Raw genomic sequence first — 57,455 nt, 5'->3', positions numbered from 1 at the left:
CAGGACGTTTTCCAACGCCATGCGGTTTTCGACGAGGTTCTGGGTGACGTTGGCCAGTCGTTGGATCTGTTCGGTGGTCTGGTCGCGCGTACCTCGGATGAATCGGGTGGTCTCGCCGACGACGTCGGACAGGTTCCTCAACGCGGCGTCGAGATCGGATCGGCTGTCGTCGACGACGCTGGTCAACGTCGCAAACCTGTCCTGGAACTGCACGATCTGCTCGTTGCTGTCCCGCAGCGCGGTGACGAACGCCTGCAGGTGGTTGATGGTGTCGACGATGTTGCCGCTCCCGTCGGCGAGTATGCGACCGACGCCGGACAGCTGCGCGAGCGTTTGACGCAGTTTGTCGCCGTTGCCGTCGAGCGCGTTGGCCGCGCTGTCGATGAACCGCCCGACCGACCCGGTCGACATGTCCTCCGCGGGCCCCAGGTCGGTAGCCAGGCGCATCAGCTGCTCTTTGACTTCGTTCCACTCGACCGGAACGGCCGTGCGCTCCAACGGTATAACGGCCCCGTCGGACATCACCGGACCCGACTCGTAGGCAGGCGTCAGCTGGACGTACCGCGCCGAGACCAGGTTCTGGGCGACGATCACCGCCTTGGCATCGGCCGGCACCTTGACGCCGTGGTCGACGGCCAGCCTCATCTCCGCCTCGGTGCCGACCGGTTTGATCGACTCGATCGAACCCACCTTGACACCCGCGATCCTCACCTCGTCACCGGGATATATCGCGGTGGCGGTGGTGAAGTGAGCGGTGATGGTCGTGGGCCGGAACACGGTCTGCCGGATCAGGACCACGACCCCACCGACGAGGGCCACGGTTAACGCGGCCGCGAGCGCGCGCTTGACCCAGATGTTGTTCATCGTCCCGGCCCCCACTGCTCGTGAGGCATCGGAATTCCGTTGTAAGGAAACGGAAGCTCGGCGCGCGGGCCGGCGTTGTCGGGTGGCTGACCGGCGTTGACCCCACGCCGGAATCCGAACGCGTAATCGAAGAACGGCTGGAAAATCTGGCCGAAGAAGATGTTGGGGACGTAGGCCTGGTAGTACGGGCCGTTACCGATCGTCTCGCCCAACGTGATCTGGAACTTCGCCAGTCCGGGAAGCGCCTTGGCGATGTTGTCGCGATTCTTCTCCAGGACCTCGGTCACGCCGTTGAGCTTCTCCAACGTGGGGGCGAGCTCCTTCTCGTTGTCGGCGATGAGACCGGACAGCTGCTGGGACAGCGCCGATGTGTGCGCGAGCAGTTCGACGATGGCGTAGCGCCGTGCCGACAACACCGACACCAGGTCGTTGGCGTTGAGGATCAGCGTGTTCACCTGCTGGCTGCGGTCCGACAGGATCTCGGTGACATCGGCGCCGTTTTCGAGCAAGTCCCCCAGCGTTTCGTCACGGTCGTTGATCGCCTTCGATAGCCGGGTCAGCCCGTCGAACGCGGGGCCCAGTTGCGGCGCCACCTGGTCCAGGGTCGCCGACAAGGTGTCCAACGACTGGTTCAACGACGCGGTGTCGGTGCCCGCGGTATTGCTCGTCAGCTCACTGACCGCCTCGGTCAGCGAGTACGGGGACGCGGTGCGCGACACGGGAATCACGTCCATCGGATGCAGCGAGCCCTCGCCCTTGGACTCCAGGGTCACGACGCGCTCGCCCAGCAGGGTGCCCGTGCGGATGTGTGCAGTGGTGGCCGATCCCAACGACACCGAGCCGTCGACCACCATCGTCACCAGTGCGTTGCGACCTTCCAGCGCGACGCTGGAGACGGTGCCCACCTTGATTCCCGAGATCGTCACGTCGTTGCCCACTGCCAGCCCGCCGGCGTCGGCGAACTGCGCCTGATACCTCACCGCGGTCGCCCATGACACCAGCCGTTCCGGCGCGAGTCCGACGGCGATGACGAGGACGATCAGCACCACGCCAAGGATTCCGGCGCGGATGAGTTGTCTGCCACGGTATTTCAGCATCAGGGCTCGGCACACCTCCCGGTTTCCTGTTTGAGCCATGGGAAGACGGCAGTGCGGCCCTGCAGGTCGGTCACCCGCCACTTGAGTTCGCAGATGTAGTAGTTGAAGAAGCTTCCGTACGACCCCGTGCGGATCAGCTTGCGGTAGTTCTCGGGTGCCTTCTGCAGACTCGTGTCGAGCCGGTCCTTCTGGAAGTCGAGGTTGGTGGCCAGCCGGGCGAGTTCGTCGACGGTACCGGCCAGCGGTGCGCGCGCATCGCTGAGGAGGTCGGCGATTGATGCCGATCCGTTGTTCAACGATTCGATCGCGTTGCCGATCGGATCACGTTCGGCCGCAAGCTCGGTGACGAGCCTTTCCAGACGGTCGATCGTGCCCGAGAACTTGTCGCCTTCGCGATTCAGGGTGGCAAGCAGCGTGCGCAGATTGTCGATGAGCGCCTGGATCGTCTGGTTGTGGTCTGCGAGCGCCGTGGTGAAGCCGGAGGTGTTGTTCAGCAGCGACTGCAGGGTGCCGCCCTGCCCCTGGAAGATCTGGATCAGGGACGCCGACAGCGCGTTGACGTCTTCCGGATTCAATCCTCGGATAACGGGTTTGAGGCCGCCGAGCAGCAGGTCGAGGTCGAGCGCGCCCTGGGTCCGCTCCAACGGGATTTCCGAGTCGGGTGACAGCGGCGTCCCGTCCGGTCCCTCGATCAGTTCCAGGTACCGGTCCCCGACCAGGTTCAGGTACCGCACCGCCGCCCGTGTGCCCGTGGTCATGCGTACATTCGGGTCGGCGTCGAATCTGACGAGCACCGTCTTGTCCGGCCGAAGCTTGACGCTGTTGACCGTGCCCACCCGCATCCCGGCCACCCGCACGGACTGGCCCGCCTTCAGACGGGAAGCGTCGGCGAACACCGCCGAATAGTCCTTCGTGCTCCCGGTTTGGTACTGGCCGAAGATGAAGAACAGCGACGCGGTCAGCAACGCCATCACGACCGCGAATATCCCGAACTTGACCAGGGTCGGCCGCAGCGAACGCCTCATCCGGGCATCCCGATCTGTGCTGTATTGCGGGGCGGCCCAGCGGTTTCGGTGTCGGGAAACATGATCTGTTTGATGATGTCGGCGTTGAGGACGATGCCCGGGTAGGTGCGTCGCCACGGATTGGTTCCGGTGTCGGCCACGACATACGGTGCGGCGGTTTCGAACGGCAGCTTCGGCAGTCCGGTGCACTGCGGACCGCCCTCGGCGCCGGCCTTGGGCAGGTCCAAGGGATAGCGGTACCGCTCCTGGGCCCACAGGAAGCCGGCCAGCACCTCGACGCCCGGCGCTTTCAACGGTGGCAAGTGGGACGACTCGACCATGCCGGCCAACACACACCACAGCGCCTGGTTGTACTCGTTGGTCAACGCGGTGGTCGGGACCAGCAGCCGCACGACTTCGGTCAGCGACGGGCGGTTCTGACCGATCACCTCGTTGCCGACGTCGGCAAGGCCGATCACGCTGACCAGCGCCGCGTCCAGATCGTCTTGTTTGTCGACGATGGAGTCGCTGATACGTGCCGCGTTGTCAGCGATCACCACGAAATCCCCTGTGGCGTCCGCGTATGCACGCAGCACGTCCGGAGCGAGTTCCAGATCGCGATTGAGCGCAGGCAGGCTGGGTTCGAGCGTCGCGAGGTAGGAATCCAGATCGGAGAGCATCTGGCCGAACTTCTGCCCGCGACCGGACACGGCTTGCGCGATCGCGCCGAGGGTGGCGTTGAGCTTCGCCGGCTCGATCGTGGACAACACCGAGGTCAGTTGCTCGAAGACGGTGTTCACTTCCACCATCACATGCTGGGCCTCGATCACTTGACCAGCGCGCAGCGATTGGGGTGACGGATCGTCGGGGAAGACGAATTGGACTTGTTTGGCGCCGAACACCGTTGGCGCCGCGATGTCGACGAGCGCGTTCGCCGGGATCGCTTCGAGCCGCCCGGGATCCATCGCAAGGTGAATCGCCGCTTCGCCGCTCGGCAATGCTTCGATCGATGCGACTCGGCCGACCTGGACACCGCGAACTTCAACCTTCGCATCCGGATTCATCACCAGACCGGCCCGTTGCGAGAGGACGGTGACCGGCACGGTGTCAGAGAACCCGCCCCGAAACAGGTTTGCCGCCAACACGAACACCGCCACGGCCAAAGCGATGGACAACAGACCGACGAATGGACGCAGCAGATGTTGACTCACCGAGCGCCCCCGCGTTCGCGCCCGAGGCGCTCAGAACGGCACCCCGCTGCGCGATATGACAAGCCCGTTTTCCCTTTAGCGTGCGTATGACGACGGTGCAGGACTTTACGCCGGAACATAAGTTTGGGTCAATCGCTCCCGAGTGGAGGTGGTCAACGCCTGGACTGCCCTGACTCCTTCCGTGGCCGCGAACCGCTGAAGAATGTTTGCTGCGCAAGCATGCCATACACTTCGACACTGCTCAAGACCGAAAAATGCGACATCATCATGTTTTCTGTCTCACGCGTGCAACGCTATCGCCCGGCGCGTCAACGCCCACGGGTATCAGGGCATAGCGGAACAAGAATTAGGCTCGATTGACAACAACCGCGAGTTGCGAGTCTCGAGCCGTCCGACCCGCGCGTCCCAATGATCATGCCGCGAGGACGCACCGCGGCAGAGGTAAATGGCAATTTTTATGACAATAGAGACCGTCAGTATCAAAAGCCGCCGATCGTCAGTTGGGCCCAAGCGCGACAAGTGTTGTCGCGCACGTCAAAAGCCCGTTCGGAAGGAGACCGTCGAAGCGCCGCTACTCGGGCAGGCGCAGTTCTGGCTTTTCGACCTCTTCGATATTGACGTCTTTGAAAGTGATTACGCGCACCTGCTTGACGAAGCGCGCGGGTCGATACATGTCCCACACCCAGGCATCGGCCAGCCGCAGCTCGAAGTAGACCTCGCCCTCGGAGTTACGCGGCACCACCTCGACGCTGTTGGCGAGATAAAACCGCCGCTCGGTCTCCACCACATAACTGAACTGACCGACGATGTCCTTGTATTCGCGGTAGAGCGAGAGCTCCATCTCGGTTTCATACTTCTCGAGATCTTCGGCACTCATCAGCTCAGCTGTCCTTCATGTTGGTCACGGCGCCCTCACTGGCCCTATTGTCCCCTACCCCACTTCGCCGCGCTGATCCGGTGCGCAGTCCTCGACGAGCTCGGTGACGACCCTGATGCCACCGGCCGTTGCCACCCGGCGCACGTTGATGAACGAGTACCGATGCTGCGCGCATGGCCCCAGCTCCGCGAGTGCCGCGCCGTGGGCGGGGGTGCTGTAGCCCTTGTGATCGGCGAATCCGTAGCCCGGGTGCTCGGCCTCCATCTTGACCATCAACCGGTCGCGGCTCACCTTGGCCAGCACACTGGCCGCCGCTATACAGGCCGCGGCCGCGTCGCCGCCGACCACGGGTAGCGAGGGTGCCGGCAGGCCGGGCACGCGGAACCCATCGGAGAGCACGTAACCGGGCCGCACCGACAAACCCGCCACCGCACGGCGCATGCCCTCGATGTTGGCCACGTGCACGCCGCGGCGGTCCACTTCCGCAGCGGGGATGAACACCACGTGATAGGCCAGCGCGTACCGGCGGATCAGCGGGAACAGCCGCTCGCGTTCCTTCTCGTTGAGTTTCTTCGAGTCATCGAGGGCCGCCAGGCTTTCGAGCCGGTTAGGACCGAGCACGCAGGCCGCCACCACGAGCGGGCCAGCGCACGCGCCGCGACCCACCTCGTCGACGCCGGCGACCGGCCCCAGGCCGCTGCGATACAGCGCCGATTCCAGAGTGCGCAGGCCCGAGGATTTGCGGATCACCGTGCGCGGTGGCCATGTCGCCGGCAAGAACACCCTCTCCTATGCGTCCTACTGCGTCTTGGCGGTCACGTCTGCGGGTTCACGCTGCCCACGCCGCCCCACCGTGACGGCGGCCAGGCGATGAACCGTGCTTTCCCGATCACATTGTCCACCGGGACGGTGCCGGCCATCGGGTCGCCCGTGCACAGCACACCCTTCTGGACGTCGGCCGGAATGTTGGAGCAGTGCGCGCGCGAATCGGCTGAGTGCGTGCGGTTGTCGCCCATCACCCACAGCCGGTCCTCGGGCACCTTCACGGGCCCGAACTCGCTGCCCAGACACGGGTAGACGGCAGGGTCGGCCCGCATCGTCTCGGCGTCCAGGTACGGCTCGTCGAGCCGCTCGCCGTCGACGGTCAGTCCCGTCGCGGCGCGGCATGCCACGGTCTGACCGCCCACCGCGATGACCCGCTTGACGAGGTCGTTCTCGTCCGGCGGAACGAAGCCGATGAACGACAGCGCGTTCTGCACCCATCGCACGGCGGTGTTGTCCGAGCGGATCGACCGGTAGTTGATGTTCCAGTTCGGCGGACCCTTGAACACGACCACGTCGCCGGGTTCGGGCGAGGAGAACCGATAGGTCAGCTTGTCCACCATGATCCGGTCGCCGGTGCAGCCCGCGCACCCGTGCAGGGTGGGTTCCATCGACTCGGACGGAATCAGGTAGGGCCGCGCGACGAACGTCAGCATGACGTAGTAGAGGACCAGCGCGATCGTGATGAGGATCGCGAATTCGCGCAGCGCGCCGCCCTTCTTCTTCTCGGGCTTTTGCGCGCCGCGTTCTGAAGCGGTGTCCTCGGGCGGGCGCTCGGCTGACGACTCGTCGGACTTCGGGGAACCGGTCACCGCATCAGGGTAGCCAGCGCGGTGCTCGGCACCGCGCGGCTCGCGCTGCAAGGATCAGACCCTCATGCCGACGGCCGACCCGCAAGTCAGCGCTTTTCCTTGATCTTCGCCTTCTTGCCGCGCAGCTCGCGCAGGTAGTACAGCTTGGCGCGACGGACGTCGCCGCGGGTCACGACGTCGATGTGATCGATGTTGGGTGAATGCACCGGGAAGGTTCGCTCCACGCCGACGCCGTAGCTCTCCTTGCGTACCGTGAACGTCTCCCGGACACCGCCGCCCTGGCGACGCAGAACCACGCCCTTGAAGACCTGGATGCGCTCCTTGGAGCCCTCGATGACCTTGACGTGCACGTTGACCGTGTCGCCGGGGCCGAAGTCCGGGATGTCGTCGCGCAGCGATGTCCGATCGACGAAGTCCAGGGTGTTCATCGGTGACACTTCCTTGCGGTTGGCGGCTGCGGGCGCTGCCGTCACGATGGACGTCGTGACATAAGACTGCCGAGCCGATCTGATCTGGCGTATCGGGGTGTATCTCGCAGCGGGCGGAACTTGGCCGTTCCCGGGTCCTGCACAGACAACTGCTCAATTGTGCCAGATGGGGGCGATCCGGAGAAATCGAGCGGCATCGGTGCCCCGACGAGAGAGCGTTTGCCTGCGTAGGCGGTGCGGATCCGAACCGGTTAGGCTGGCTTCACGGGGCTGATCGCTGGTGATGACCCTGAGATTCCTCGTCCACCGCACCGTGAGGAGGGCCATGCGACGTCGGCCGTCCAGGCTGGTGAGGGTGGCCGCAACCATCGTCATCGCGGTACCGGTCGTCGCGGGTTGTGAGGCCAAGGTGTACGGGAATCCGCCCGAACGAGCCGCGCCGTATGCGACCGTCGTCGTTCCGCAGGGCACACGGGCACCGCTGCCAGAGGCCCCACCCGACGAGCCCGTCGCATCGTTCTCCGGCCTGCAGTTCCGGGTGCAGCGGGCCACCGCCGCCGCCGCCGAGGCCGGCGCCGACATCTCGGTCACGGTCCTTGACCGCAACACCGGCCAACTCATCTCGAATGGGAACAACGAGGCGATGCCCATCGCCTCGGTGGTCAAGCTGTTCATCGCCGACGATCTGCTGCTGCAGGTGTCGCGGGGGAAGGCCGAACTCTCCCCCGACGACCGGCGGGCGTTCGCAGCAATGTTGCGTTCCTCGGACGACAGCGCGGCCGAGGTGTTCTGGAATCGCTTCGGCGGCAGCGTGATCGTGTCGCGGGTCATCGCGCGGTACGGCCTGAAGGCGACGAGCACCCCCTACAACGGGCGGTGGTTCAACACGTTGAGCACAACCGGTGATCTCGTTCGCTACTACGACAAGCTGCTCTCGGGTAGCGGCGGCTTGCCTGAAGGCAAAGCCGACATCATCCTGTCGAACCTGGCGGCGTCCACGCCGACGGCCCCCGACGGCACCGTGCCCGGTGGCGTCTACCCGCAGCGGTTCGGCATCCCCGAAGGCCTCTACGCCGACCGGGTGGCAGTCAAGCAGGGCTGGTTCTGCTGCTGGAACGGTGGCAACTGGGTGCACTGGTCCACCGGAGCGGTCGGCGGTGACCGTCGGTATGTGATGGCGATCGCCTCCATGCAGCCCACCGACGACGTGACCGCGCGCAACACGATCACCGAAGCGGTCAAGACCATTTTCCCCGGCGGGCGCATCTAGTCGGTGCGGTCGAGTAGCTCCGGTCTGCGTTGCCGGGTGCGCTGCAATCCTTGTTCTCGCCGCCACGCCGCGACCTTCGCATGGTCGCCCGACAACAGGACATCGGGCACATCGAGGCCGCGCCAGCTCGGCGGCCGGGTATAGCTCGGCGCCTCCAGCACTCCGTGCGAGTGCGAATCATCTTGGTGTGACGCGGGGTTGCCGAGCACACCGGGCAGTAACCGGACGATCGCCTCGATCATCACCAGCGCGGCCGATTCCCCGCCCGGTAGCACGTAGTCGCCGATCGACACCTCCGCGACGCGCATGCGGCGCGCCGCATCCTCGACGACCCGTTGATCGATCCCCTCGTACCGGCCGCACGCGAACACGACATGCTTCTCACCGGCCCATGCCTGTGCGTCGGCCTGCCGAAACAGCCGCCCGGCCGGCGTGGGCACCACGAGAAGCGTTTTGTCCGAACAGATCTCGTCGAGCGCATCGCCCCACACGGGGGCCTTCATCACCATTCCCGGCCCGCCGCCGTAGGGGGCGTCGTCGACCGAATGATGCACATCATGGGTCCAGCGGCGCAGGTCATGCACGGCAAGCTCCACGATGCCCGATTCGATCGCCTTGCCGGGCAACGACTGTCGTAGCGGGTCGAGGTAGGCCGGGAATATCGTCACGACATCTATGCGCACGGTCAGATCTCCAGCAGGCCCTCGGGGGGATCGATCTCGATGAGCTGCTCGGTCAGCGAAACCGACGTCACGATCGCGCTGACGAACGGGACCAGCACCTCGCGTTCCGCGCTGCGCACCGCGAGCAGTTCACCCGCTGCGGTGTGCAACACCTCCGCCACGGTACCGATGTCATCGCCGGCCGCCGTGCGCACGTGCAAACCTTCCAGCTGATGGTCGTAGTACTCGTCGGGGTCGTCGATGGGCGGGAGCTCTCGCGAATCGACGATGAACAACGTGCCGCGCAGCGCGTCGGCGGCGTCCCGGTCCGCCACGCCGTTCAACCGCACCAGCAGTCGACCGCCGTGCGCGCGCGCTGACTCGACGACGTAATCGCGTTCCGCTCCACCCTTGGTGGGCCGGCCACGAAGTGACGCGCCGGGAGCGAAGCGCGCTTCGGGATCGTCGGTGCGGACGTCGACCACCACCTCACCGGTGATGCCGTGCGCTTTGACGACGCGCCCGACAACGAGGTCCATGTCGGATTACTGGTCGGTGTCCACCACGTCGACGCGGATACCGCGACCGCCGATACCGGCGACCAGCGTGCGAAGCGCGGTCGCGGTGCGTCCACCTCGCCCGATCACCTTGCCGAGGTCGTCGGGATGCACATGCACCTCGACGGTGCGTCCGCGCCGGTTGGTCACCATGTCGACGCGAACGTCGTCGGGGTTGTCGACGATCCCACGGACCAGGTGTTCGACGGCGTCGACGACGACAGAACTCACGGCCGGGCTCAGCTCTCGCGGGTGCTGGCGTCGGCGCCTTCGGCGGCCGCTTCGGACTCGTCCTTGGCGCCCGACGGATCGGCCGTCGCCTCGGCCTCGACGGCCTTCTGATCGGCCTCGTCGCCGGCCTTTTCGGCAGCCTTCTTGGCGGGCGCCTTCTTCTTCTTGGGCTGGGTGGCCTCGGTACTCGGGCCGCCCTCGGCCTCGGCCAACGCCGCGTTGAACAGGTCGAGCTTGCTGGGCTTGGGCTCCTTGACCTTCAGCGTGCCCTCGGCGCCGGGCAGACCCTTGAACTTCTGCCAGTCACCGGTGATCTTCAGCAGCGCGAGCACGGGTTCGGTGGGCTGGGCGCCGACGCCGAGCCAGTACTGGGCCCGCTCCGAGTCGATCTCGATGAGGCTGGGCTCTTCCTTCGGGTGATACCGGCCGATGACCTCGATCGCCCGGCCCTGACGGCGGGTGCGCGCGTCGGCGACGGCGATGCGGTACTGGGGGTTGCGGATCTTGCCAAGCCGGGTGAGCTTGATCTTTACAGCCATGGTTGTGCTACTTCTCCTGTGATTGCCACGCTGCAATTCAGCGATCGAGACGGGTTGCCTCGGCCCGGTTTTGCCTTGCGTGTGTGACCGCCGCAGAGCCGGAGTCCCGCGGTAGACAGCCGCCCATTCTGCCAGAACCGGTCCTACCGGCAAAAATCCGGCGTTGTCGGCCCGGAGCGTCCTTGTTGCAGCGTTAACGGGTTGATTCCACGCATCAGAGGTGGGGGCAATCAACCCGTCAAGGCCTCCGACGGCGGCATGGCGGCCGCCTTCCCGGTCCGGGCGCTCAGAGCAGCTTGTCGAAGCACTTCTCCTCGACGCGTCTGCTCATTCGCCAACCGTCGGCGGTGCGCACGAACTCGTCGACGTACCAGATCCCGACGAAGTAGATCTGGCCCTCCCCGCCCATCACCATCGGGTTGAAGCAGACGGCGCGCGAGGACGCGGTGTCGCCGGCCGGATCGTAGGAGATGCGTACGTCGACGTTGCCCAGCATGTGGTAGTACGCCGGAAAGTTCGGCAGCACCTCCTTGAGCCAAGCCTTCACCTCCGGGTAGTGGCCGTCGATGCCTCCGGTGACGCGGTAGTCGATGTAGGCGTCGGCGGTGAACACCCGGTCGAGGTCGTCGAATCGCTTCTGATCGATCGCCGTGGAGTAGTCGATCAGCAGTTGCTGTATTTCCAAGCGATCCGAAATCTCCTCGAGGCTCAACATGCGTCGATTGAACACGACTAGGCTGCCTGCCCATGCGGAAGCTGTTGATCTGCTTGATGACCCTGCTGAGCCTGGCCATCGGGGGGACCGCCGTCGCCACCGCCGCTCCCATCGGGGTCACTCAACCGTCGGGATCGGTGCCGATTCCCGACGGGCCCGCCCAGGCGTGGGTGCTCGCCGACATGGACAGTGGCGCCGTGCTGGCCGCGCGCGACGAGTACGGCCAGTACGCGCCCGCAAGCACGATCAAGGTGCTGCTGGCGCTGACGGTGCTCGACGAATTGCCCCTCGACGCCACCGTGGTCGCGAACGAGGCCGACACCCAGGTCGAATGCAACTGCGCGGGCGTGACGCCCGGCATGGTCTACACCGCGCGCCAACTGCTCGAGGCGCTGCTGCTGGTGTCGGGCAACGACGCGGCGAACACGTTGGCCACCATGCTCGGCGGCCACGACGTCGCCATCACCAAGATGAACGCCAAGGCCGCTTTGCTCGGCGCGCACGGCACCAACGTGGGCTCACCGTCGGGACTCGACGGCCCCGGTATCGACATGTGGTCGTCGCCGCACGATCTGGCGGTCATCTTCCGCGCCGCGATGGCCAACCCGGTGTTCGCCTCGATCACCGCCCAGCCGACCGCGGTCTTCCCGACAGAGGCCGGCGACAAGGTTCTGGTCAACCAGGACGAACTGCTCAAGCGGTATCCGGGCACGCTCGGCGGCAAAACGGGATTCACCGATCGCGCCCAGAAGACCTTCGTCGGCGCCGCCGAACGCAACGGCCGCCGACTGGTCGTCGCGTTGATGTACGGCATGGACAAGCCCGGCCAGCCGACGTACTGGGATCAGGCCGCGAGCCTGTTCGACTGGGGGTTTGCGCTCAATCCAGGAGCCAGCATCGGCACGCTGTGACCGCGCCCGTGAGTTGCTGAATCGCAACCGATCCGAGACCGGGACGGGGAACGCGGGCGATACGCTCGGCGGCCATGCGAGGCATGTTGGCTGCGTCGGCCATTGCGCTGGCCACCGCGCTGACCTTGGCAATGAGCCTGGCCATCGGCGTCGCGTCGCCGGCGTCCGCGCAGCCCGGAAGCGAACCGTCAGGCGCCGTCGCGCTGCCGGACGGGCCGGCGCAGTCCTGGTTGCTCGCCGACCTCGATACCGGCCGGATCCTTGCTTCCCGCAACCCGCACGAGCCGCACGCGCCCGCGAGCACCATCAAGGCGCTGCTCGCCATGGTGGTGCTCGACCAGCTTCCGCTGAACGGGGTGATCGCGGCCCGTCCGGCGGCAGCCGACGTCGAATGTTCTTGTGCCGGAGTGAAAGCGGGGCGTGCCTACACGGTGCGTCAACTGCTCGACGGGCTGATGCTGGTGTCGGGCAACGACGCCGCCAATGTGCTTGCCGACGGTCTCGGCGGCTATCGAATCGCGGTCGCGAAGATGAACGCCAAGGCGTCGGCCCTGGGGGCGCGCAGCACGCGCGTCTCCTCCCCGTCGGGTCTGGACGGTCCGGGGATGGAGTCGGTCACCACCGCCAATGACCTCGCGATGATCTACCGCCAGGCGCTGCGGTATCCGGCGTTCGCCGCGATCGTGCGCCAGCCGTCGTCGCTGTTTCCGACCGACAACGGCCCGAAGACCATCACGAACCAGAACGAGTTGCTGAAGCGGTATCCGGGCACGCTCGTCGGCAAGACCGGCTACACCAATCTGGCCCGCGACACGTTCGTCGCTGCCGCGCAACGCAACGGTCGGCGGCTGGTGGTCGCGCAGCTGTACGGCAACGGCGACCTCTACGGCCAGGCGATCGACCTCTTCGACTGGGGCTTCAGCCAGCCCTAAATCTTGTGCGAGCGACCGCGTTTGCCGGCGACACGCCGCCATTGCGCGGCATTTTGCGGTCGCTCGCGCGTCACGGGAAAGTGCGGCCCCGCAGGATGACGAGATCCGGCTGGTTGACGACGGAGGCGCCGAGCCGCGGATCGTCGGCGTAGCACACCAAATCGGCGGGTGCCCCGTGCTCCATGCCCGGCCGGCCCAGCCACTCGCGGGCGCTCCAGCAGGCAGCACCCAGTGCCTCGGTGGCGCTCATGCCGATGCCCTTGAGCGCGTCGATCTCGTCGGCTATCCGACCGTGCGCGACCATGCTGCCGGCGTCGGTGCCGGCATAGAGCGGCACGCCCGCCTCATGGGCGGCGGCGATTCGCGGCGCACACCGCTCGTACAGGTCGCGCATATGACGGGCATACGCCGGGTATTTGGCGGCGCCGTCGGCGATGCCCGGAAAGTTCTCGATGTTGATCAGCGTCGGCACCAGCGCGGTGCCGTGCTCGACCATCAGGTCGATGGTGTCGTCGGTCAGGCCGGTGCCGTGCTCGATGCAATCGATACCGGCCTTGATCAGCCCCGGCAGCGCGTCTTCGCCGAACACATGGGCGGTCACGCGGGCGCCGTTGTCGTGGGCGGCGCCGATCGCGGCCTTGAGCACGTCGTCGGACCACAGTGGTGCCAGATCGCCGACTTCCCGGTCGATCCAGTCGCCGACGAGCTTGACCCAACCGTCGCCGAACCGCGCCTGCTCGGCCACCGCGGCCGGCAGCGCGGACTCGTCTTCGAGTTCGATCGCGAATCCACGCTGGTAGCGCTTCGGCCTGGCCAGGTGGCGGCCGGCCCGGATGATCTCGGGCAGATCGTCGTGGTCGGCGAGGCTGCGGGTGTCGACGGGCGACCCGCAGTCGCGCAGCAGCAGCGCCCCCGCGTCGCGTTCGACCTCGGCCTGCTCGATGCAGTCGTCGAGGTTGTCCAGTGGGCCGTGCGCACCGAGTCCGACGTGGCAGTGCGCGTCGACGAGCCCGGGCAGTATCCAGCCGCCGTCAAACGCGGTCTCAGCCCCGCTCACTGGTTCGGCGCTCAGCACGCCGTCGACGATCCACCACTCCACGGGCTCCTCGTCGGGAAGTCCCCGACCGCGCACATGGAGGCGCACCCTACTTCTGGCCCGGGAACTTCAGCTTGGACAGGTCGATGTCGGCCAGTCCCGGTGGGAGCTCGTCGAGGCCCTTGGGCATGTCGGACAGATCGGGGAACCCCGCCGGCATCCCTGGCGTTCCTGCGCCGAGCGGATTGCGCACCTTCGGCGGCGTCGGCCCGCTCCCCTTCTTCCGGCCCTTCTGCCCCTTCTTACCCTTCTTGCCCTTGCGGTTGGATGGCTTGCGGCCGAACGGCATTCCCATCTGCCCGGCCATCTGCGACATCATCTTGCGGGCCTCGAAGAACCGCTCGACAAGCTGGTTGACCTCACCGACCGACACACCGGAGCCGTTGGCGATGCGAAGGCGGCGCGAGCCGTTGATGATCTTGGGGTCGGCGCGCTCCTCGGGTGTCATGCCGCGGATGATCGCCTGCAGGCGATCGAGTTGCTTGTCGTCGACGGCGGCCAGCGCATCCTTCATCTGGCCCGCACCGGGCAGCATGCCGAGCAGGTTGCCGATCGGACCCATCTTGCGGATCGCCAGCATCTGCTCGAGGAAGTCCTCCAGCGTCAGTTCGCCGCTGCCGATCTTGGCGGCCGCCTCCTCGGCTTGCTGGGCGTCGAAGACCTGCTCGGCCTGCTCGATCAACGACAGCACGTCGCCCATGCCGAGGATTCGACTGGCCATCCGATCGGGGTGGAAGACGTCGAAGTCCTCGAGCTTCTCTCCGCTTGAGGCGAACAGGATCGGTACACCCGTGATCTCGCGGACCGACAGCGCCGCCCCGCCGCGGGCGTCGCCGTCGAGCTTGGTCAGCACGACGCCGGTGAAGCCGACGCCCTCGCGGAAGGCCTCGGCGGTCGTGACGGCGTCCTGGCCGATCATCGCGTCCAGCACGAAGATCACTTCGTCGGGGTCGACGGCCTGCTTGATCGCGGCGGCCTGACCCATCAGCTCCTCGTCGATACCGAGGCGGCCCGCGGTGTCGACGATGACCACGTCGAAATGCTTGGCCCGGGCCTCGGCGAGACCGGCGGCGGCGACCGTGACCGGATCACCGGGCGCCGCGTCTGCGCCGCCGTCGGCCGATACGCCCGGGTGTGGCGCGAAGACCGCGACGCCGGCGCGCTCGCCGACGATCTGCAGCTGACTCACGGCCCCCGGCCGCTGCAGGTCGCATGCCACAAGAAGCGGCGTATGCCCTTGCCCGCGAAGCCATTTCGCGAGCTTTCCGGCCAAGGTCGTCTTACCGGAGCCTTGCAGACCGGCCAGCATGATCACGGTCGGCGGAGTCTTGGCGTACGCCAGCGTGCGGGTCTCCCCGCCGAGGATGCCGATCAGTTCCTCGTTGACGATCTTGACGACCTGCTGGGCCGGGTTGAGGGCGCCGGACACCTCGGCGCCGCGGGCGCGCTCCTTGATGCGGTTGACGAAAGCGCGCACGACGGGCAGCGACACGTCGGCTTCCAGCAACGCCAACCGGATCTCACGGGTGGTCGCGTCGATATCGGCGTCGGTCAGCCGCCCCTTGCCACGCAGGCCCTGCAGGGCGCCGGTCAACCGGTCGGACAGGGATTCAAACACTTAAGCCTCCTGCGGCCTAGCCTAACTGGCCTCGGAGACCGCCTTGGCGGGCGGCGGCGCGGGTAGCACCGCGTACAGGTCGCGCTCGAGCTCATCACGTACGGCGCCGGCGTCGCCGGGGACCACGATGCCGAAGACATCCACCACCGAGGAGCCCAGCGTAGTCACCTTCGCCCAGGCGATGTCGACGCCATCGCGCTCGAACACCGCGGTGAGCCTCGCCAGCAGACCGGTGCGATCCGCGCTGCGGATCTGCACGATCAGCTCGCCCGGGCTAGCGCCCTCCGACCACAGGACGCGCGGCGGTGCGGTCACATGGTTGATCGGCACGGCGGCCAATACCTCACCCGCACGGGTGGTGCCGTGCTGCGCGGCGTCGCGATCGCGGCGGTCGAGTGACTCGAGCACGTCGAGTTCGCCGTCGAGGGCGAGGATGAACTGCTGACGCAAAAGCTCGCCGGCGGGTGGTGATCCGAAATGCGGTGAGACGACGAACGTGTTGATCGCCGAGCCCTGGTGGCCGTTCACCGACGCCGAGTGCACCCGCAGCGAATTCAGCGCCAGCACCCCTGCGGCTTTCGACAGCAGCCCCCGTCTGTCCGGCGCGATGATCGTGACGTTGTAGATGTGCGGGCTGTCCGCCGGCGTGAGCTCGACGTGCACACCGACCTCGGCCGCCAGTGAAAGATACCGCGGGTCAATGGGATCCGGTTCGGGCAGTGGCTCGCCGGCCATCACCGTCTTGCACCGGTGCACCAGGTCGCCGATCAGCGACGCCTTCCAGTCGCCCCAGACGCCAGGGCCCGTCGCCAGCGAATCCGCTTCGGCGAGCACGTGCAGCAACTCCAGCAGCACCGCGTCGCCGTCGAGATCAGCGACCACCGATTCGATCGTGTTGGGGTCTTGCAGGTCGCGCCGTGTCGCGGTGTGCGGCAACAGCAGATGGTGACGCACGACCTTCGACAACACCTCGACGTCCGAGGGCCACAGGCCCAGTCGAGTGCCGATCTGGGTCGCCAATTCGGCGCCGATGATGCTGTGATCACCGCCGCGTCCCTTACCGATGTCGTGGCACAGCGCGCCCAGCATCAACAGGTCGGGGCGGGACACACGCGTGGTGAAAGCGCTTGCCCGCGAAACTGTTTCGACGAGGTGTCGGTCGACGGTCCAGATGTGCACGACGTCACGCGGCGGAAGGTCGCGGACCGCTCCCCACTCCGGGAACAGCCTGCCCCACAGACCGGTGCGGTCCAGCGCCTCGATCGTGGCGACCGCCGACGGCCCCGCAGCGAGCATCACCAGCAGGTCCTTCAGAGCCTGCCGCGGCCAGGGCGTGCGGAGCTCGGGCGCGGCCTCCGCAAGCCGGGCCAGCGTGGACGCGGCCATCGGCAGCCCCGTCGTCGCCGAGGCGGCGGCCACCCGCAGGATCAGGCCTGGATCGCGTTCGGGACGGGCGTCGCGCGCGAGGATCACCTCGCCGCCGAACTCGATGACGCCCTCGTCGAGCGGCCGGCGGGTGGGGCGGCGAAGCGACGCGAAACCGCGGCGGGGCAGCGCGTTCGCCGCGGTGCGGACACCGGCGTCGACGTAGAAGCTGATGGTGCGCGCGGCATCGGAGAGCGTGCGGGCCAGATCGAAGCGGTCCCCGATGTGTAGCGCGGCGCCGATCTCGTCGGCATGCTGGGCCAGCAGCAGGTCGCGGCCGCGCCCGGCGACCCTGTGCAGTTCGGTCCGCACGTTGAGCAACGCCAGATGGGCCTCCCCCAGCGTTCCGAGCGGCGAGGCGGAGGTCCGGTTGGGGTACACGTCGGTCAGCTGCGCGATCGCCAGCGCATTGAGCAATTGCACGTCGCGCAGACCGCCACGGCCACACTTGAGATCCGGCTCGGCACGATGCGCGATCTCACCGCTGCGTTGCCAGCGCGCTCGGGTGTGTTCGACGAGATCGTCGAAGCGCGACGCGATTCCGGTGCGCCACTGCCGACGGGCGCCCGCGATCAGCAATGCCGACAGGTCCGCATCCCCAGCGATGTGCCGCGCTTCCAGCATTGCCAGGCCCGCCGAAATGTCCTCGCTGCCCACCTTCAATGCCTCGGGTACCGTCCTCACACTGTGATCGAGACGAATGTTGGCGTCCCACAACGGGTACCACAACAGCTCTGCTACCTGACCGACCAAGCCGGGCGGCATGTTGTCGTGCAACAGCGTCAGGTCGAGGTCGGAGTACGGCACGAATTCGCCCCGGCCCAGACCACCGGTCGCGACGATGGCGAAGCCGCTGGTGGGTGTGATGCCGACCTCGGCGGCCTTCGTGGTGAGCCAGAACTCGTACAGATCCTGCAGTGCCTGCCGCAGGGCTGCCGAATCCAATTGGCGGGCAGTGCCTGCCAGCAACTGCTTGCTCGCGGCGGCGAGGTCGGTCGCTGGCCGAGACGAGCCCGCCGCCGGCGCCACCCATCGGGGATCGGGTTTCTGCTCAGTCATCTCGTTTTCTCCCGCCCTGTCGAGAACTGCTCATGGTGTCATCGGTCGGGAGACGAACTCTCAGTTCTTCAAGCGGCTCAAAGGGCGTCGGCTCCCCGTTCGCCGGTTCGCACCCGCACGACGGTGTCGACGGGACTCACCCACACCTTGCCGTCGCCGATCTTCCCCGTCCGTGCGGCCTGGACGATGACATCGACCACCTTGTCGACAGCGGAGTCTTCGACGACCACCTCGACGCGCACCTTGGGCACGAAATCCACGGAGTACTCGGCGCCGCGGTAGACCTCGGTGTGCCCCTTCTGCCGGCCGTATCCCTGTACCTCGCTGACGGTCATCCCGAGGATCCCCGTCTGCTCGAGCCCGGTCTTGACGTCTTCGAGCGTGAACGGCTTGACAATCGCAGTAATCAGCTTCATGTAGTCGATCCCTTCCGAGGAAATTGTTGCCGATCAGACGAGCTCGTAAGCGGTTTCGGCATGTTCGGTCTCATCGATGCCGGTGTCCTCGTCTTCCGCGGTAACGCGCCAGCCCAACGGCTTAACGATAAAGGCAATGATCGCCGTCATGATGCCAGTGAAGATGACGGCCACCAAGGCGATCACCACCTGCACGACGAGCTGGCGGATGCCACCGCCGTAGAACAGGCCGGTGTCCATCGCCAAGAAGCCGATGCCGACCGTGCCCCACAGGCCCGCCACCAGGTGCACACCGACGACGTCGAGCGAATCGTCGTAGCCGAACTTGTACTTCAGGCCGACTGCAAGAGCGGACAACACACCGGCGATGACGCCCAGGATCAGCGACCCGATCGGCGACAGCGCACCGCAGGCCGGGGTGATCGCCACGAGGCCGGCGACAATGCCCGACGCCGCGCCGACACTGGTAGCGTGACCGTCCCGGATCCGCTCCACGAGCAACCAGCCGAGCATCGCCGCAGCGGTTGCGACAGTGGTGTTGACCCAGACCTGGCCCGCGATCATGTCGGCCGCGCCTTCGGAACCCACGTTGAAGCCGAACCAGCCGAACCACAGGATGGCAGCGCCGAGCATCACGAACGGAATGTTGTGCGGCCGATAGGCCATCCTGCCGAACCCGGTCCGCTTGCCCAGTAGCAGCGCGAGCACCAGTGCGGCCATGCCGGCGTTGATGTGGACGACGGTGCCGCCGGCGAAGTCGATCGGAGCGACGTTCGCCAATCCTTCTTCGTTCACCCCGAACAGTTTGGCCGCGATGCCGTTCCCGGACGACGACATCAGCCCACCGCCCCAAACCATATGGGCGAGTGGGAAATACACCAGGGTGACCCAGATTCCGCCGAACACCAGCCAGGTCCCGAACTTCATCCGCTCGGCCACCGCACCGCTGATCAGTGCGACCGTGATGACCGCGAAGGTGAGTTGGAAGCCGGCCCAGACGATAGCGGGGACCGTGCCGAACCCGCCGAGTACGTAGAGCGTGTTCTCGCCGATCTCCTTGGTTTCCAGAAGTGGACTCAACCCGAAGAGCGCGAACGGATTGTCGAATACGCCGAGGATGTCGCCGGTACCGGTGTGCCCCGATGCGAACGACATCGAGTACCCCCACAACACGTAGATGACGCTGACGACGCCGAGGGTGCCGAACGACATCATCATCATGTTCAGCACCGACTTCTGCCGGGAGAGCCCACCGTAGAAGAACGCCAGACCGGGCGTCATGAACAGGACGAGCGCCGCGGCCATCAGTACCCACGCGGTGTCGCCCGCGCTCAACCCTTCCGGGCCGAACGGCGCGAACGCATCATCGGGAAGAGCCAGGGGTAAGGCTGAAACCACTTTGTGTGAACCTCCTCGGGAAGTGCGCCGATCGGATCGGCCTCCCGAAGAGACTCTTCGGCCCGCGTTTCACCGGTGATTCTGTTCGGTTTCCAGTAAGTGAACGCGCACGCGAGAAGCGTTACGCTCGTGTTTCTGCGAGCGGCCGCCAGCAAAAACGGTGTCTGCCGAGGTCCTTGGCGAGTGCGAACGCCTACCCGAGGAGCGCGTCGACGAAGGCCGCCGGCTCGAATGGCGCGAGATCGTCGGCCCCCTCCCCGAGCCCAACGAGTTTCACCGGCACCCCGAGTTCCTGCTGCACCCGGAAGACGATTCCGCCCTTGGCCGTGCCGTCGAGTTTCGTCAGCACGACACCGGTGATGTCGACGACTTCAGCGAACACCCTGGCCTGCGGCAGCCCGTTCTGGCCGATCGTGGCGTCGAGCACCAGCAGTACCTCGTCGACCTCGGCGCGGCGGCTGACCACCCGCTTGACCTTGCCCAGTTCGTCCATCAGACCGGTCTTGGTGTGCAGCCGCCCGGCGGTGTCGATGACGATGACGTCGGCGCCGTCCTCGATGCCTTTGTCGACCGCGTCGAAGGCCACCGATGCGGGATCGGCGCCCTCCGCGCCACGCACCACATGTGCGCCCACCCGCGACGCCCAGGACTGCAACTGATCGGCCGCGGCCGCCCGGAAGGTGTCGGCCGCGCCGAGCACCACGCGGCGCCCGTCGGCGACCAGAACGCGGGCCAGCTTGCCGACGGTGGTGGTCTTGCCGGTGCCGTTGACCCCGACGACCAGCAACACCGACGGCTTGTCCGCATGCGGCAGCGCCTTGATCGACCGGTCCAGGTCGGGCCGCAGTTCGGCGATCAGGACCTCACGCAGCACGGCGCGGGCGTCTGCTTCGCTGCGCACGTTGCTGCTGGCCATTCGGGCGCGCAGCGACGACACCACCGATTCCGTCACGACCGGTCCGAGATCGGCGATCAGCAACGTGTCCTCGACCTCTTCCCAGGACGCCTCGTCGAGGTCACCGCCGCCGAGCAGGCCCAGCATGCTGCGGCCGAGCGCGTTGTGCGACTTGGCCAGGCGGCCACGCAGGCGCTCCAGCCGGCCTTCCGTCGGTGCTATCTCGTCGAGGGCCCGAGCGGGCGGTGCGCTGTCGGGGGCGGGCGCTGTCGGAGTCGCAGCGGGCTTCTCCAGAGGCTTTTCGACCGGCGCCTCGGGCAGCTGGACTTCGGCGATCGGGCGCTTCGGCGAATCCCGCGGAATCGTGGCGTCATCGCCGACCGCGGGCAGGCCGCTGGTGTCGATCCGCTCGGCCGGCCGGGCCGGTGCCGACTGGGTGAACGTGATGCCCGAGGACGCCGTATAGCCCCCGGAGCGGTCGATTTCGGGGGCCGTGTCGGCCTTCGAAAAGCTGATCCGGCGGCGGCGGTATCGCACCAGACCAACGACCAGCGCGGCGATCAGCAGTACGGCGATGACCGCAATCGCGATCCACAAACCAATCCAGGCAGCTTCTGTCACCGCGCCATTGTCTCAAGGTGACTCGGCGTCGACGCCCCGGGTGCATGCGATTTGTGCACGTTTCGGAGCGCTCAGCGCTCAGCGCTCCTCGATGTGCACAAGTCGGCTAGTTGGTGGCCGCGACCAATTCCTGACCGCGCATTCGCTGGCTGATCACCGCGGTGATGCCGTCGTCGCGCATGGTCACCCCGTACAAGGCGTCGGCGACTTCCATCGTCGGCTTCTGATGCGTGATGACGATCAGCTGGGAGCGCTCACGCAGTTGCTCGAACAGGCTGATCAGCCGGCGCAGGTTCACGTCGTCGAGCGCCGCCTCGACCTCATCCATCACGTAGAACGGCGACGGCCTGGCGCGGAAGATCGCGACGAGCATCGCGACTGCGGTCAACGACTTCTCCCCGCCGGACAGCAGCGACAGGCGCTTGATCTTCTTGCCCGGCGGCCGCGCCTCGACCTCGATCCCGGTGGTGAGCATGTCGTTGGGGTCGGTCAGCAACAGCCGGCCCTCGCCGCCTGGGAACAGCGCGGAGAACACCCCACGGAACTCGCGTTCGACGTCGGCGTACGCCTCGGTGAACACCTGCAGGATTCGTGCGTCGACGTCATCGATGACGTCGAGCAGATCCTTGCGCGCGCCCTTGACGTCCTCGAGTTGGGTGGACAGGAAGTTGTAGCGCTCCTCGAGCGCGGCGAACTCCTCGAGCGCGAGGGGGTTGACCCGGCCCAGCTCGTTGAGCTCGCGTTCGGCCTTCTTGGCGCGTCGTTCCTGCGTCGCGCGGTCGAACGGCATCGGGGCGGGCGCGGTGACCTGCTCGCCGCGCTCACGCGCCTGCTCGAATTCGGCCATCTCCAGTTCCGTCGGCGGCAGCGGCACGTCCGGGCCGTACTCGGCGACCAGATCATCGGTCGCCATGCCGAACTGTTCGAGGATCTGTTCCTCGAGCTGCTCGATACGCATTGCCGCTTGCGCTTTGGCGACTTCGTCCTTGTGCAGCGCCTCGGTCAGACCGTTGACCTTGATGGTGAGCTCGTTGACCTCGTCGCGCGTCTTGGCCAGCGCGGCGGTGCGGTGCTGGCGTTCGGCGGCAACCTCGTCACGAGCGCGGGACGCCACCGCCACCACGGCGCTCAACCGCTGTGCGACAAGGCGACCCGAGTCCGCAACCGCGGCGGCCACCCCCGCGGCGTGCTGACGCGATTCGCGGGCACGAAGGGCGCGCAGCCTCGCCTCACGCTCGGCGGCCGCCGCCCGGCGCAGCGAATCCGCCCTTCCGCGAACGGCATTCGCGCGCTCCTCGGCGGTTCGCAGCGCCAACCGGGCCTCCACCTCGGCGCCGCGGGCCGTCTCGGCGGCAGCCATCGTCTCCTGCCGGTTGATGGGCTCGGCTTCGAACGTCGGCTCCTGCTGGGCGTTGTGCAGACGCTGCTCGAGCCCGGCGAGCTCCTCGACGGTGCGGGATCGGTTGGCCTCCAACTCGTCTCGCTGCTGGATCAGCCGTTGCCATTCGTCGTCGGCGGCGCGGGCCTCCTGGCCGAGTCGACCCAGCTGCTCGTAGATCGCCGAGATGGCGGCGTCGGATTCGTTGAGCGCGGCGAGCGCCTGCTCCGCGGCGTCCTGACGGCTCGCCTGTTCGGTCAGCGCGCCGGAAAGGGCCGCCATCAACTCGCCGACCTGCCTCTCGGCTTCGGCCAGCTCGGTGCGGGCTTTCTCGACCTCCGAGGCGATCTCGAGCGTGCTGGGTTTGCGGTCCGACCCGCCGCTGACCCAGCCCGCCCCCACCAGGTCGCCATCGGTGGTGACGGCCCGCAGCTTCGGCCGCGAGGCGACCAGGTCCAGCGCGGCGGCCAGATCCGACACGACCACGACGTCTGCGAGCATCGCCCGGACCGCGCCCCGCAGTCGCGGTGGCGCTTCGACCAGCTCCACCGCCCACACGGCGCCTGCGGGCAACGATTCAGCTTGCGGCGCTGAGTGATCCGGCCAATCACCGAGCACGATCGCTGCTCGCCCACCGTCGGATTCCTTGAGCGCCGCGACCGCAGCGCGGGCGGCCCCTGGACTTTCGGCGGCGACCGCGTCCGCAGCGGCCCCGAGCACCGTCGCAACGGCCACCTCGTAGCCGTTGCGCACCTTCACCAGGTTGGCGATCGAACCCAGAAGCCCTGCGCCACCGCGGTTTTGCTGCAGCCAGGCCGCCCCGTCCTTGCGATCCAGACCGACCGAAAGGGCTTCGATGCGAGCGCGAAGCGAGGCGACCTGACGCTCTGCGCCGCGCTCTGCGGCCTGAAGTTCGGCGACGCGTTCGTCGGCCAGCCGCAGCGCGGTCACCGTGCGGTCGTGGTGTTCGTCCAGGCCGACTTCCCCAGCGTCGAGTTCGCCGACGCGGCTTTGCACGGTCTCGAACTCGGCCTGGGCCTGCTGTGCCCGGGCGGCGGCCTCGTCGATGCTGCCGGTGAGGCGCGCGACGGTTTCGTCGATGGACTCCACGCGGGTGCGCATGGTGTCCACCTGACCAGCCAGCCGGGCCAGGCCCTCGCGGCGGTCGGCTTCGGCGCGGGCGGCGGCAAGGTGCGCACGTTCGGCCTCGGCGGCGACGCGCTCACGCTCGGCCAGCTCGGCACGGGCGCCCTCCAGCTTCGCGCGCGATTCGGTCAGCTCGTCAAGCAGTTGCCGTTCCTGCGCGGCGATTTCGTCCGCCTGGGCTTCCAGGGCATCGGGATCGGGGCCGGTCGACGCCTCCGGCTCGATTTCGAGGTGCTGTGCTCGCTCGCTGGCGATGCGCACTGTCGCACTGACACGCTCGGCGAGCGCCGACAGCGAGAACCAGCTCTGCTGTGCGGCGTCTGCGCGTTCGCTGAGGCCGGCGACCGCCGCTTCATGGGCGGCCAGCTCCGCGGTCTTGGCCTCCAACAGCGTCGCGATCTCGTCGTGCTCGCGGCGCAGCGTGGTCTCGGCCCGGTTGGTGTTCTCGAATTCGGCACGGCGCGTGACGAGGTCGTCGGCGGCCAGCCGCAGTCGAGCGTCACGCAGGTCAGCCTGAATCGTCTGGGCGCGCCGGGCCATCTCGGCCTGCCGCCCGAGCGGCTTGAGTTGACGGCGCAGCTCGGTGGTCAGGTCGGTCAGCCGGTTCAGGTTGGCCGACATCGCATCGAGCTTGCGGACCGCCTTCTCCTTGCGCTTGCGGTGCTTGAGGACGCCGGCCGCCTCCTCGATGAACGCCCGCCGGTCCTCGGGACGCGATTCCAGGATCTCCGAGAGCTTGCCCTGCCCGACGATGACATGCATCTCGCGGCCGATACCGGAGTCGGACAGCAGTTCCTGGACGTCCATCAACCGGCAACTGCTGCCGTTGATCTCGTACTCACTGCCGCCGTCGCGAAACATCCGCCGGGTGATCGACACCTCGGAGTACTCGATCGGCAGCGAGTTGTCGGAGTTGTCGATCGTGACCGTGACCTCGGCGCGGCCCAGCGGCGGCCGTGACGACGTTCCGGCGAAGATGACGTCTTCCATCTTGCCGCCGCGCAGCGTCTTGGCGCCCTGTTCGCCCATCACCCAACTCAGCGCGTCGACCACGTTCGACTTGCCCGAACCATTGGGCCCGACGACGCACGTGATGCCTGGCTCGAAGCGCAGAGTCGTCGGCGAAGCAAACGACTTGAAGCCCTTCAGGGTCAGACTCTTGAGGTGCACGACGTGCCACACTACCGCCGCGCGGGCTAGCGCTCGGTGAACCCTTGTAGCGAGTCGCGAGGTTCTGTGAAGTCGGCGACGACGTTGTCGACTCGACCCGGCGCCTCACCGCTTCGCAGCAGGTCAAGTAGTCGCTGGCACGCTTCGCGTGGCCCCTCGGCGACCACTTGCACCCGGCCGTCGGGCTTGTTGGCCGCGAAACCGGTCAGTCCGAGTTCCAGCGCGCGCGACCGCGTCCACCACCGGAAGCCGACGCCTTGAACATGGCCGTGCACCCACGCCGTCAGCCGTACCTCAGCTAACTCCTGCATCATGCACCTCAAAGGTCACTTTGGTCCCGGACTTGAGCGTGCGGCCGACGGTGCAGACCTGGTCGACCGCCCGCTCGACCACCGTGAGTACCCGCGCGACCTCGGCCTCGGACAACCCGGACAGGTCGAGTTCCATGTGCTCTTCGAGCAGCGGGTACCGCTCCTGCTCGCGGTCGGCAGGCCCGGAGACGCGGATCGTCGTGCGGTAGTCGTCGCCGAGCCTGCGGCGTAGCGGCGCGTCACTTGCCATACCGCTGCACGCCGCCAGCGCGATCTTCATCAGTTCGCCCGGCGTGAAGACGCCCTCGACGTCCTCGCTGCCGACGAGCACCTCCGCGCCGCGCGAGCTACGCCCGGTGTAGCGGCGCTCGCCTGTCCGCTCGACCCACAGTTCAGTCATCGCTCCTCTTCTTCGCTCGGCGCGAGCGACCGCAAAATGCCAACTTCCTGCGGCGTGTCGCGTACAAACACGGTCTTTCGCGCAGCTTAAGCCCGCCTCGCCCGCGGCCGGGGTTGGCACCGTGGGCAGTAGAACGACGAGCGGTTCATGAACTTCTCCCGCCGCATCACCGCACCGCAGCGCCGGCACGGCTCGCCTTCGCGGCCGTAGGCATCCAGCGACCGGTCAAAGTAGCCGGATTCGCCGTTGACGTTGACATACAGCGCATCGAACGACGTGCCGCCCTGCGCCAGCGCCTCCCGCATCACCTCGGCGGCCGCGTCGAGCACCTCCGCGAGCTTGGGCCGGGTCAGCGACGACGCCAACCGGGCGCCGTTGACCCTGGCGCGCCACAGCGCCTCGTCGGCGTAGATGTTGCCGATGCCCGACACCACGGTCTGATCCAGCAGCTGCCGCTTGATCTCAGAGCGCTTGTGCCGCAACACCGTGACCACACCATCGCGGTTGAACAGCGGATCCAGCGGGTCGCGGGCCAGATGAGCGACGGGCACCGGCACCTCGCTGCCGTCGACGGTGACCAGTTCGGCGAGCATCCAGCCGCCGAAGGTGCGCTGGTCGACGAAGCTCAACGCGGTGCCGTCGTCGAGCAGCGCGGCGATGCGCAGGTGGTCTTCCCGCGGCACCTCACCCAGCAGCATCTGCCCGCTCATCCCCAGGTGCACCACCAGCGCCGAACCGTCATCCAGAATCAGCCACAGATACTTTCCCCGCCGGCCCGTGCCGACGATGCGCGAATTCAGCAGCCGCGCAGTCAGATCGGCGGGGCCGGCCTCGTGTCTGCGTACCGCGCGCGGATGGTGCACGCGCACCGCGGTGATCGTCTTGTCGACGACGTGCGCGGCCAGTCCGCGCCGGACCACCTCGACCTCGGGAAGCTCAGGCATCTACCTCGGCTGCGGTCAGCGCGTTCCAGGCCGCCGCGGCCGCCTTGAGTTCGGCCTCCTTCTTCGTGCGCCCGACCCCGGTGCCGTATTCGGTGTCGGTGACGACCACCGTCGCGGTGAATTCCTTGTCGTGGTCCGGCCCGGTGGAGCTGACGACGTAACTCGGTGCGCCCAGCCCGCGCGAGGCGGTCAGCTCCTGCAGGCTGCTCTTCCAGTCCAGCCCGGCGCCAAGGGTCGGCGCCGTGTCCAACAACTTGCCGAACAAGCGCAGGATGACCTGCCGGGCGACGGTGATGCCGTGCTCGAGAAAGATTGCGCCGAGCAGGGATTCGACGCCGTCGGCCAGGATGCTGGCCTTGTCGGCGCCGCCGGAGTTTTCCTCGCCTTTGCCCAGCAACAGGTACGCGCCGAGCCCGTCGTCGGTCAGGTGACGACCCACGTCGGCGAGTGCCTGGGTGTTGACGATGCTGGCGCGCAGCTTGGCCAGATCGCCCTCCGACCGGTCGGGGTGCCGGTGGTAGAGCTCCTCGGTGATGGTCAGCCCGAGCACCGCGTCACCGAGAAATTCCAGTCGCTCGTTGGTCGGCAGACCGCCGTTTTCATAGGAGTAGCTGCGGTGGGTGAGCGCGATGGTGAGCAGTTCGTCGGGCAGGTCGACGCCCAGCGCCGCCAGCAGTGCCGCGCGGTCAGTCACGCGTGTCCTCGTCGAACATGCCGGCCAGCTTGGCCCAGCGCGGATCGATTCGCTCGTGGTGGTGCCCGGGTTCGGCTTCGGCCAACGCCACACCGCAGTCCGGGCACAGCCCGGCGCAGTCGGGACCGCACAGCGGGGCGAACGGCAGCGCCAAACCGACGGCGTCGATGATCGGCTGCTCCAGGTTGACGGTGTCGTCGACCACGCGACCGACCTCGTCGGCTTCGGTGGTCTCGTCGGTGGCGCTGTCGGGGTAGGCGAACAGCTCGGTCAGATCGATCTCGACCTCATCGGTGACCGGCGTCAGGCACCGTGCACACTCGCCCGCCGTCGGCGCGGAAACCGTGCCGGTGACGAGCACTCCCTCCGACACCGACTCGACCCGTAGATCGAGCGCCAGCGGGGCGCCTTCCTCGATTCCGATCAGGTCGAGCCCGATCCGCGCCGGGGCGGGCACCGTCTCGGAGACAGCCATCATGGCCCCGGGCCGCCGGCCGAGCCGGGAGATGTTGATCACGAGCGGCGATTGTGACGCGCGATGCGCCGCCGCTTTGGCATGCGTCGCCATGACAGTCGAGTTTACGGCGAGGATTTTTGGCGGCCCTCGGGCGCTCAGCGCGCTGCGTAGTCGTGCGTGCCCGCCGCGGTGCGAAGCTGGTGCCGCCCGCGCCCGACCGAGCGCAGTGTGCCGTTGAGGAAGTCCTCGAACTCCGCGAGCTTGCTGTCGACGTAGATGTCGCATTCTCCGCGCAACCGGTCCGCCTCGGCGTGTGCCGAGTCGATGAGCCGGGTCGCCTCGGCCGTCGCGGTCTGCACGATCTCGGTCTGCGACACCAGCCGCTGTTGCTCCTTGATGCCCTCTTGCACGGCCTTCTCGTAGGCGAGGTTGCCGCTCTCGATGAGCCGGTCGGCTTCGGTCTTGGCGCGTCCGGCGCTGGCCTCGTACTCGCGTTTGGCGGTGGCCGCGATGCGGTTGGCCTCCTCACGGGCCTCCCCGACCATCCGCTCGCTGTGCTGACGGGCCTCGGCCACCATGCGGTCGGCCTGGGCTTTCGCATCCGCCAGCAGCCGGTCGGCCTCCGCGCGGGCGTGGTTGAGCACCGAGTCCGCCTCCGCCGTGGCCGTCGAGACCATCGAGTCGGAATGGTCCTTGGCCTCGCGAAGCATCCCGTCGCGCGCATCGAGGACATCCTGGGCGTCGTCGAGCTCGCCGGGAATCGCGTCCTTGATGTCGTCGATCAACTCGAGGACATCACCGCGGGGCACCACGCAGCCTGCCGTCATCGGCACGCCGCGCGCTTCTTCCACAATCGCGCTCAGTTCATCGAGCGCCTCGAAAACTCGGTACACGGCAACACCCTCCAGGCGTAGTTGACAGTTACCAGTGTGCCTGGTGTTGCCCGTGTGACTCGGCTTCCGCGTCGGTGTGTCGCTTCGGACCTCGTTCATCCTCGACAAACACCGCCGGTTGGCCGGGTCGCACCGCTACCCCAGGCCGCAACTGCCTGCTGAACTGCTCGTGCGCATTATGTCAAGCGCACGGTTGCCGCGATGATCGGGGAAGGCCGGGGGCGCGGCGACTACTTCAGCGCTGCACCGATCAGGTCTCGGGCGCGGTCGAGCATCGAGGCGAACGGTCCAACCGCGAAGTTGGCCTTGGCAGACTCCACGCCGGCGTGCGGATGGGTCGGAGCGATCGCCTCGGCGGCCCGCACTGCGCCCGCCATCCGTTTGAGGTCGTCGCCGTCGAGCTTGCGCTGCAGCTTGTTGAACTCCTCGTGCTCCTCGTGCTCGGCATGCTCGACCACGTCGTCGCGGAACTTCGTCAATTCGTCGATGAACTCCTTCGATCCGAGATCCATCTTCTCGAGCCGCGACAGGAACTCCTTGGCCTCGTGTTCCTCTTTGAGCCGCGCGTCGACGATCGACTCGCCGTCGGCGACCTCTTTGCGGGCCCGCGGATGCACCACCATCTCCTCGGCGGTCTCGTGCACGGCGAGTAGTTGACGAAGATCGGTGAACGCCTTCTCGCGGGCTTTGGTATCCGAGGCGCCGAGCACCTCGTCGAACATGTCCTTGATCAGGTTGTGCTGATCGGTCAGGAACTTCACGACGTCGTCGGTGTTCTGGACGAACGTTTCGACCATGGCAGAAACCTCCTGCGTTTTCGCTATTGGTGTGGGCGCGGATGGGCTGTGCGCCACCCCACGCCTACCCGGCGCAGACGGAAATTAACCCTGGCGAAGCTTGGCCTGCAGCCGCTTGTTGACCGGCGCCGGCAGAAGGTCGGAGACATCGCCGCCCAGCGTCGCGACCTCCTTGGCCAACGACGAGGACACGAACGAATACCGCGGCGTGGTGGCGACGAAGAATGTGTCGACGCCGGCGATGTGTTTGTTCATCTGCGCCATCTGCAGTTCGTATTCGAAGTCGGTGCCGGTGCGAAGGCCCTTGACGATCGCGGTCAGGCCGCGCTGCCTGGCGAAGTCGACGACGAGCCCCTGGCCGGACTCGACGCGCAGGTTCGACAGATGCTCGGTGGACTCCTCGATCATCGCGATGCGCTCGTCGAGCGTGAACATGCCCTTCTTGTTCGGGTTGACCAGCACGGCGATCAGCAATTCGTCGAACTGTGCGGCCGCGCGCTCGAAGATGTCGATGTGACCCAGGGTCACCGGGTCGAAGGAGCCTGGGCATACCGCGCCGCTCATGAGCGATGACGGTATCAGGGCCGTTAGGAGCGCTCCGCCAGCTCCAGGCGGGTGTCCCCATAGCTGCGCGACGGCCACACGTGCCACCCCGGCGGCCAGGTCAGCGGTGGTCCGCTCGCCCCGCGCTCGACGACGACGACGGTGCCGTCGGTGGTCCATCCGCCGTCGACCAACGCCGCGAGCACCTCGGCGACCTCGGCCGCGTCGACGTCGTAGGGCGGGTCGGCGAAGACCACGTCCACGGGCGATGACGCACCGGCCGAGAGCACCGAGGCAACGGTGCCGCGTCGCACCGTCGCCTGCGACACCCCCAAGGTGGCGATGTTGTCGGCGATGACGCGGGCGGCCCGGGCGTCGGATTCCACGAAGACCGCCGACACCGCTCCCCTCGACAACGCCTCGAGGCCGAGGGCGCCGGAGCCGGCGTACAGATCGAGTACCGCCGCCCCGGTGAGGTCGATGCGCGCGGCGAGCACGTTGAACAACGATTCGCGGACCCGATCGGTGGTGGGCCGGGTACCACGCCCAGAACGGCTCTGCGGCACGGTGATTCGTCGACCGCCGAAGGCGCCGGCGACGATGCGGGTCAGCTGACCACCACCAGAAGATCGCCGCCTTCGACTTGAGCCGTCTCCGACACCGCCACCCTGCTGACCTTGCCGGCCTTGGGAGCGGTGATCGCGGCCTCCATCTTCATCGCCTCGATGGTGGCGACCGTCTGGCCCGCCTCCACCTCGTCGTCCACGGCGACGTTTACGGTCACCACACCCGCGAACGGCGCGGCGACGTGGTCGGGGTTGGCGCGGTCGGCCTTTTCGGCGGTCGGGATGTCGCTGGCCACGCTGCGATCACGCACCACCACCGGCCGCAGCTGCCCGTTGAGGATGCACATCACGGTGCGCATACCGCGCTCGTCGGGGTCGGAGATCGCTTCGAGCCCGATCAGCAGTTCGACACCACGTTCCAGCTGGACCCGGTGCTCGTCGCCGTGGCGCAGCCCGTAGAAGAACTGGTTGGCCGACAGGCTCGAGGTGTCGCCGTACTGCTCGCGGTGGGCGTCGAGTTCCTTTGTCGGGCCGGGGAACAACAACCGGTTCAGCGCGGCCTGGCGTTTGGGGCCGGCCTGGGCGAGCACCGCTTCGTCTTCCTCGCTGAGTTCCTGCTGCGGTTTCGCAGGCGCCCGCCCGGCCAGCGCCTTGCTCCGCAGCGGTTCCGGCCACCCGCCGGCCGGCTCGCCGAGCTCGCCGCGCAGAAATCCGATCACCGACTCGGGAATGTCGAATCGCGAAGGGTCCGAAGCGAATTCGTCGGCGCTGATGCCCGCACCGACGAGGGCCAGCGCGAGGTCGCCCACCACCTTCGACGACGGGGTCACCTTCACCAGTCGGCCCAGCACCCGGTCGGCCGCCGCGTAGTTGGCCTCGATCTCCTCGAAACGGTCACCGAACCCGAGCGCGATGGCCTGCTGGCGAAGGTTCGACAGCTGTCCGCCGGGGATCTCGTGGTGATAAACCCGCCCTGTCGGGGCCGGAGGGCCGGCGGCCACAACATCGAAGGGCGCGTAGACCTTTCGCAACGCCTCCCAGTACGGCTCCAAGTCGCACACCGCTTGCAGCGACAACCCGGTGTCGTACTCGGTGTGCGCGGCCGCGGCGACGATCGAGCTGAGCGCGGGCTGACTTGTGGTGCCCGCCAGCGGCGCCGCCGCCCCGTCGACCGCGCTGGCGCCCGCCTGCCAGGCGGCCAGATATGTGGCCAGCTGACCGCCCGGGGTGTCATGGGTGTGCACGTGCACCGGCAGGTCGAATCGGCTGCGCAGCGCGCTGATCAGCGTATGGGCCGCCTGCGGTCGCAGCAGCCCGGCCATGTCCTTGATCGCCAGCACGTGGGCCCCGGCCTCGACGATCTGTTCGGCCAGCTTGAGGTAGTAGTCCAGCGTGTAAAGATTCTCGCCGGGGTCGGACAGGTCGCCGGTGTAGCTCATCGCGACTTCGGCCACCGCCGTGCCGGTCTCGCGGACCGCGTCGATGGCAGGCCGCATGGACTCGACGTTGTTGAGCGCGTCGAAGATCCGGTAGATGTCGATGCCGGTCGCGGTCGCCTCGGCGACGAACGCGTCGGTGACCGTCTCCGGATACGGGGTGTAGCCGACGGTGTTGCGGCCCCGCAACAGCATCTGCAAGCAGATGTTGGGCACCGCCTCGCGCAGCGCGGCCAGCCGTTCCCACGGGTCTTCCTTCAGAAAGCGAAGCGCCACATCGTAAGTCGCGCCGCCCCAGCATTCCAGCGACAGCAGCTGCGGCGTCATCCGCGCGATGTAGGGCGCCACCATCAGCAGACCGGTGGTGCGCAGGCGGGTGGCCAGCAGCGACTGGTGCGCGTCGCGGAATGTCGTGTCGGTGACAGCCAACGGCTTGGAGTCGCGCAGCCATCGGGCGAACCCGTAGGGCCCGAGTTCGGTCAGCAGTTGCTTGCTGCCGGCCGGCGCGGGGGCGTCGAGGTCGATCTCGGGAAGCTTGTCCTGCGGATACACCGACGCGGTGCGCGGGCCGTGCGGCTGGTTCACCGTGACATCGGCCAGGTAGTTGAGGATCTTGGTGCCGCGGTCGGCCGGGGTCCGCGCGGTCAGCAGATACGGGCGTTCGTCGATGAACGACGTGCTGATGCGGCCGGCGCGGAAGTCGGCGTCGTTCACCACCGCCTGTAGGAACGGGATGTTCGTCGACACGCCGCGGATGCGGAACTCGGCCAGCGCGCGGCGCGAGCGCGCCACCGCGGCACCGAAGTCGCGGCCCCGGCACGTCAGTTTGACCAGCATCGAGTCGAAGTGGGCACTGATTTCCGCGCCGAGGTGGGTGCCGCCGTCGAGCCGGATGCCCGCGCCGCCCGGCGTGCGATAGCCGGTGATGCGGCCGGTGTCGGGGCGAAAGCCGTTGGCCGGATCCTCGGTGGTGATGCGGCACTGCAGGGCGAAACCCCGCGGCGCCGTCATCATGTCCTGACCCAGCCCCAGATCCTCGAGCGTCTCGCCGTCGGCGATGCGCAACTGCGACGACACCAGGTCGACGTCGGTGATCTCCTCGGTGACGGTGTGCTCGACCTGGATGCGGGGATTGCACTCGATGAACACGTAGTGACCGCGCTCGTCGAGAAGGAATTCGACGGTGCCCGCGAACGTGTAGTCGATCTGACGGGCGAAGGTGACCGCGTCGGCGCAAATCCGTTGCCGCAGTTCGTCGGACAGGTTCGGTGCCGGCGCCATCTCGATGACCTTCTGGTGCCGGCGCTGCACGCTGCAGTCGCGTTCGAAGAGGTGCATCACGTTGCCGTGGGTGTCGGCCAGGATCTGCACCTCGATGTGGCGGGGGTTGAGCACCGCCTGCTCGAGATACAGCGTCGGGTCGCCGAATGCCGACTCGGCCTCACGCGACGCGGCATCGATCGCATCCGGCAACGCGTCGAGGTCGGCGACGCGTCGCATCCCGCGGCCGCCACCGCCGGAAACGGCCTTGACGAACAACGGGAACTCGAGGCTCGACGCGGCGGCCATCAGCTCATCGGCCGAGGCCGACGGCGCCGACGAGTTCAGCACCGGCAGGCCGGCGGCGCGGGCCGCGTCGATCGCGCGCGATTTGTTGCCGGTCAACTCGAGCACTTTCGCGCTGGGCCCGATGAACGTGATCCCGCTGTCGACGCACGCGGCGGCGAGCTCGGGGTTCTCCGACAGGAAGCCGTAGCCCGGATACACGGCGTCGGCGCCGGCATGCTTGGCCACCCGGATGATCTCGTCGACCGACAGGTAGGCCCGAACCGGATGTCCGGTTTCGCCGATCTGATAGGACTCGTCGGCCTTCAGCCGGTGCAGGGAGTTGCGGTCCTCGTGTGCGTACACCGCAACCGTGTCGATCCCCATCTCATAGGCGGCACGGAAGGCCCGGATCGCGATCTCTCCGCGATTGGCGACCAGGACTTTAGAAATCACGGGCGCTCACGCACGTACTGTATCGCCCGCTGACCCTAGACCAGCGTGGACCAGTAGCTCCAGAAGCGCACGAGGATCAACAGCAGCAGGCCGGTGAACCACAACGCCACCAGCGACCACCGCCAGGTGTGCAATCCACGCGCGACCGCGTTGCCCCGCTGAGGCTGCAGAGCGATGGCGGCGACCACGACCAGCAGCGGGATCGTCACCGCCCACACCACCATGCAGTACGGGCACAACGCGCCGATGCGGTACAGACTTTGGAAGATCAGCCAGTGCACGAACGCGGCGCCCAGCAGCGTGCCGGTGGCCAGGCCGGCCCAATACCAGCGCGGCAGCTCGACGCGCGCCAGCGCCAGCACGCCGGTCACCACGACGATCGTGAACGAGACGATGCCGATCAGCGAGTTGGGGAAGCCGAACACCGAGGCCTGCGGCGTGATCATCACCGAACCGCAGGACAGCACCGGGTTGAAACTGCAGGAGGGAACGTACTCCGGGTCGATCAGTAGCTCGATCTTCTCGACGGTCAACAGGACCGCCGCGACGAGCCCCAGCACACCCGCGATCAGGATCCAGACCGCGCTCGGGCGCCCCACCGGCAGGCCCGTCGGCTCCTCAGCCGCGGGCTCGGTCGGCGAGACGGCGCCGGGCGCGGCGACCGTCACGGCGCGGGCTGCGGTGTCGGATCGGGGTTCGGCGGCGGGGCCCCGGCGTCCAGCGCGGGCACCTCGCCGACGATCTTCTCGATCTCGGCGATCAACGCGTCAGGGGTGGACGGCGAGTAGTCCTCGCCGTTGATGCGGATCGTCGGCGTCGAGTTGACGCCGGCGGCTTTGGCAAGGCCCTTGACCATCTTCTCGTAGCGGCCGCTGTTGATGCACTCGGGAACCTCGCCGGTCACACCCGCTTGCCGGGCGATTTCGATGAGCCGGGCGTTGTCGGGGAACGGGCCGACGCCCTCGGGCGGCTGCTGGGCGAACAGCGCGGCATGGAAACGCCGGAAGGCTTCCTTGTCCGCGTCGGCCACGCAGTACGCCGCGTTGGCCGCGCGTGTCGAGTAGCCCTGCCCCGCACGGTCGAGGATGGAGACCATGTAGTAGTCGGCGGCGACGGCACCGCTGTCGATGAGCTTGTTGATCGTGGGCCCGAACTGCTTTTCGAAGTTGCCGCACGCGGGGCACAGGAAGTCCTCGTAGAGCGACAGCACGGCTTTGGGCTCGGAGGTGCCCTCCTTGGTGATCACGTTGCTCGACGCCACGTGGACCGCCCTGACTTCACCTTCGCCGGGTTTGTCGCCCTTGGTCATCACGATGTACACCACCAGCGCGACGGCGAAGACCACGACGACGGCGGTCAGGCCGATCTGCACCGCCAGATTGCGCTTGCGATCGGCTGCCTTCAGGTCGTAGCGCGGGGTCTTCTTCGGTTTCGAGGCCACGGGGGTAAGAGTACCGGCGCTGCTCCGACGGCCTGTCAGTCGCGGGCCAGATGAGCCCGCAGCGCGGAGATCACTTCGGCGACGGCGGTGGTGCTGTCGCCGCCGAACGGGAAGAAGTTGGCGAATCCGTGGACCAACGAACCGAACTCGCGGTGGTCGACCGGTACGCCCGCGGCCCGCATCGCTTCCGCGTACTGCCTGCCCTCGTCGCGCAGCGGGTCGAACCCGGCGGTGACCACCAGCGCAGGCGGCAGCCCGGACAAGTCGTCGGCCAGCAGTGGCGACACCCGCGGGTCGTCGGCGGCGATTCCCCCGCTGAGGTACCTGTCTCGGAACCATCCGAGGTCGTCCCTGGTCAGGAAGTAGCCGTTCGCGAACAGCGTCTGCGACCGCGTCTCGGCGCTGTAGTCGGTGACCGGGTACAGGAGCAACTGCACGGCCGGCAGCGGGCCGCCGGCGCGGGCGCGGTGCGCGACGAGCGCCGCCTGGTTTCCGCCCGCGCTGTCGCCACCGACGGCGATGCGGTCCGGGTCGACACCCAGTTCGGCGGCGTGGTCGTGCGCCCACCGGAACGCGGCGTACGCGTCGTCGGTGCCCGCGGGCGCCGGATGCTCGGGCGCCAGGCGATAGTCGACCGAGAGCACATGCATACCGCCGCGTCGGCAGATCTCGCGGCACAGGTCGTCGTGGGTGTCGATGCTTCCGATGACCTGGCCGCCGCCATGGAAGAAGACCAGCAGAGGACCGTGGCCCTCGATCGGTCGGTAGTGACGCGCCCGGACGGGTCCGGCAGGTCCTGGGATCGAGATGTTGCTCACCGCGGCGACGGGGATGCTCTGCTTGAAGCTGGCGGCCAGCACCTCCAGTTGGTCCCGGGCCGCACCGACCTCGTCGGCGTTGACCAGTCCGTCGAGGCCGGCGAGCTTCTGCCCGGCGAGCATCAGCGCAAGTGTGGTGTCGAGCGTGTTGCCGTCGATGGTGACCGTGCGGCCGCCGAGCAGTATGCGTTTGACCGCGTGCGGGATGTGCGGAAGTGCGCGCATGGTGACACCGGCCGCGGCGTTGACGACGGCCTCCCGGCGGCTCGGGCTCCGGGAACCTACGGCTGGCAGACTTTCAGTCATGGCTTCTCCATCGATCACGTTGAATGACGGTAATTCGATACCTCAGGTCGGACTCGGCGTTTGGCAGACCCCGGCGCAGGACACCGAACGGGCAGCCGCAACCGCCCTCGACGCCGGCTACCGGCACATCGACACCGCCGCCGCGTACGGCAACGAACGCGAGGTCGGCCAGGCCGTCAAGAAATCGGGGCTGCCTCGCGAGGACGTTTTCATCACCACGAAACTGTGGAACGCCGACCACGGCTACGACAGCACGCTGACCGCGTTCGACAAGAGCATGGAGCGTTTGCAGCTCGACTACCTCGACCTCTACCTCATCCACTGGCCGATGCCGGCCAACGGCGCGTTCGTCGAAACCTTCAAGGCCTTCGCACACCTGCGTGAGCAGGGCCGCATCCGGTCGATCGGGGTGAGCAACTTCGAGCCCGAGCACCTGCGGGCGCTGGTCGACGCGACCGGGATCGTCCCCGCCGTCAACCAGATCGAACTTCACCCGCTGCTCCAGCAGGAGGAGCTTCGGGAGGTGCACGCGCAGCTGGGCATCGCCACCGAAGCGTGGAGTCCGCTCGGACAGGGGTCACTGCTGTCGAACGACGCCGTCGGCTCGGTCGCCGGGGCGCATGGTAAGACGCCGGCACAGGTGTTGATTAGGTGGCATATGCAGCTCGGCAATATAGTCATCCCGAAGTCGGTGACCCCCGAGAGAATCGTGAGCAACTTCGACGTGTTCGATTTCGAGCTGAGCGAGCAGGACATGGCGTCCATCTCCGCGCTCGGCGACGGCACTCGGTTGGGTCCCGATCCGCGAACATTCGAGTTCACAGGATAGGTGAGATGACCCAACCGCAGGGCAACGCCGGCGCGATTCCGACCGTCACCCTCAACGACGACAACACGATGCCGGTGCTCGGCCTTGGCGTCGGCGAACTGTCGGACACCGAGACCGAGAAGGCGGTGCTGGCGGCGTTGGCGGCGGGCTACCGGCTGATCGACACGGCGGCCGCGTACGGCAACGAGGAAGCGGTCGGGCGGGCAATCAAGGCGTCCGGTGTGCCGCGCGAAGAGGTCTTCGTCACCACCAAGCTGGCCACCCCGGACCTCGGTTTTCAGTCGTCCCAGGATGCGCTCAAGGCGAGCCTCGGCCGGCTGGGGCTCGACTACGTCGATCTCTACCTGATCCACTGGCCGGCCGGCGAGCACGGTAAGTACGTCGACAGCTGGGGCGGGCTGATGAAGCGCAAGGAGGTCGGCGACACGAAGTCGATCGGCGTCTGCAACTTCCACGCCGAACATCTGTCGAACATCATCGATTTGTCGTTCTTCACCCCGGCGATCAACCAGATCGAACTTCACCCGCTGCTGAACCAGGCGGAGCTGCGCGAGGTCAACGCGGGCTACGGGATCGTCACCGAGGCCTACGGGCCGTTGGGCGTCGGCCGGTTGCTCGACCACGAGGCCGTCACCTCGGTCGCGCAGTCGCACGGCAAGACCCCGGCGCAGGTGCTGATCCGGTGGAGCCTGCAACTGGGCAACGTGGTCATCGCCCGCTCGTCGTCACCGGAGCGGATCGCCTCGAATCTCGAGGTGTTCGACTTCGAACTCGACGAGGATCAGATGGCCGCGCTCAATGGCCTCGATGAGGGCACCCGATTCCGTCCGGACCCGGAAACCTACACCGGCACCTAGTTTTTCCTGCGCGAAAACCACCGCGAGAACCTGCGCGAGAACCTGCGCGAGCAGACGCAAAGTGTCCTGAAAAGGCCTCGAAAAGCGGCTTTGCGTCTGTTCGCGGGAAAGAGTCAGCCGGTGGGGCAGGTTGCCGCGGCCTGGCGCAGCACCGTGGCCGACGGCATGTCGACCGGCAGCCCATACCCGCGCAGCACTTCGATGAACTGCATCGCGTACTGACAGTGGAACGCCGCGTTGGGCGGCATCCAGTCGGCCGGTTCGGAATCGCCTTTGTCCTGGTTGGCCGCTCCGGCCACCGCCAGCAGGTTGGCGGGATCGTTCGCAAACCGGATACGCAGATCGTCGGGCCAGTGCCGCGCACCGAGATCCCAGGCAAGCGCGAGCGGAACGATGTGATCGATCTGCACTGCGGCGCCCGTCTTCTCACCGCGAGTGAAGGCGACAACGGCGTTGGTGTACGGGTCGTGCAGCGTGCCGGTGGCCACCGCGTCGGGGCACCGTTTGATCGGCACGAACGTCTTGTCGTCCAGGTCGCGGTTGAGAATGTCGTTGCGGGTGTCGCAGCCGTTGTACCCGCCGGGAGCGGAGTTGTCGTCGGTCCAGCTGTCCCCGAAAGCGGCTCTGTGGTAGTCGTATCCGCGGATGCGCATCGGTATGACGGGCACACCCGCGAGAACGTCGGCGCCGGGCGCGACGGTCGGAATGTCGGCACGCGCGATGAAATGCGTCCGGTCCGCCGCCGACATCACGGCCTGCGCGGCAACGACCACAGCGAGCGCAACGATCGCGGTCAACCACAGTAGCTTCTTGCGGTTCAAGACTTGTCCAAGAACTCGACGCGGTCGGTGTCGACGAACGGTGCGGCCAGTGAAGCCATGCCCGGGTTGGCGGGATCCTGCTCATAGAGCGCCGCGCAGAAGTCCCGGGCCGCCAGGATGATGTCGAGGTGCTCGAGCAGCGACAGGAACCGCAGCGTGATCGCCCGCCCGGACTGGTTGAGTCCCAACACATCTCCTTCCTGGCGCTCGTAGAGGTCCAGGTCGGCGAGCTTGAAGCCGTCCAACGTCGATGCGACGGCGTTCAACCGGGCACCGGCCTTCGAACCTTCCGGCAGCTTCGTGACGAGTAGGCACAGGCTGGAATGCTGTCCGCGACCGATCCGTCCGCGCAGCTGGTGCAGCTGGCTGATGCCGAAGCGGTCGGCGTCCATCACGACCATCACGGTCGCATTGGGCACATCGACGCCGACCTCGATGACTGTGGTGCACACCAGCACGTCAATCTCACCCGAGCGGAACGCCGCCATCACCGCGTCCTTCTCGTCGGAGGGCAGCCTGCCGTGCATGAGCCCGAGCCGAAGACCGGACAGGGGGCCGCTGCTGCTCAGCCGGTCGAAGAGTTCGACGACCGTGATCGGCGGCGGGCGGCCCCGCTGCTCCTCGTCGTCCTCGTCTTTGGCCTTGTCGTTCTCGTCGATGCGCGACGCGACCACGTACGCCTGGCGCCCGGAGTTGACCTCCTCGGCGATGCGGGTCCACGCACGGTCGAGCCATGCGGGCCTCTGGGTGGCGAAGACGGTGTTCGTCGTGATCGGCTGGCGCCCTCTCGGCAGCTCACGCAGCGTCGAGGTCTCCAGATCGCCGTAGTAGGTGAGCGCTACGGTGCGCGGTATCGGCGTGGCGGTCATCACCAGCAGATGCGGTGTCGCACCTTCGGGAGCCTTGGCGCGCAACCGGTCTCGCTGCTCGACACCGAACCGGTGCTGCTCGTCGACGACCACCATGCCGAGGCGGTGGAACTCGACCGCATCCTGCAACAGCGCATGGGTTCCGATCACGATGCCCGCATCGCCGCCTGCGACCTCGTCGCGCACCGCACGTTTCTGTTGGGCCGTCATCGATCCCGTGAGCAGCACAACGCGAGTGGCACCGTCCACGCCGCCGAGTTGCCCGCCCATCCCCAGCGGGCCAAGCACGTCGCGGATCGACCGCGCATGTTGGGCCGCAAGGACTTCCGTCGGCGCCAGCAGCGCGCATTGATAGCCGGCATCGACCATCTGCAACATCGCGAGCACGGCGACGATCGTCTTACCCGAACCTACCTCGCCCTGCAGCATTCGGTTCATCGGCCGGGTGGACGCCAACTCCGACGAGATGACGTCGAGCACTTCCCTTTGGCCATCGGTCAATTCGAACGGCAACCGGTTGTGCAGGGCGTCGACGAGTCCGCCGTCGCGGCGGACCGCGACCGGACCGGATTCACTGAGTTCGCCGTGGCGTCGATCGGCCAGGGCCCATTGCAGACCGATGGCTTCGTCGTAGGTCAGGCGCGCGACCGCAGCATCGCGCTCGGCGGATCTCTCGGCAGTGTGGATCGCTCGGAGCGCCCGGTCTTCTGTGATCAGATCGTGTTGTCGCAGAAAAGATTCCGGCAGCGGTTCGGGAATCGGGTCCAACACGTCGAGCACCTGACGTACGCAGGCGTAGATCTCCCAGGTCTGCACCTTTTTGCAGGCCGGGTAGATCGGAAAGAAGTCCCGTTCGAAGGCCGCCAGCAATTCGTCGCCGGTCGCGCCGGATGCCTCGGCGATGGCCTTGAGTGACTTCGACCCCTTCATGGCGCCACTGTCGTGCAGGACGAGGAAGGCCGGATGGGTCAGCTGCATGGTGCCCTTGAAGTAGCCGACCTCCCCGGACAGCATCACCTTCGCTCCCGCGACCAACTGCTTCTTGAGGTACTTGACGTTGAAGAACGTCGCGGTCACCTTCGGCTTGCGGCGGCCGAGGGTGACCACGAGGTACTCACGCCGAGGCTCTCGATTCGTCCGCTTCAGTTCGGCTTTCGTGATGACGTCGACGAAGGTGACGTGAACGCCTTCCTCGAGATTCTCGTCGTCGTTGACGGTCGTCATCTCGTCGCTGTACTTGCGGGGGTAGTGGCGCAGCAGATCGTTCACCGTGCGGATGCCGAAGTGCTCCTCGAGCGGATCGGCCGCCTTCCTGCCGAGCACGTAGTCGAGGCGGTCGGTCAGCGTGGCCACGGCTACTCCACCCCGATCAGCAGCGCGTCGCCGCGGTGGCCGGTGTGATACGTGACCAGCTCCGCGCCGAGGTGCCGCTGGTGGACGTGGTCCTGCAGCGCCGCAGCGACACTGTCGTCCACTCCGGCTCCGGTGAGCACCGTGACCAGTTCCCCGCCGGCGGCGAGCAGCAGGTCGATCAGGCCCGCACCGGCCGCGGCCAGGTCATCACCGACGATCAGCACCTCATCGCCCGAGATACCGAGGCCGTCGCCGGGTTTGCACATGCCGGCCCAGGTGAGCGCTTCCTCCGTGGCCACCCGCACCGACCCGTGCCGGGCCCCGGCGGCCGCCCTGGCCATCGTGTATCCGTCGTCGACGGCCTGGCGCTCGGCGTCGTGAACCGCCAGCGCCGCCAGCCCTTGCACCATCGAAGCGGCGGGCACCGGCACCACGTCGATGCCCCACCCCATCGCGGCCGTGCACCCGGCGACGAGTTCCTCGGCGGCGACATATCCGTTCGGCAGGATCATCGCCTGTCCGGCGTCGGCGTTGACCAGTGCGTGCAGCAGTTGCTTGGCGCTGACCGGCGTATCGCGCTCGATCCGCAGCACCTGTGCGCCCTCGGCCGCGAACAACTGCTCGGCACCGGCCCCGTCGACGACCGCCAGCACGACCCGACCGCGAGACCACCCGGCCGTCGGACGCGCCGCCGCGGTGCCAGTGAGCGCAGTGACCTGGATGCGGCTGGGAGTGCCCACCGCGAAGGCCGCCTCGACCGCCGCGCCGGCGTCGTCGGCATGCACGTGTACCGAGTACTGCCCCGCGCCGCCCGACGAAGCGGCGATCGCCACCGAGTCGCCCAGCGCGTCCAGTTCGCCGCGCAGTCGCTCCACCCCGGCCGCGTCACACCCACTGAGTAGGTACATCACCTCGAACTGCGGGGCAGCGACGACGTGGGCCGTGGCCGCATCGGTGCGCGGCGGCGCCGGCACGTACTCCGCTCTGTGCGGCGCGTGCCCCGTCAGCGTCTTGCTCATCGCGTCGAGCAGGACCAGCAGCCCACGACCGCCGGCGTCCACCACGCCGGCCCGGGCCAGCACGTCGAGCTGGCCGGTGGTCTTGTCCAGCGACCGCGCCGCCGCGTCGGCCGCGGTGAACACCACATCGGCGAGTGGAACGCCGTCGGCCACGGCGTGCCCGGCGCCGTCGGCCGCGTCCTGAAGCACGGTCACGATGGTGCCCGGTACGGCGCGGCCCATGGACTCGACCACCAGGTCCACGGCGTGGCGCAGCACCGCGGCGAACAGCGTTCCGTCGACGGTCGGCGCTTCGGCGGTGAGCTCGGCCAACGCGCGCAGGATCTGGGACAGGATCACGCCGGAATTGCCGCGCGCCCCGTTCAGGGCCCCGCGAGCCAGCGCCGCGGCCACCTCGGGGACGTCTTCGGCGCCGGTCAGCGCGTCGGCCTGCGCCCACGCCGAACGCATGGTGAACAGCATGTTCGTACCGGTGTCGGCGTCCGCCACGGGGAACACGTTGAGCCGGTTGATCTCCTCGGCGTGGGTGATCAGGTCACCGACCGCGGTGTGCGCCCATTCCCGCAGGGTGGAGGCATCGAGCAGTCGAGCCGACATGCTTAACCTCCAACAGAATGTGGCGTCCTCCACGCCCACGCCGTGCGGGTCAGCCTAACCACTGGACCCGACAGTGCCGCCCACGATGCCGTGATGACGTTCGCGCCGGTGGACGGGCTTCTGAGCGCCCGCGCGCGGGATGGGGACAGCGTTTTGGCGATCACTGCGGCGGCCGGTATCCTGGTCAGGTTGTCGGGTCAGCCGCGCCGGTCGCGGCGCAGCGGCCCGGACCCCCACGTACTGATCGACAGGAGTTGGAGCATATGGCTGCCGTGTGCGATATCTGCGGGAAGGGCCCCGGCTTCGGCAAGTCGGTCTCGCACTCCCATCGCCGGACCAGCCGTCGGTGGAATCCCAACATCCAGACCGTGCGCGCCGTGACCCGCCCCGGCGGCAACAAGCAGCGGATGAACGTGTGCACGTCGTGCATCAAGGCCGGAAAGGTCGCGCGCGGCTGACCCGCAGCCCGGTTTAGCCTCCACAGGGTCTGGTTAGACCTGGTCCATGACCTCACGCGCAGCTGCAAGATCCACTCTGACCGCTCTGGCGCCCGGCTTGGCGGTGGCCTCGCTGTTGGCCGCCTGCGGTGGTGATGACACCTCCGGCGAGGAGACCACCACCACGACGACCACCACGACGACTTCGCCGACCACAACTGTGACTGTCGAGACGGAAACCGTCGTGCCGCCCGAGACCACCACCCCATACCCGCCGCCGCCGGCCACCACCACCGAAGGTGACGGCACAATCGAGATCCCCGTGCCCGACATCCCGTCGCCGCCCGCGATCCCCTCTCCCCCGCCGATTCCGTCACCGCCGCCGATCCCGGGCGTCGGATAGCCGTCACTCATCGGGCGCCGCTCGGTGCCCAGATCAGCGTTAGGGAAGGCGCCAGTCGACCGGGTCGGCGCCCAACTTCTCGAGCAGTTCGTTGGCCCGGCTGAACGGCCGCGAGCCGAAGAAGCCGCGCGTCGCCGACAGCGGCGACGGGTGCGGCGACTCGATCGCGACGCAGTCGGCGCCGTCGAGCATCGGTTTCAACGTCGAGGCATCACGGCCCCACAGCACCGCGACCAACGGCTGCTTGCGTGCGACCAGCGCGCGGATGGCGCACTCGGTGACGGCTTCCCAGCCCTTACCCCGGTGCGACGCCGGACTGCCCGGTCGGACCGTGAGCACCCTGTTCAACAGCATCACCCCGCGCTCGGCCCACGGTGTCAGGTCACCGGTGGTCGGCGCCGGGTATTCCAGGTCACTGGTGTACTCCCGGAAGATGTTCTCCAGACTGCGCGGCAGCGGTCGCACGTCGGGCGCCACCGAGAAGCTGAGGCCGACGGCGTGACCGGGCGTCGGGTAAGGGTCCTGGCCGACGATCAACACCCGCACGTCGTCCATCGGGAACGTGAACGCGCGCAACACGTTTCGACCAGCCGGCAGATACGCGTGGCCCGCGGCGAGTTCGGCGCGCAGGAATTCCCCGATCTGCGCGACCTGGTCGGCCACCGGCGCCAGGGCCTTGGCCCAGCCGTCGTCGACGAGCTCGTGCAGCGGCCGCGCGGTCACGTGAGTCCCTGGATCAGCGTCACGATTGGCACCCTAGCTAGTGGAACGACTGCCAGCCCGGATTGCCCTTCCACACCGCGCCGTCGACGAGGACCCGATGCGGGCCGTCGAGCACCTGCCCGATCACCCGCCAGCCATCGGGTGGCGGACCGCTGAACGTCGCAACCAACGCATGGTCCTCGCCACCGCCCAACACCCAGGCCCACGGATCGGCGTCGAGCTCATCGGCGGCATCGGCGAGCGCAGCCAGGTCAGCGGACAACGCGGCCGTCGACAGGTCCATCCCGACGCCGGACGCCTCGGCGATGTGGCCGAGATCGGCCAACAACCCGTCGGACACGTCGGTCATCGCGGTGGCGCCCCCGTCGGCGGCGACGCGGCCCTGTCCGTACGGCGGCTCAGGGGCGACGTGACGCCGACGCAGATCCTCGAACCGCTCAATACCGTTGCGCCACAGATTGAATCCCGCGACCGAACGACCGACGTCGCCGACCAGCGCCACGGTGTCGCCTGGCTTCGCCCCGCTGCGACGCACCGGCTCTCGGCCGTCCAGGTCGCCGAGCACCGTCACCGAGATCACCCATTGCGGCGCGCTGACCAGGTCTCCGCCAGCGATACCCGCGCCGATCGACTCGGCCTCCTGCCACATGCCGTCGGCCAGCTGCAGCGCCTGCGCCGCCGGCGTGTCCGGAGGCGCGCCGAACGCGACGACGAACGCGCTCGCACGCGCCCCCATCGCCTCGATGTCGGCGGCGTTCTGCGCGATCGACTTGCGTCCGACATCGTGCGGCGTCGACCAATCCAGCCGAAAGTGGCGGCCGGCTACCAGCATGTCGGTGGACACCACCGTCCTCCCGTCGCGCGCGAACAACACCGCCGCGTCGTCACCGGGTCCCAACGCGACGGCGCCCGGCTGCCGGCGACCCGCGACCAGCCGCTGGATCACCGCGAACTCACCCACCTGCGCCAGGGTTTCAGCCGCATCGTCGGTCGCCATGTTCATCTCCCGTCGCGGCCGCACCGTGGCCTGGAGTCTATGCGTCTTTAGAGTTGAGCCGTGCAATCCGAAAGCGGTGACGGCCCGCCGCGGGCGCTGCTGATCGCGGCGACCGTGGTGGCGGTCGCGGCTGTTGTGGCGGTCCTGGTGGTCGCGGTGCTGCGGCAGGATCCGGTGCAGCAGCAACCCGTTCCGGTGGCGGCGGTGCCCGCACCACAGGCCTCGAGCGCCGAATGCTCCGAACTGAGCGCCGCATTGCCGGACAAACTCGGCGACGCCTCCCGCGCGGCACTGGCCGACCCCGCACCACCCGGCGCGGCGGCGTGGCGCTCCGACGGCGGAGGTGAGCCGATCATCCTGCGTTGCGGACTGGACCGACCCGCCGAATTCGTTGTGGGGGCGCCACTGCAGGGCGTGGACGACGTGCAGTGGTTCCGGGTCGGTGAAGCGGGCGCCGAAGATCTGAGCGCCGAGCAGCAACGCAGCACGTGGTACGCCGTCGACCGCGGCGTGTACGTGGCGTTGACCCTTCCGCAGGGCGCGGGCCCGACGGCGATCCAGCAGCTTTCCGCCGTCATCGAAAAGACGTTGCCCGCCAAGCCGGTTGATCCGGCCCCGGTGCGTTGATTCAGCGCAGGCCGGTACCTCGCTTGAGCGCGGTGTCCACCATGGTGGCCAACAGGGTCGGATAGTCCACGCCGCTGGCCGCCCACATCCGCGGATACATCGAGATCGTGGTGAACCCCGGCATGGTGTTCACTTCGTTGATCACCGGCCCGTCCTCGGTGAGGAAGAAGTCGACGCGGGCCAGACCCTGGCAGTCGATCGCATCGAAAGCTTGAATCGCCAGCCGGCGCACCGCGTCGGCGACGTCGTCATCGACCTTGGCGGGCACGTCGAGTTCGGCGGCGTCTTCGAGGTACTTCGTCGCGAAGTCGTAGAAGCCGTCCTCGCGCCCGCGCACGCCGGCGACGCGGACCTCGCCGACCGTGCTCGCCTCCACGCGGCCGTCGGGAAACTCGAGCACTCCGCATTCCAGTTCACGGCCCGGCACCGCGGCTTCGACGATCACCTTCGGGTCGTGGCGGCGGGCCGCCTCGACGGCCAGCGGCAGCTGATCCCATGCCGTGACCCGACTGACCCCGATCGACGATCCGCCGCGCGCGGGCTTGACAAAAACGGGCAGGCCGAGGCGCTCGCGTGCCTCCACGCTCAGCGTGTCCCGGCCGGGCCGCAGCACCTCCTGGTCTCCGATCGGCAACCCGGCGGCGGCCAGCAGCTTCTTGGTGAACTCCTTGTCCATGGCCGCAGCGCTGGCCAGCACCCCGGCCCCGACATACGGCACGCCGGCGAGCTCGAGCAACCCCTGGATGGTGCCGTCCTCGCCGTACGGGCCGTGCAGCACGGGGAACACCACGTCGACCGCGGCGAGCAGCTCACCCGGGCCCTGACCGAGCGAGAGTAACTGGCCACGCCGCCGCGGGTCGGCGGCCAGCGCCAGCTCGGTGCCCGACGCGGCGGTCACCTGCGGCAGCCGGCCATTGTCGATCGCGAGGGTGTCGGGCTGGGCGTTGGTCAGTATCCAAGCACCCTCGGGAGTGATGCCGACCGCGACGACGTCGAACCGCTCCGGATCGAGGTTGCGCAGGATGCTGCCTGCGGAGACGCAGGAGATCGCGTGTTCGGAGCTGCGTCCGCCGTAGACGACGGCGACCCGGACGCGCCCCGAGCCGGAGTCATGGCGGGCAGTCACAACCTAGAGACGCTACCGTCCGGCCCGGCCGCGAGTCGTCCCGGTTTCGGGCGGGTCGCCTTTTCAGCCCAGTGCCTGCTCGATGTCGGCGATCAGGTCGTCGGTGTCCTCGATTCCGAGCGAGATACGGGCGAAACCGTCGTTGACCTGGTCGCCCCAGCGCGCGCGGCGGTCCACCGATGTGTGGATACCGCCGAAACTCGTCGACGCGATCAGCAGCGCGCTGCGCTCGACGAGGGCGTGCACGGCCTCCGCGTCGGCCAGCTCGACGGCGACCAGACCGCCGAACCTCTTCATCTGCGCACACGCGATGCGATGCGACGGGTCGTCGGGCAGGCCGGGATAGCGCACCGCCCGTACGGCGGGGTGCGCGTGCAGCGTCACGGCGAGGGCGGCCGCGTTGTGGCACTGGCGTTCGAATCGAAGCCCCGCGGTGCCGAGGCTGCGCAACAGCAACCACGCCTCGAACGCCCCGAGGATGGCGCCCGACAGCAGCCGTTCATTCGCCACCGCGGTCATCAGCTCGGAGTGGCTGCTCGCGACATAACCGGCCAGCAGGTCGCTGTGGCCCGGCAGCGCCTTGGTCGCGCTGGCCACGACGACATCGGCGCCCAGCGAAAGCGGCTGCTGGCCCAGCGGAGTGGCGGTGGTGTTGTCGACGATGAGGATGGCGCCCCGGCGACGGCACTGCATCGCCAACTGGTGCAGATCCACCACGTCCAACCCCGGATTGGCCGGGCTCTCGGCCAGCACCACGTCTGCCTCCGCCGAGGCGGAACCCATGTCGCGGGTGGCCGCTGTAATGATGGTCACACCCTGCGCGGCAAGGTATTCCGAAGCGTACCGTCGCACCTGGTGATAACCGTCCGCGGGTACGACGAGCCTGCTGCCCGGCTTGGCCAGTACCCGCAAGACCGACGAGATGGCAGCCATCCCCGATCCGAACGCCAACGCCGCCGCGGCGCCCTCGAGTTGGGCCAGCGCCGATTCCAGCTGGCGCCATGTCGGATTCGAACTGCGACCGTAGGTGTCCAGCGGGTCGTCCTGCTCGGACGACAGGTGGAAGGCGGACGCCGGAACCGGCGACGGTCCCACGGGTTGTCCTGGAATCGCTTCTGAGGCAACTGCTTTGACGCTGCGAGTGGATTCGCCGTACTGACCGTCCACCGACTACTCCGGTTTGGTGGTGCGTCCGAGCAACAGCGCGACGGCCTCATCGACCGACAACCCCTTGTGGCACACCCGGAAAACAGCGTCGGTGAGCGGCATCTCGACGTCATAGCTGTTGGCCAAGGCGAGCACGGACTCACACGATGCGACACCTTCGGCGACATGACCGCCGGTCGCGAGCATCGCCGACTCCATCGTCCCGCCTCGGCCGAGCCGCTCACCGAAGCTGCGGTTGCGGGAATGCGCTGAGGTACACGTGGCGATCAAATCGCCGACCCCGGCCAGCCCGGCGAGTGTGGCGGGCTTGGCGCCCAATGCAATTCCGAGCCGCATGATTTCGGCCAACCCGCGTGTGATGATGGCGGCCGCGGTGTTCTCCCCCAGCCCCACGCCCGCCGCCATGCCGCTCGCCAGCGCGATGACGTTCTTGCATGCGCCGCCCACCTCGGCGCCGATGACGTCGGCGTTGGTGTAGGGCCGGAAGTACGCCGTCGAGAGCGCCCTCTGCAGGGCGACCGCCCGCCCGGAGTCGCTGCAGGCGACAACGGTGGCCGCCGGTTGTTCCTCGACGATCTCGCTCGCGAGATTGGGGCCGGTCACCACGGCGACCCGCGCCGGGTCGGCGCCGGTGACCTGGACGATCACCTGGCTCATCCTCATCAGGGTGTCGAGTTCGATGCCCTTGGCGACACTGACCATGGTGACGTCATCGCCGATCAGACCCGCCCAGCGCTCGAGATTGCCCCGCAATGTCTGGGCGGGCACCGCGAGCAGCACCGTGCAGGCTCCGTCCAGCGCTTCGGCCGCATCGCTGGTGGCTTTGATGGTCTTCGGCAAGTCCGCATCCCCGAGATACGACGAGTTGCGATGGGTGTCGTTGATCTCGTCGGCCAACTCGGGCCGGCGGGCCCAGAGCCTCACCTCGCTGCCCGCATCGGCAAGGACCTTGGCCAGTGCGCTCCCCCACGCACCGGCGCCCAACACCGCTGCCTCGACCACGCCTAAGCCTAACCCGGGTCGGCGTGCTGGCAGGATGACGCACATGAGCGGGTCACCGGAAGGCGACATCGGGTTGGTGATCGCGGTGAAACGACTCGCCGCCGCCAAGACCCGGCTGGCCCCGGTCTTTCCAGCACCCAGTCGGGAGAAGGTGGTGCTGGCGATGCTGATCGACACGATCACGGCCGCCTCGGCGGTCCCGGCGTTGCATGCCATCACCGTTGTCACGCCCGACCACACCGCTGCCGAGGCCGCCGGCCGGCTCGGGGCCAGGGTGCTCATCGACCCGACGCCCGAGGGCCATCCCGACCCGCTCAACAACGCGATCTCCGCCGCCGAAGCCGAGGTGCGTCGCGAAACCCCCAATGTCGTTGTGCTGCAGGGCGATTTGCCTGCGCTGCAGCCACACGAGTTGGCCGCGGCCGTGGCGGCCGCCCGTGAACACCGGCGCAGCTTCGTCGGCGACCGGCACGGCACCGGCACATCGGCCCTGTTCTCGTTCGGCGTCGCCCTGAACCCACAGTTCGGCGCAGACTCCACTCGGCGCCATCGCCGTTCCGGCGCCATCGAGTTGACCGGCGCGTGGCCGGGACTGCGCTGTGACATCGACACACCCGACGACCTGCTGGTCGCGCGCCGTCTCGGAGTCGGTGCGGCGACGGCGGCGGCCATCGGTGCGCCGGGGTGAGCGGATGCGCCGGCGGTGGCACGATCACCGATGTATAGGGAATCATCTGAGGCATGACGGAAGCCGAGACCCAGGTTCGTGGTAGCGACAACGAGTCGATGGCCGCGACCGTACGGCCCGTCATGCCGGACTCAGGTGATTCGGCGCCCGAGGCACCGCCCGCGGCCACCTCGCCCGCGATCGAGAACGAGCTTCCCGAAGACCGCTATCTCAACCGTGAACTGAGTTGGCTGGATTTCAACGCCCGGGTGTTGGCGCTCGCCGCCGACCCGTCGCTGCCGCTGCTGGAGCGGGCCAAGTTCCTTGCGATCTTCGCGTCCAATCTCGACGAGTTCTATATGGTCCGGGTCGCGGGGTTGAAGCGGCGCGACGAGATGGGGCTGTCGGTACGCTCCGCCGACGGGCTCTCGCCACGTGAGCAATTACGTCGCATCAACGAACGCACCCAGCACCTCGCCGACCGGCACGCTCATGTGTTCCTCGACTCGGTACGGCCTGCGCTGGCCGACGAGGGCATCGTGATCGTCACGTGGGCCGAACTCGACGAACCCGAACGCGCGCGGCTGTCCACCTACTTCCACGAGCAGGTGTTTCCCGTGCTGACTCCGCTCGCGGTGGATCCGGCGCACCCGTTTCCGTTCGTCAGCGGGCTGAGCCTGAACCTGGCGATCACCGTCAAGCATCCCGACGACGGCGGTCAGCACTTCGCCCGGATCAAGGTGCCCGACAACGTCGACCGCTTCGTCGAACTCTCGCCCCGCGAAGGTGATTCGCAGATCGTGCGGTTCCTGCCGATGGAGGAATTCATCGCGGCGTTCCTGCCCGTTCTCTTCCCCGGCCTGGAGATCGTCGAGCACCATGCGTTCCGCATCACGCGCAATGCGGATTTCGAGGTGGAAGAGGACCGCGACGAAGACCTGCTGCAGGCGCTCGAACGCGAATTGGCTCGCCGCCGGTTCGGTTCTCCCGTCCGGTTGGAAGTCTCCGATGACATGACCGAGAGCATGCTCGAGTTGCTGCTGCGCGAGCTCGATGTCGCGCCGGGCGACGTCATCGAGGTTCCCGGCCTCCTCGACCTGTCCTCGCTGTGGCAGATCTACGATCTCGATCGACCGGCGCTCAAGGACCGACCGTTCGTGCCCGCCACCCCGCCGGCGTTCGGCGAACGCGAGACGCCGAAGAGCATCTTCTCCACGTTGCGCGACGGGGATGTGCTCGTTCACCACCCGTACGACTCGTTCTCCACCACGGTGCAACGGTTCATCGAGCAGGCCGCCGCCGATCCCAACGTGCTGGCGATCAAACAGACGCTCTACCGCACATCGGGTGACTCGCCAATCGTCAACGCGCTCATCGACGCTGCCGCCGCGGGTAAGCAGGTGGTCGCGCTCGTCGAGATCAAGGCCCGCTTCGACGAGCAGGCCAACATCAAGTGGGCCCGTGCGCTGGAGCGCGCGGGTGTGCACGTGGTGTACGGGCTCATCGGCCTCAAGACCCACTGCAAGACGTGTCTGGTGGTCCGTCGGGAGGGCTCGTTGATCCGCCGCTACTGCCATATCGGTACCGGCAACTACAACCCGAAAACCGCACGGTTGTACGAAGACATCGGCCTGTTGACGGCCGCGCCCGACATCGGTGCGGACCTCACCGACCTGTTCAACTCGTTGACGGGCTACTCGCGCAAGGATTCCTACCGCAACCTGTTGGTGGCACCACAGGGTGTCCGCAGGGGCATCATCGAACGTATCGAACGAGAGATCGCCGCCACCCGCGACGGCGCCGAGGGTCGGATCAGGCTGAAGGCCAACGCATTGGTGGATGAGCAGGTCATCGATGCGCTGTACCGAGCCTCGCAGGCCGGTGTGCGCGTAGAGGTGGTGGTGCGGGGCATCTGCGCGCTGCGCCCCCAGGCGGAGGGATACTCCGACAACATCGTGGTCCGCTCGATTCTCGGCCGGTTCCTCGAACACTCACGAATCATTCACTTCCGCGCCATCGACGAGTTCTGGATCGGCAGCGCGGACATGATGCATCGTAATCTCGACCGGCGGGTCGAGGTGATGGCCGAAGTGAAGGATCCGAGGCTGAAAACACAACTGCACGACGTCTTCGAGTCGGCGATGGACCCGGCGACCCGGTGTTGGGAGCTGGGCATGGACGGTAAGTGGACGGCGTCACCGCAGGAGGGCCAGACCGTTCGCGACCATCAGGTGTCGTTGATGCACCGCCACCGGCAACCGTGACCGCCACGATTCACCCGGCGTCCGTCGCGGCGGACCGGTGACATCCGGAATGATCTGCAGGAGCTGAGGTGCCGAAGGACACATCCGAGAGCGACGCTGCGGCGAAGACCATCCTCGCCGCCGGGGCCGTGTTGTGGCGGCCCAACGGAAATCCCGATGCGCCGGAGATCGCCCTCATCCACCGCCCCCGCTACGACGACTGGTCGCTGCCGAAAGGCAAAGTCGATCCCGGCGAGACCGAACCCGTCACCGCGATTCGCGAGGTGTGCGAGGAGACCGGATACACCGCACAACTCGGTCGCCGGCTGGCATCGGTGAGCTATTCCGTCGAGCAGGGCAAGAAGAAGGTGCGCTACTGGGCGGCGCGCCAGGTCCACGGCGATTTCCGCCCGAACGACGAAGTCGACGAGCTCAAGTGGCTGCCCGTTCCCGCGGCGATCAAGCAACTGGACTATCCACACGACCGAAAGGTCTTGCGCCGCTTCATGAAACACCCCGTCGACACCAAGACGGTGCTCATCGTGCGCCACGCGACGGCCGGCAGCAAGTCACGCTTCAAAGGTGACGACCGCAAACGGCCGTTGGACAAGAACGGCCGCGCGCAGGCGGAGTCGCTGGTGGGAGTGCTGCTCGCATTCGGCGCTGACCATCTGTACGCAGCCGACAGGGTGCGCTGCGTGTCGACGCTGGAACCGTTGGCCGACGAACTCGGCGCCACGATCCACAGCGATGAACTGCTGACCGAGGAAGCCTACGCCGAGAACCGCAAGGCGGCCCGGCATCGTTTCCTCGAGATCGCCGACACCGCGGGCACACCGGTGATCTGCACTCAGGGCAAGGTGATCCCCGATCTGGTCGAGTGGTGGTGCGAGCGTGACGGTGTACGGCCCGACAAGTCCCGCAACCGCAAAGGCAGCACATGGGTGATGTCGCTGTACGACGGACGGTTGGTGGCGGCGGACCACATCGGCAGCCCGTTGGCGCGAAAGTGAGACCACCCGGGGCGATGAATCCAACTTCGGGCCGCAACACGCCCGAAATGATTGAGCCGAAGATGTTTTAAGCCAAAACGCGCCCAAAGGCGCCGTGGGTCGCGATGACCCACGGCGCCTCCGGTGTGGAACTACTTGCGGCCGCGCTTCGCCGGCGCCTTGCGGGCCGGCGCCTTCTTCGCGGTCTTCTTGGCAGCCGTCCGCTTGGTCGCGGCCTTCTTGGCCGGTGCCTTCTTCGCGGTGGACTTCTTGGCGGGCGACTTCTTGGCCGCGGTCTTCTTGGCCGTCGTCCGTTTGGTCGCGGCCTTCTTGGCGGGCGACTTCTTGGCCGCGGTCTTCTTGGCCGCTGTCCGTTTGGTCGCCGCCTTCTTGGCCGGTGCCTTCTTCGCCGCGCTCTTCTTGGCCGGAGCCTTCTTCGCGGCCTTGCGGGCGCTTCCCGCCGTAACGCCTCTCTTCACTGCTGGTCCTTCCGCCGGGAGGCGCTGCGCCCCAGAGACAACGGCTTTGAACTGTGCGCCGGGTCGGAATGCCGGCACGGAGGTGGGCTTGACCCTCACGGTCTCGCCGGTGCGCGGGTTACGCGCGACGCGTGCTGCGCGGCGGCGCTGTTCGAAAACGCCGAAGCCGGTAATGGTGACACTGTCACCCTTGTGAACCGCACGCACGATGGTGTCAACGACGTTCTCCACCGCGGCGGTTGCCGACCGACGATCCGAGCCCATTTTCTCCGTGAGTACGTCGATGAGCTCTGCTTTGTTCATGCATAACCTCCGGAAACCAGTGGCCCTCTTTGGACCGACTAGAGGACACGGTAAACCCATTCCCCATTGATTTCCAAGAGCCACGCGCAGTTTCAGGCGAAGCTAGCGAACTTTCTTGCCCCCCTTGGCCTCCTGAGAGGCCCCCGAAGAACCGGGTTCAGGGGCGGAGATTTCGATTTGCCGATGGCGTTTTCAGCCGGGCAGAGTGCGCGGCTTCCAGCCCGGCCTGGCTGCTTCGTACGCCTCGATCTCTTCGCATTTCCGCAGCGTAAGCCCTATATCGTCGAGTCCCTCGAGAAGTCGCCAGGCCGTGTAGTCGTCAATTCTGAACGGCACCATGACCGTTCCAGCGGTGATGTTCCGATCTTGAAGATTCACAGTGATTTCCAGGCCAGGCTGCTGCTCGATGAGCTTCCATAAAATTTCGACATCATCTTGCGAGATTTCTGCCGCCAGCAGCCCGGCCTTGCCTGCATTGCCCCGAAAAATGTCGGCGAAGCGTGACGAGATGACGACCCGGAACCCGTAATCCATGAGTGCCCACACGGCATGCTCGCGCGACGAACCGGTGCCGAAATCGGGGCCGGCGACCAACACCGATCCCTTGTCGAACGGCGGCAGGTTCAAAACGAAGGACGGGTCGTTACGCCAGGCGGCGAACAAGCCGTCCTCGAAACCCGTTCGCGTGACTCGTTTCAGATAGACCGCCGGGATGATCTGGTCGGTGTCGACATTCGACCGACGCAGTGGGACGCCTATCCCGGTGTGGGTGTGGAAAGCCTCCATCGCTTCTCCTTCTAATCGGTCAGGTCTGCGGGCGAGGACAGCGTTCCGCGGACCGCGGTGGCGGCTGCGACCGCGGGCGACACCAGATGCGTACGGCCGCCCTTACCTTGCCTGCCCTCGAAATTTCGGTTGGAGGTCGACGCGCAGCGTTGGCCCGGCGACAACTGATCGGGGTTCATGCCCAAGCACATCGAGCAGCCCGCCTGGCGCCACTCCGCGCCGGCCGCGTCGAAGACCTCGCCGAGGCCTTCGGATTCGGCCTGCGCGCGCACGCGCATGGATCCCGGCACGACCAGCATGCGCACGCCGTCGGCAACCTTGCGCCCACGCAGCACGTCGGCGACGACCCGCAGGTCTTCGATCCGGCCGTTGGTGCACGAGCCGACGAACACGGTGTCGACGGCGATGTCACGCATCGCCGTTCCGGGCCGAAGGTCCATGTAGGTCAACGCCTTTTCGGCCGCTTGGCGTTCGCCGTCGTCGAGCATCAGTTCGGGGTCGGGCACCGAAGCGGACAACGGCACCCCTTGCCCGGGGTTGGTTCCCCAGGTGACGAAGGGACTCAATGTCGAGGCGTCGATGTAGACCTCGGTGTCGAATTCCGCGCCGTCGTCGGTGCGCAGCCCGCGCCATGCGGCGACCGCCTCGTCCCACTGCGCACCTTGCGGCGCGTGCGGGCGTCCGCGCAGGAATTCGAAAGTGGTGTCGTCGGGCGCCACCATTCCGGCCCGCGCACCGGCCTCGATGCTCATGTTGCAGATCGTCATGCGACCTTCCATCGACAGCGATTCGATGGCGCTGCCGCGGTATTCGATGACATGCCCCTGGCCGCCGCCGGTGCCGATCTTGGCGATCACCGCGAGGATGATGTCCTTCGCGCTGACCCCGTCGGGTAATTCGCCGTCGACGTTGACCGCCATGGTTCGGAACGGACGCAACGGCAGCGTCTGTGTGGCGAGCACATGCTCGACCTCAGAAGTGCCGATGCCCATCGCCAGCGCGCCGAACGCGCCGTGGGTGGAGGTGTGGCTGTCCCCGCAGACGACCGTCATGCCGGGCTGCGTGAGACCGAGCTGCGGTCCGATGATGTGCACGATGCCCTGTTCGGCGTCGCCCATGGGGTGCAGCCGGATACCGAACTCTTCGCAGTTGCGCCGCAGCGTCTCCACTTGTGTCCGCGACACCGGGTCGGCGATCGGCTTGTCGATGTCGACCGTCGGCACGTTGTGGTCTTCGGTGGCGATCGTCAGATCCGGCCTGCGCACCGGACGCCCGGCCAACCGCAGCCCGTCGAACGCCTGCGGGCTGGTCACCTCGTGCACGAGATGCAGGTCGATGTAGATCAGGTCAGGTTCCCGCGCTGCACCATCACCGGCCCCTTCGACGACGACATGGTCGGCCCACACCTTTTCGGCCATGGTCCGGGGCTTGTCGACGGGCACACGAGGAGCGTTGGACACACCGGTGGACATCGTGGCTATCTCACAATCTGGGACGTTAGTATCTCCTTATGAGACAGGATAGCGGCATCGGCGTGTTGGACAAAGCCGTCGGCGTACTGCATGCGGTGGCCGAGTCCCCGTGCGGGCTGGCAGAACTGTGTGAACGCACCGGACTGCCGCGCGCCACGGCGCACCGGCTGGCCGCGGGACTGGAGACTCACCGCCTGCTCACACGCAACGGCGATGGGCGATGGCGGCTCGGACCGGCCGTGACCGAATTGGCCGGGCAGGTCAACGATCCGCTCGTGGCCGCGGGCGCAGTGGTGCTGCCCCGGCTGCGCGAGATCACCGGCGAGAGCGTCCAGCTCTACCGCCCGGAAGGGACCTCACGAATCTGTGTGGCCGCGCTGGAACCGCCTGCCGGGCTGCGCGATACCGTGCCGGTCGGCAGCCGGCTGCCGATGACCGCGGGCTCGGGCGCAAAGGTGCTGCTGGCGTACGCCGACGAGGCCACTCAGCAGGCCGTGCTACCGACGGCGAAGTTCACCGATCGCACGCTCGCGGAGGTGCGCAAGCGCGGCTGGGCCCAGAGCGCCGCCGAACGCGAACCCGGTGTGGCGAGCATCTCGGCGCCGGTGCGCGACGGTCGCGGCACGGTGGTCGCCGCGGTATCGGTATCCGGCCCCATCGACCGGATGGGTCGCAGGCCGGGTGCGCGATGGGCCGCCGACCTGCTCGCGGCTGCGGACGCGTTGACGCGCCGACTCTAGAAGTAATGCGTGATTTCGGTGCTCCAACAGTCGCTCACCGAATCACCAGGGCACCGAATTCCCACAAAATGTACCCCCGATGGTGTTGTGCGTCAGGACATAGGAATGGGGTGTGTCAAGACATCGGAATAGCGTGACGGTGGTGACGGTCAGTGGATGTCGAAGGCTCGCCTGGTCATCACCGC

Annotated in this window: 56 protein-coding genes (1 of these 56 running past the window's edge); 11 read left to right on the top strand and 45 right to left on the bottom strand. The window is 67.4% G+C overall.

Annotated features, from left to right (window positions below):
* From AU188_RS14555 to rplS, 8 genes are all read right to left on the bottom strand, one after another.
* Positions 1-864, bottom strand: partial view of an MCE family protein gene (locus tag AU188_RS14555; RefSeq protein WP_059164741.1) — the 5' portion only. The gene continues 579 nt to the left of window position 1, outside the view; 864 of the gene's 1,443 nt are visible here — the first part of the coding sequence; the start codon lies at positions 862-864; the stop codon falls past the left edge of the window.
* A complete protein-coding gene (locus AU188_RS14550) occupies positions 861-1,961 on the bottom strand; it encodes an MCE family protein (protein WP_059164407.1) in 1,101 nt (366 codons plus the stop codon). The genes AU188_RS14555 and AU188_RS14550 overlap by 4 nt, the downstream gene beginning before the upstream one ends.
* The gene (locus AU188_RS14545; protein WP_059164406.1) at positions 1,961-2,986 is read right to left on the bottom strand and encodes an MCE family protein; all 1,026 of its coding nucleotides are present in this window, start codon (positions 2,984-2,986) and stop codon (positions 1,961-1,963) included. Before AU188_RS14545 ends, AU188_RS14550 begins: the two co-directional genes overlap by 1 nt.
* Positions 2,983-4,176: an MCE family protein gene (locus tag AU188_RS14540; protein ID WP_502687616.1), complete on the bottom strand. Its 1,194-nt coding sequence runs from the start codon at positions 4,174-4,176 to the stop codon at positions 2,983-2,985. The genes AU188_RS14545 and AU188_RS14540 overlap by 4 nt, the downstream gene beginning before the upstream one ends.
* Before the next feature lie 571 nt (positions 4,177-4,747).
* On the bottom strand, positions 4,748-5,053 hold the full coding sequence (locus AU188_RS14535) for a DUF2469 domain-containing protein (protein WP_059099649.1): 306 nt from the start codon (positions 5,051-5,053) through the stop codon (positions 4,748-4,750).
* Positions 5,054-5,107: 54 nt separating this feature from the next.
* A complete protein-coding gene (locus tag AU188_RS14530; RefSeq protein WP_059164739.1) occupies positions 5,108-5,830 on the bottom strand; it encodes a ribonuclease HII in 723 nt (240 codons plus the stop codon).
* Between the two features lie 38 nt (positions 5,831-5,868).
* Complete coding sequence (lepB, locus tag AU188_RS14525) at positions 5,869-6,687, bottom strand: signal peptidase I (protein WP_082686662.1); 819 nt, start codon at positions 6,685-6,687, stop codon at positions 5,869-5,871.
* A gap of 86 nt (positions 6,688-6,773) precedes the next feature.
* Positions 6,774-7,115, bottom strand: coding sequence for a 50S ribosomal protein L19 (rplS, locus tag AU188_RS14520; protein ID WP_059164738.1), 342 nt, complete (start codon positions 7,113-7,115; stop codon positions 6,774-6,776).
* A 325-nt stretch (positions 7,116-7,440) separates the two neighbouring features.
* Between rplS and AU188_RS14515 the strand changes: the two genes are divergently transcribed.
* Positions 7,441-8,385: a serine hydrolase gene (locus tag AU188_RS14515; RefSeq protein ID WP_059164404.1), complete on the top strand. Its 945-nt coding sequence runs from the start codon at positions 7,441-7,443 to the stop codon at positions 8,383-8,385.
* On the opposite strand, the gene trmD is transcribed toward AU188_RS14515, so the two are convergent.
* From trmD to AU188_RS14490, 5 genes are all read right to left on the bottom strand, one after another.
* Positions 8,382-9,068, bottom strand: coding sequence for a tRNA (guanosine(37)-N1)-methyltransferase TrmD (gene trmD, locus AU188_RS14510; protein WP_059164403.1), 687 nt, complete (start codon positions 9,066-9,068; stop codon positions 8,382-8,384). The two genes, AU188_RS14515 and trmD, sit on opposite strands and share 4 nt — an antisense overlap.
* A 2-nt stretch (positions 9,069-9,070) precedes the next feature.
* Positions 9,071-9,586, bottom strand: coding sequence for a ribosome maturation factor RimM (gene rimM / locus AU188_RS14505; protein ID WP_059164402.1), 516 nt, complete (start codon positions 9,584-9,586; stop codon positions 9,071-9,073).
* Positions 9,587-9,592: 6 nt separating this feature from the next.
* The gene (locus AU188_RS14500) at positions 9,593-9,835 is read right to left on the bottom strand and encodes an RNA-binding protein (protein WP_003928628.1); all 243 of its coding nucleotides are present in this window, start codon (positions 9,833-9,835) and stop codon (positions 9,593-9,595) included.
* Between the two features lie 8 nt (positions 9,836-9,843).
* Positions 9,844-10,374 (bottom strand): 30S ribosomal protein S16, encoded by a 531-nt coding sequence (rpsP, locus tag AU188_RS14495; RefSeq protein WP_059099644.1) that lies wholly within the window; start codon positions 10,372-10,374, stop codon positions 9,844-9,846.
* Between the two features lie 286 nt (positions 10,375-10,660).
* Positions 10,661-11,089, bottom strand: a complete 429-nt coding sequence (locus AU188_RS14490) for a nuclear transport factor 2 family protein (protein WP_059164401.1) — start codon at positions 11,087-11,089, stop codon at positions 10,661-10,663.
* Positions 11,090-11,121: 32 nt separating this feature from the next.
* Between AU188_RS14490 and AU188_RS14485 the strand changes: the two genes are divergently transcribed.
* On the top strand, positions 11,122-12,000 hold the full coding sequence (locus AU188_RS14485; RefSeq protein ID WP_059164400.1) for a D-alanyl-D-alanine carboxypeptidase family protein: 879 nt from the start codon (positions 11,122-11,124) through the stop codon (positions 11,998-12,000).
* A 74-nt stretch (positions 12,001-12,074) separates the two neighbouring features.
* The gene (locus AU188_RS14480; RefSeq protein WP_059164399.1) at positions 12,075-12,932 is read left to right on the top strand and encodes a D-alanyl-D-alanine carboxypeptidase family protein; all 858 of its coding nucleotides are present in this window, start codon (positions 12,075-12,077) and stop codon (positions 12,930-12,932) included.
* 70 nt (positions 12,933-13,002) lie between these two features.
* On the opposite strand, the gene AU188_RS14475 is transcribed toward AU188_RS14480, so the two are convergent.
* The 20 genes from AU188_RS14475 to AU188_RS14380 all read right to left on the bottom strand — a co-directional run bounded on the left by AU188_RS14475 (position 13,003) and on the right by AU188_RS14380 (position 36,761).
* Positions 13,003-14,076, bottom strand: coding sequence for a metal-dependent hydrolase family protein (locus AU188_RS14475; RefSeq protein ID WP_059164398.1), 1,074 nt, complete (start codon positions 14,074-14,076; stop codon positions 13,003-13,005).
* 1 nt (position 14,077) lies between these two features.
* Entirely contained in the window at positions 14,078-15,646 is a 1,569-nt protein-coding gene (gene ffh, locus AU188_RS14470; RefSeq protein WP_059164397.1) for a signal recognition particle protein, read from the bottom strand.
* Between the two features lie 21 nt (positions 15,647-15,667).
* The gene (locus AU188_RS14465; RefSeq protein ID WP_059164396.1) at positions 15,668-18,130 is read right to left on the bottom strand and encodes a [protein-PII] uridylyltransferase; all 2,463 of its coding nucleotides are present in this window, start codon (positions 18,128-18,130) and stop codon (positions 15,668-15,670) included.
* 77 nt (positions 18,131-18,207) lie between these two features.
* Positions 18,208-18,546 carry a P-II family nitrogen regulator gene (locus AU188_RS14460; protein ID WP_018600748.1) on the bottom strand — a complete coding sequence of 113 codons (339 nt, stop codon included), beginning with the start codon at positions 18,544-18,546 and terminating at the stop codon, positions 18,208-18,210.
* A gap of 33 nt (positions 18,547-18,579) precedes the next feature.
* Positions 18,580-19,944, bottom strand: coding sequence for an ammonium transporter (locus tag AU188_RS14455; protein ID WP_059164395.1), 1,365 nt, complete (start codon positions 19,942-19,944; stop codon positions 18,580-18,582).
* Positions 19,945-20,137: 193 nt separating this feature from the next.
* The gene (gene ftsY / locus AU188_RS14450) at positions 20,138-21,460 is read right to left on the bottom strand and encodes a signal recognition particle-docking protein FtsY (protein WP_059164394.1); all 1,323 of its coding nucleotides are present in this window, start codon (positions 21,458-21,460) and stop codon (positions 20,138-20,140) included.
* 106 nt (positions 21,461-21,566) lie between these two features.
* Positions 21,567-25,154 (bottom strand): chromosome segregation protein SMC, encoded by a 3,588-nt coding sequence (smc, locus tag AU188_RS14445; protein WP_172799507.1) that lies wholly within the window; start codon positions 25,152-25,154, stop codon positions 21,567-21,569.
* Between the two features lie 26 nt (positions 25,155-25,180).
* On the bottom strand, positions 25,181-25,465 hold the full coding sequence (locus tag AU188_RS14440) for an acylphosphatase (protein WP_059164737.1): 285 nt from the start codon (positions 25,463-25,465) through the stop codon (positions 25,181-25,183).
* Positions 25,449-25,865, bottom strand: coding sequence for an OsmC family protein (locus tag AU188_RS14435; protein WP_059164392.1), 417 nt, complete (start codon positions 25,863-25,865; stop codon positions 25,449-25,451). Before AU188_RS14435 ends, AU188_RS14440 begins: the two co-directional genes overlap by 17 nt.
* 86 nt (positions 25,866-25,951) lie before the next feature.
* A complete protein-coding gene (gene mutM / locus AU188_RS14430; RefSeq protein WP_059164391.1) occupies positions 25,952-26,809 on the bottom strand; it encodes a DNA-formamidopyrimidine glycosylase in 858 nt (285 codons plus the stop codon).
* Positions 26,802-27,503 carry a ribonuclease III gene (gene rnc / locus AU188_RS14425; RefSeq protein ID WP_059164390.1) on the bottom strand — a complete coding sequence of 234 codons (702 nt, stop codon included), beginning with the start codon at positions 27,501-27,503 and terminating at the stop codon, positions 26,802-26,804. The genes mutM and rnc overlap by 8 nt, the downstream gene beginning before the upstream one ends.
* Positions 27,496-28,071 (bottom strand): YceD family protein, encoded by a 576-nt coding sequence (locus tag AU188_RS14420; RefSeq protein WP_059164389.1) that lies wholly within the window; start codon positions 28,069-28,071, stop codon positions 27,496-27,498. Before AU188_RS14420 ends, rnc begins: the two co-directional genes overlap by 8 nt.
* A gap of 44 nt (positions 28,072-28,115) precedes the next feature.
* Entirely contained in the window at positions 28,116-28,853 is a 738-nt protein-coding gene (gene sepIVA, locus AU188_RS14415) for a cell division protein SepIVA (protein ID WP_059099631.1), read from the bottom strand.
* A 230-nt stretch (positions 28,854-29,083) separates the two neighbouring features.
* Entirely contained in the window at positions 29,084-29,650 is a 567-nt protein-coding gene (locus AU188_RS14410; protein ID WP_059164388.1) for a hemerythrin domain-containing protein, read from the bottom strand.
* Positions 29,651-29,734: 84 nt separating this feature from the next.
* Positions 29,735-30,214, bottom strand: coding sequence for a pantetheine-phosphate adenylyltransferase (gene coaD, locus AU188_RS14405; RefSeq protein WP_059164387.1), 480 nt, complete (start codon positions 30,212-30,214; stop codon positions 29,735-29,737).
* 23 nt (positions 30,215-30,237) lie between these two features.
* Entirely contained in the window at positions 30,238-30,804 is a 567-nt protein-coding gene (gene rsmD / locus AU188_RS14400; RefSeq protein WP_059164386.1) for a 16S rRNA (guanine(966)-N(2))-methyltransferase RsmD, read from the bottom strand.
* On the bottom strand, positions 30,801-34,196 hold the full coding sequence (locus AU188_RS14395) for a pyruvate carboxylase (RefSeq protein ID WP_059164385.1): 3,396 nt from the start codon (positions 34,194-34,196) through the stop codon (positions 30,801-30,803). Before AU188_RS14395 ends, rsmD begins: the two co-directional genes overlap by 4 nt.
* Before the next feature lie 35 nt (positions 34,197-34,231).
* On the bottom strand, positions 34,232-34,864 hold the full coding sequence (locus tag AU188_RS14390; RefSeq protein ID WP_059164384.1) for a vitamin K epoxide reductase family protein: 633 nt from the start codon (positions 34,862-34,864) through the stop codon (positions 34,232-34,234).
* Positions 34,861-35,637, bottom strand: coding sequence for a DsbA family protein (locus AU188_RS14385; protein WP_059164383.1), 777 nt, complete (start codon positions 35,635-35,637; stop codon positions 34,861-34,863). Before AU188_RS14385 ends, AU188_RS14390 begins: the two co-directional genes overlap by 4 nt.
* 35 nt (positions 35,638-35,672) lie before the next feature.
* The gene (locus AU188_RS14380; protein WP_059164382.1) at positions 35,673-36,761 is read right to left on the bottom strand and encodes an alpha/beta hydrolase; all 1,089 of its coding nucleotides are present in this window, start codon (positions 36,759-36,761) and stop codon (positions 35,673-35,675) included.
* Here AU188_RS14380 and AU188_RS14375 point away from each other — a divergent pair.
* The gene (locus AU188_RS14375; RefSeq protein WP_059164381.1) at positions 36,760-37,590 is read left to right on the top strand and encodes an aldo/keto reductase; all 831 of its coding nucleotides are present in this window, start codon (positions 36,760-36,762) and stop codon (positions 37,588-37,590) included. The two genes, AU188_RS14380 and AU188_RS14375, sit on opposite strands and share 2 nt — an antisense overlap.
* Positions 37,591-37,595: 5 nt before the next feature.
* The gene (locus tag AU188_RS14370) at positions 37,596-38,447 is read left to right on the top strand and encodes an aldo/keto reductase (protein WP_059164380.1); all 852 of its coding nucleotides are present in this window, start codon (positions 37,596-37,598) and stop codon (positions 38,445-38,447) included.
* A 113-nt stretch (positions 38,448-38,560) separates the two neighbouring features.
* Here AU188_RS14370 and AU188_RS14365 read toward each other — a convergent pair whose 3' ends face one another.
* From AU188_RS14365 to AU188_RS14355, 3 genes are read right to left on the bottom strand one after another with little or no spacing between them, the layout of a single operon-like run.
* Positions 38,561-39,268, bottom strand: a complete 708-nt coding sequence (locus tag AU188_RS14365) for an HNH endonuclease family protein (protein ID WP_059164379.1) — start codon at positions 39,266-39,268, stop codon at positions 38,561-38,563.
* Positions 39,265-41,490, bottom strand: a complete 2,226-nt coding sequence (recG, locus tag AU188_RS14360) for an ATP-dependent DNA helicase RecG (RefSeq protein ID WP_059164378.1) — start codon at positions 41,488-41,490, stop codon at positions 39,265-39,267. The genes AU188_RS14365 and recG overlap by 4 nt, the downstream gene beginning before the upstream one ends.
* 2 nt (positions 41,491-41,492) lie before the next feature.
* Positions 41,493-43,106, bottom strand: coding sequence for a DAK2 domain-containing protein (locus AU188_RS14355; protein ID WP_059164377.1), 1,614 nt, complete (start codon positions 43,104-43,106; stop codon positions 41,493-41,495).
* A 263-nt stretch (positions 43,107-43,369) separates the two neighbouring features.
* Here AU188_RS14355 and rpmB point away from each other — a divergent pair, with 263 nt between their 5' ends.
* The gene (gene rpmB / locus AU188_RS14350; RefSeq protein ID WP_059164376.1) at positions 43,370-43,564 is read left to right on the top strand and encodes a 50S ribosomal protein L28; all 195 of its coding nucleotides are present in this window, start codon (positions 43,370-43,372) and stop codon (positions 43,562-43,564) included.
* A gap of 33 nt (positions 43,565-43,597) precedes the next feature.
* On the opposite strand, the gene AU188_RS14345 is transcribed toward rpmB, so the two are convergent.
* From AU188_RS14345 to AU188_RS14335, 3 genes are read right to left on the bottom strand one after another with little or no spacing between them, the layout of a single operon-like run.
* On the bottom strand, positions 43,598-43,957 hold the full coding sequence (locus AU188_RS14345; protein WP_059164375.1) for a hypothetical protein: 360 nt from the start codon (positions 43,955-43,957) through the stop codon (positions 43,598-43,600).
* Between the two features lie 28 nt (positions 43,958-43,985).
* Positions 43,986-44,669 carry a uracil-DNA glycosylase gene (locus tag AU188_RS14340; RefSeq protein WP_059164374.1) on the bottom strand — a complete coding sequence of 228 codons (684 nt, stop codon included), beginning with the start codon at positions 44,667-44,669 and terminating at the stop codon, positions 43,986-43,988.
* Positions 44,670-44,706: 37 nt separating this feature from the next.
* Entirely contained in the window at positions 44,707-45,666 is a 960-nt protein-coding gene (locus AU188_RS14335) for a thiamine-phosphate kinase (RefSeq protein ID WP_059164736.1), read from the bottom strand.
* Between the two features lie 60 nt (positions 45,667-45,726).
* On the opposite strand from AU188_RS14335, the gene AU188_RS14330 reads away from it, so the two are divergent.
* Positions 45,727-46,293: a DUF3515 domain-containing protein gene (locus AU188_RS14330; protein WP_059164373.1), complete on the top strand. Its 567-nt coding sequence runs from the start codon at positions 45,727-45,729 to the stop codon at positions 46,291-46,293.
* Position 46,294: 1 nt separating this feature from the next.
* On the opposite strand, the gene AU188_RS14325 is transcribed toward AU188_RS14330, so the two are convergent.
* From AU188_RS14325 to AU188_RS14315, 3 genes are all read right to left on the bottom strand, one after another.
* Positions 46,295-47,419 carry a D-alanine--D-alanine ligase family protein gene (locus tag AU188_RS14325; RefSeq protein WP_059164372.1) on the bottom strand — a complete coding sequence of 375 codons (1,125 nt, stop codon included), beginning with the start codon at positions 47,417-47,419 and terminating at the stop codon, positions 46,295-46,297.
* A gap of 63 nt (positions 47,420-47,482) precedes the next feature.
* Entirely contained in the window at positions 47,483-48,586 is a 1,104-nt protein-coding gene (locus AU188_RS14320; protein ID WP_059164371.1) for a cystathionine gamma-lyase, read from the bottom strand.
* 3 nt (positions 48,587-48,589) lie between these two features.
* Positions 48,590-49,633: an NAD(P)H-dependent glycerol-3-phosphate dehydrogenase gene (locus AU188_RS14315; protein ID WP_156426695.1), complete on the bottom strand. Its 1,044-nt coding sequence runs from the start codon at positions 49,631-49,633 to the stop codon at positions 48,590-48,592.
* Here AU188_RS14315 and cofC point away from each other — a divergent pair.
* The 3 genes from cofC to mutT1 all read left to right on the top strand — a co-directional run bounded on the left by cofC (position 49,632) and on the right by mutT1 (position 53,511).
* Positions 49,632-50,276 (top strand): 2-phospho-L-lactate guanylyltransferase, encoded by a 645-nt coding sequence (gene cofC / locus AU188_RS14310; protein WP_059164735.1) that lies wholly within the window; start codon positions 49,632-49,634, stop codon positions 50,274-50,276. The two genes, AU188_RS14315 and cofC, sit on opposite strands and share 2 nt — an antisense overlap.
* A 98-nt stretch (positions 50,277-50,374) precedes the next feature.
* Positions 50,375-52,519 (top strand): RNA degradosome polyphosphate kinase, encoded by a 2,145-nt coding sequence (locus AU188_RS14305; protein WP_286137516.1) that lies wholly within the window; start codon positions 50,375-50,377, stop codon positions 52,517-52,519.
* A 68-nt stretch (positions 52,520-52,587) separates the two neighbouring features.
* Positions 52,588-53,511, top strand: a complete 924-nt coding sequence (gene mutT1 / locus AU188_RS14300) for an 8-oxo-(d)GTP phosphatase MutT1 (RefSeq protein ID WP_059164368.1) — start codon at positions 52,588-52,590, stop codon at positions 53,509-53,511.
* Positions 53,512-53,642: 131 nt separating this feature from the next.
* Here mutT1 and AU188_RS14295 read toward each other — a convergent pair whose 3' ends face one another.
* The 3 genes from AU188_RS14295 to leuC all read right to left on the bottom strand — a co-directional run bounded on the left by AU188_RS14295 (position 53,643) and on the right by leuC (position 56,530).
* On the bottom strand, positions 53,643-54,272 hold the full coding sequence (locus AU188_RS14295; protein WP_059164367.1) for an HU family DNA-binding protein: 630 nt from the start codon (positions 54,270-54,272) through the stop codon (positions 53,643-53,645).
* 192 nt (positions 54,273-54,464) lie between these two features.
* The gene (leuD, locus tag AU188_RS14290; protein ID WP_059164366.1) at positions 54,465-55,058 is read right to left on the bottom strand and encodes a 3-isopropylmalate dehydratase small subunit; all 594 of its coding nucleotides are present in this window, start codon (positions 55,056-55,058) and stop codon (positions 54,465-54,467) included.
* Between the two features lie 11 nt (positions 55,059-55,069).
* Positions 55,070-56,530 carry a 3-isopropylmalate dehydratase large subunit gene (gene leuC, locus AU188_RS14285; protein WP_059164365.1) on the bottom strand — a complete coding sequence of 487 codons (1,461 nt, stop codon included), beginning with the start codon at positions 56,528-56,530 and terminating at the stop codon, positions 55,070-55,072.
* A 38-nt stretch (positions 56,531-56,568) separates the two neighbouring features.
* Here leuC and AU188_RS14280 point away from each other — a divergent pair, with 38 nt between their 5' ends.
* Positions 56,569-57,270, top strand: a complete 702-nt coding sequence (locus tag AU188_RS14280; RefSeq protein WP_059164364.1) for an IclR family transcriptional regulator — start codon at positions 56,569-56,571, stop codon at positions 57,268-57,270.
* Positions 57,271-57,455: the final 185 nt, after the last annotated feature.

The sequence above is a fragment of the Mycobacterium sp. IS-3022 genome (assembly GCF_001500065.1).
GTDB lineage: Bacteria > Actinomycetota > Actinomycetes > Mycobacteriales > Mycobacteriaceae > Mycobacterium.
Note: the sequence above shows the minus strand (reverse complement) of the source record. Positions and strands in the feature narration are given on the sequence as shown.

What these genes read in the sequence shown, in the direction of transcription:
- leuC (WP_059164365.1), bottom strand. Translation starts at nt 56,530, where the DNA reads ATGTCCACCGGTGTGTCCAACGCTCCTCGTGTGCCCGTCGACAAGCCC.
- AU188_RS14515 (WP_059164404.1), top strand. Translation starts at nt 7,441, where the DNA reads ATGCGACGTCGGCCGTCCAGGCTGGTGAGGGTGGCCGCAACCATCGTC.
- AU188_RS14420 (WP_059164389.1), bottom strand. Translation starts at nt 28,071, where the DNA reads ATGGCGACGCATGCCAAAGCGGCGGCGCATCGCGCGTCACAATCGCCG.
- AU188_RS14335 (WP_059164736.1), bottom strand. Translation starts at nt 45,666, where the DNA reads ATGGCGACCGACGATGCGGCTGAAACCCTGGCGCAGGTGGGTGAGTTC.
- AU188_RS14375 (WP_059164381.1), top strand. Translation starts at nt 36,760, where the DNA reads ATGGCTTCTCCATCGATCACGTTGAATGACGGTAATTCGATACCTCAG.
- AU188_RS14410 (WP_059164388.1), bottom strand. Translation starts at nt 29,650, where the DNA reads ATGGTCGAAACGTTCGTCCAGAACACCGACGACGTCGTGAAGTTCCTG.
- AU188_RS14380 (WP_059164382.1), bottom strand. Translation starts at nt 36,761, where the DNA reads ATGACTGAAAGTCTGCCAGCCGTAGGTTCCCGGAGCCCGAGCCGCCGG.
- rimM (WP_059164402.1), bottom strand. Translation starts at nt 9,586, where the DNA reads ATGGACCTCGTTGTCGGGCGCGTCGTCAAAGCGCACGGCATCACCGGT.
- AU188_RS14440 (WP_059164737.1), bottom strand. Translation starts at nt 25,465, where the DNA reads ATGCAGGAGTTAGCTGAGGTACGGCTGACGGCGTGGGTGCACGGCCAT.
- coaD (WP_059164387.1), bottom strand. Translation starts at nt 30,214, where the DNA reads ATGAGCGGCGCGGTATGCCCAGGCTCCTTCGACCCGGTGACCCTGGGT.
- AU188_RS14345 (WP_059164375.1), bottom strand. Translation starts at nt 43,957, where the DNA reads ATGAGTGACGGCTATCCGACGCCCGGGATCGGCGGCGGTGACGGAATC.
- rpmB (WP_059164376.1), top strand. Translation starts at nt 43,370, where the DNA reads ATGGCTGCCGTGTGCGATATCTGCGGGAAGGGCCCCGGCTTCGGCAAG.
- AU188_RS14490 (WP_059164401.1), bottom strand. Translation starts at nt 11,089, where the DNA reads ATGTTGAGCCTCGAGGAGATTTCGGATCGCTTGGAAATACAGCAACTG.
- AU188_RS14460 (WP_018600748.1), bottom strand. Translation starts at nt 18,546, where the DNA reads ATGAAGCTGATTACTGCGATTGTCAAGCCGTTCACGCTCGAAGACGTC.
- rplS (WP_059164738.1), bottom strand. Translation starts at nt 7,115, where the DNA reads ATGAACACCCTGGACTTCGTCGATCGGACATCGCTGCGCGACGACATC.
- AU188_RS14280 (WP_059164364.1), top strand. Translation starts at nt 56,569, where the DNA reads ATGAGACAGGATAGCGGCATCGGCGTGTTGGACAAAGCCGTCGGCGTA.
- AU188_RS14550 (WP_059164407.1), bottom strand. Translation starts at nt 1,961, where the DNA reads ATGCTGAAATACCGTGGCAGACAACTCATCCGCGCCGGAATCCTTGGC.
- AU188_RS14480 (WP_059164399.1), top strand. Translation starts at nt 12,075, where the DNA reads ATGCGAGGCATGTTGGCTGCGTCGGCCATTGCGCTGGCCACCGCGCTG.
- AU188_RS14355 (WP_059164377.1), bottom strand. Translation starts at nt 43,106, where the DNA reads ATGTCGGCTCGACTGCTCGATGCCTCCACCCTGCGGGAATGGGCGCAC.
- AU188_RS14315 (WP_156426695.1), bottom strand. Translation starts at nt 49,633, where the DNA reads ATGTGCGTCATCCTGCCAGCACGCCGACCCGGGTTAGGCTTAGGCGTG.
- AU188_RS14370 (WP_059164380.1), top strand. Translation starts at nt 37,596, where the DNA reads ATGACCCAACCGCAGGGCAACGCCGGCGCGATTCCGACCGTCACCCTC.
- AU188_RS14485 (WP_059164400.1), top strand. Translation starts at nt 11,122, where the DNA reads ATGCGGAAGCTGTTGATCTGCTTGATGACCCTGCTGAGCCTGGCCATC.
- AU188_RS14305 (WP_286137516.1), top strand. Translation starts at nt 50,375, where the DNA reads ATGGCCGCGACCGTACGGCCCGTCATGCCGGACTCAGGTGATTCGGCG.
- mutM (WP_059164391.1), bottom strand. Translation starts at nt 26,809, where the DNA reads ATGCCTGAGCTTCCCGAGGTCGAGGTGGTCCGGCGCGGACTGGCCGCG.
- AU188_RS14435 (WP_059164392.1), bottom strand. Translation starts at nt 25,865, where the DNA reads ATGACTGAACTGTGGGTCGAGCGGACAGGCGAGCGCCGCTACACCGGG.
- AU188_RS14295 (WP_059164367.1), bottom strand. Translation starts at nt 54,272, where the DNA reads ATGAACAAAGCAGAGCTCATCGACGTACTCACGGAGAAAATGGGCTCG.
- AU188_RS14535 (WP_059099649.1), bottom strand. Translation starts at nt 5,053, where the DNA reads ATGAGTGCCGAAGATCTCGAGAAGTATGAAACCGAGATGGAGCTCTCG.
- rpsP (WP_059099644.1), bottom strand. Translation starts at nt 10,374, where the DNA reads ATGGCTGTAAAGATCAAGCTCACCCGGCTTGGCAAGATCCGCAACCCC.
- AU188_RS14465 (WP_059164396.1), bottom strand. Translation starts at nt 18,130, where the DNA reads ATGACTGAGCAGAAACCCGATCCCCGATGGGTGGCGCCGGCGGCGGGC.
- AU188_RS14545 (WP_059164406.1), bottom strand. Translation starts at nt 2,986, where the DNA reads ATGAGGCGTTCGCTGCGGCCGACCCTGGTCAAGTTCGGGATATTCGCG.
- leuD (WP_059164366.1), bottom strand. Translation starts at nt 55,058, where the DNA reads ATGGAGGCTTTCCACACCCACACCGGGATAGGCGTCCCACTGCGTCGG.
- cofC (WP_059164735.1), top strand. Translation starts at nt 49,632, where the DNA reads ATGAGCGGGTCACCGGAAGGCGACATCGGGTTGGTGATCGCGGTGAAA.